Here is a 41,585-nt window from a genome sequence, read left to right on the forward strand (position 1 = left end):
AAAAGCAAAAGGTCCGGAACACTGTTTCCAGTGTTCCGGACCCTTTCTCCAGTTGCGGGGACAGGATTTGAACCTGTGACCTCTGGGTTATGAGCCCAGCGAGCTACCGAACTGCTCCACCCCGCGTCGCAAGATCAACTCTACCTGCCGGTGAACTTGAGGCCAAATCGAGGCGACGTGATGTGCATCTCGCCGCCGACCGGAGCGTCCGCCCTGGTCGCCTCGGCCTCCCGGGCCGGCCAGGGCCGCACAGGGATGAAATCCGGTCCGGCTACGCCACAGGCCGGGTTTGCCCCTCCGTAGGGGCAAACCCGGCCTGTCGCACCGTTCACAGCCTGCGCCCGGCCCTCGCGCAGCGCGTAAGGACCTGCCAGGGTCAGCTGCGCAGCGTTAGCCGCCCGCCGTCGCCGACGGTGTGGGCGACGGTGTGGCGGTGCCCGCCGGCGCGGCCGGGGTTTCCAGCTTTGCTTCGGCCTCAAGTGCCTTTTGCAAGGCAGCGTTCAGCTTCTTTTGCTGCTCACCGTAGGTCGCGAAGTCGCCCTTCGCGAGGGCGTCCTGGCCGGCCTTGATCGCGGCATTGGCCTCGTCCAGCGCGGCCTTCAGGTCTGCCTTCGCGTCGGTAGTGCCGGGCGGCGGAGTGGCACCACCTGGCGTGGTGGGCGTGGCCGGTGTTTGTCCCTTGTTGGCCGAGTCACCTGCTGCGGCACCCGAATTTCCGCCGAAGAGCTGGTTCAGGGCCTCGTCCAGTGTGGGCGCGAACCCGATCTTGTCGCCGAACGCCACCAGGACCCGCTGCAGCGTCGGGTAGGAGGTCTCCCCCGTGGAGCGAAGATAGACGGGTTGGACGTACGCCATGCCGCCACCGACCGGCAGGGTCAGGAGGTTGCCGTTGAGCACCGCCGACGCACCCTGGCGCAACAGGTTAAGGGCCTGCGAAACGGTGGGGTCGGAGTTGAACTTGTTCTGCGCCTGGCCCGGTCCGGGGACCTGGGTCTCCGGCGGGATCTGCAAGAGCCTCAGCTGGCCGTAGCTGTCCGCTTTGACGCCCTTCTGGTTGCCGGCGTCGGAGTCCGCGGCCAGGAAGCCGTAGAGCACGTTGCGGGCGTTGCCGTTGACCACCTGCGGGATGAACGACGAGGTCAGCTGGAACGCCGGCTTGTCCTGGTCGGGCATCTTCAGCGACATGTAGTACGGCGGCTGTTTGACTTCGTCCTTGACGGTGGGGTCGTTGGGAACGGACCAGGCGTCAATGTTGGTGTAGAAGCTGTCCGGGTTGGTCACGTGGTAGCGGCCCAGAAGCTCGCGCTGGACCTTGAACAGGTCCTCCGGGTAGCGCACGTGGCTCATGAGCGCACCGGACATCTCCGAATACGGCTTCACCGACGTCGGGAAGATCTTCTGCCAGGCTTTCAGGACCGGATCCTGGTCGTCCCAGGCGTACAGCGTCACGGAACCGTCATAGGCGTCCACGGTGGCCTTGACCGAGTTGCGGATGTAGTTCACCGAGCTGTTTGGCAGGGCTACTGTCCGGTTCGCGGCGGTCTGTGAGTCGGCCGTGGCGGCCGAGAGCTGCTCCTGCTGGGAGTACGGGAAGTACGGGCTGGTGGTGTATCCGTCCACGATCCATTTCACCCTGCCGTCGACGACGGCGGGGTACGGATTGCCGTCAACAGTCAGGTAGGGCGCCACCTTTTCGACGCGGTCCCGCGGGTTGCGGTCGTAGAGGATCTGGGACTCGGCGTTCACGCCGTCGGAAAGCAGCAGGTCCGAGGACTGGAACTTGATCGCGTAAAGGATCTTGTTGAAGAAGCTGCCCACGTTCGGGCCGCCGTTGCCGGTGAAGGTGTACTGCGTCTCGCCGTCGCCTTCCTTGGCCGCGGGCCGGTCCTGCTCACGGTGCGGTGCACCGTCCGGGGCGCCCACGATCGAGTAGTCGGGTGAGTCCTGGCCGAAGTAGATGCGGGGCTGGTAGGTCGAATCGTTGCCGAGCGCGCCGGTGGACGGGATGCCCGCCTGCAGGAAGTCCGGCTTGCCGTCCACGGTGAACTTGTTGCCCTTGGCGGCGACGACGCCGTAGCCGTGGGTGTAGACCACGTGCCGGTTCAGCCAGGACTGCTGGTTCGTGGCGAGCCCGTCCGGGTTGAGTTCGCGGACGGCGATGACCGTGTCCTGGATCTTGCCGTCGATCTCGTAGCGGTCCACGTTCAGGGCGCTGGGGAACTGGTAGTAGGGCCGGTACTGTTCGAGCTGCGAGAACGCATCCGAGATCAGGTTCGGATCCAGCAGCCGGATGTTGGCGGTGGTCTGCGCATCGGGGGCCAGCGCGCCGGTGGTGGCGTTGGTGGTGGCGTTGTACCGCTTTTCCTGGACCTTATCCAGGCCGTAGGCGGCACGGGTCATCGCGATGTTCCGCTTGATGTATTCGTTTTCCAGCGTCTGCTCCGAGGGCCGGACCTGGAACTGCTGGATGACCCACGGGTAGACGCCGCCGGCCAGGATGGCCGTGATGATGAGCATGGCGGTGCCGATCACCGGCAGCCGCCACTTGCCGATGACCGCGGCGACGATGAACAGCACGGCGACGATGGCCGCGGCCACGGCCAGGATGGCCTTGGTCGGAATGACGGCGTTCACGTCCGTGTACAGCGCACCGGCCCAGCGCCCGCCGTTATTCTGCACCGTGGAGTAGCGGTCCAGCCAGAAGTTGAGGCCCATCAGCACCAGGAAGGCGGCGCCCGTGACAGCCAGGTGGATCTGTGCGGCGCGGCTGGTGAAGATCCCGCGTTCCATGATCCGGATGCTGCCGTAGAGGTAGTGGGTGAGGATGCCGGCAAGGCCAGCGATCACCGTGACGCTGATGAGGAACCCGGTGACGAAGCCGAGGAAGGGAAGAGTCATGAGGTAGAAGCTGATGTCGAGCCCGAACTGCGGATCGTTCTGGCCGAATGCCTCCTGGTTCAGGAACAGGAGGACTTTCTGCCACTGGCTGGCCGCGGCGCTGCCGGCGAACAGGCCAAAGAGGATGGGAAGCCCCACCATCACGACGCGGCGGATCGGTTCGAGCTGCGCCTGGTAGCGGTTGAGGTTGTCCCGGATTTCCGAATCGGGGGCGTATACCGGCCGCGCATGGTAGGCAACCCTGATGGCGAAGAAGACGGCCAGGAACATGACAGCGAAACCTGTCAGGAAGATCACGATCCTGGCCAGGTTCTCGGTCAGGAACACTWCGAAGTAGCCGAGCTGCTGGTACCAGAGGACATCCGTCCAGACATTGGCGAAGAAGATGAATCCGACCACGATCAGGGCCACGATGATCAGCGTCGGCGTCAGGGCGCCGCGTCGTGTCTGGGGTCTTCCGGGCGGGACAGTGCTGGCGGGACGGGACAAACTCGGTACCTCATAGCTGGTCGTCTACTGCTGGTTTTTAGTTATCAGTCGCTGCTGTGGCTCAGTCTGGCGACCAAGTGCCGGTGTTGCAGGTTGATGCATTCTAACGGCCGTCACCGCCGTTCCGTCAGGGCCCTGCAGCAGGGTCCCGGCGGGACGGCGCGGCCGTCAATTAGTGCCACGAGTGGGGACGGCGCTTAGTTCCGCGGCCAGTCTAGTTGTTGGTGCAGACCGGCAGTCCTGATGTGTCGSCSCCTGACGCGGCCAGTTCAACTGCCTTGCGGGCCTCGGTGAGGTTCTCGACCCGGACCACCTGCAGGCCGTCGGGGATGTGGCCCAGGACGTCTTCGCAGTTGGCCGCCGGAGCCAGGAACAGCGTGGCCCCGCCAGACCGCGCCCCCTGCATCTTCTGGGCGATCCCGCCGATGGGTCCTACGGCACCGTCCGGGGTGATGGTTCCGGTTCCGGCGATGTGCTTGCCGCCGGTCAGGTCCCCGGGAGTGACGGTGTCAATGATGCCAAGCGCGAACATCATGCCCGCACTGGGGCCACCGACCTTGTCGAGCGAGATGGTGACATCRAACGGGAAGGTGAACTTGTACTGCAGCAAGACGCCCAGGATGTAGCGGCCCGCACTGTTTTTGGCCGGCGTAATGGTGACTGGCACCCGGGCGCCGGCGCGTTCGACGATAACCTTGGCGGGCTTTCCGTTGCCGGCGGCCAGTTCCGCCTGGACCACGCCGAGCGCAGTGATGGGCTTGTCATTGATGGAGACAAGTTCGTCCCCTGCCTGCAGCAGTCCCTTCGAGGCGGAGTCGTCCGGGAGCCCGGCCACCTGCATTTTCTGCCCGAACGGAATCTTCAGTTCCTTCAGTGCCGAGGCGATGGCGTTCTCCTGGGAGGTGGTCATCGCGGTGGCGCTCTCCTGCTGGGACTGTTCCTTGGTGACGCCGGTGGGGAAGAGCAGTTCCTGGGGGTAGACGGCCTTGGTCCCGTTCAGCCATGCCGAGAACGCCTCGAAGACGCTGACCGGACCATTGGGACCGCCGTCGACATAGACAGTGGTCAGGTCCAGGCTGCCCTTGGCGGGAAACGACTCATGGCCGCTGACGCTGATCACCGGTTTGCCGTTGTCCTGGCCGATGGTGTTGAAGGTGGGGCCGGGAGACTCGATCACGTAGGGCACGGGCAGGCTCACCGCGGTGATGCCCAGTGCGGCGGCAAGCAGCCCCGAGACAAGCATGGCTGAAGACCGGTTGTTGCGCGGGCGCCGCACGCCGGCGCCAGCCAGTCGCGCCCACCTGCCCCGGGCAGGGCCGGCCGCTGGGTCGCTGGCGGGCTGCTCACCGTGGGTGATTGTCATTGAACGACCTCTCCGTGCCGGCACGAGGGGCTGCGGCCCTGCCAGGACAAGCCCGAGAGGACACCGCGACCACGCACCAGGGCCGCAGCCTAACCCGAGGCTGCCGCGTGCAAATATTCCAACTTCCAAGCCTACGCGCTTGGGACCCCGGACCGCTCTTTGCCTACAGCGAACGTGGCGCGGTTTCGGCAGACAGCCACTCTTGCACAGGGGTACCGTGAAGTTGAGAAGCAGCCACACCGACGATCGGCGGGATCATGACCTCCAACCCACTCAATCCGTCCAATGGCGACGAGGAGCCCAAGGATCCTTTGGCCGAAATGCTCAAAAACCTGATGGGCGGGCAGGGCATGGGCAATATCGACCCCGCCGAGCTCGCCAAGGCAGCAGGCCTCCCGGACGATCCAAACCTCCTGGCCCAGATGTTCTCCCAGGTGCAGGCGATGATGAGTGCCCCCTCGGAGGGGCCCGTCAATTGGCAGCTGGCACATGACAACGCCCGGCGCGTCGCCGCCAGCGGAACTGACCCCTCGGTCACGGCGCATCAGTCGCGGGAGGTCGATGAGGCCCTTCGGCTGGCCGAACTGTGGCTCGACCAGGTCACCGGGCTTCCGGCCACGGGACTGATCGGCCGGGCGTGGTCCCGCGCCGAATGGGTCGAGGAAACCCTTGGGACGTGGAAGCGGCTGACCGAGCCCGTGGCCAACAGCATTGCCAATGCGCTCTCGGCCGCCATGACCGAGCAGATGCCCGAGGAAATGAAGTCCATGATGGGCGGCGCCTCCTCGATGATCCAGAACATGGGCGGGGCGATCTTCGGCATGCAGCTCGGCCAGGCGATCGGCGCGCTCTCGGCCGAAGTGGTCAGCTCGACGGACATTGGCGTGCCCCTCGCAGACCTTGAAATGGCGCTCCTGCCGGCCAACGTGGCGAAATTCGGTGAGGGCCTCAGCCTGCCGGAGAACGACATCCGCCTGTTCCTGGCCGTGCGCGAGGCGGCACACGCCCGTCTCTTCGTCCAGGTCCCCTGGCTGCGCGGGCACCTGCTCGGCGCGATCGAGGCCTACGCCCGCGGCATCCACATCGACACGTCCAAGATCGAAGAACTGGCACGCGAGATCGATCCCAGCAACCCCGAGGGCATCCAGGAGGCGCTCTCGCAGGGAGTCTTCATGCCGCAGCGCACTCCCGCCCAGGAGCAGGCCCTCGAAAAGCTGGAGACAGCGCTGGCCCTGGTGGAAGGCTGGGTGGACGAACTCACCTGGGGTGCAACCGAGAAGATGTTGCCGTCCGCCGCCGCACTGCGCGAAACCGTCCGGCGGCGCCGGGCCACCGGGGGCCCCGCGGAGCACGCGTTCTCCTCCCTCGTGGGACTCGAACTGCGGCCGCGCCGGCTCCGCGAGGCCGCCACGCTGTGGGCCTTGCTCAAGGAAGAGCGTGGGGTCGACGGCCGCGACGCCGTTTGGCAGCATCCCGACCTGCTTCCCACGGCAGAGGACCTGGAAGATCCGCAAGGCTTCAGCGAACGCCGTAAACTCGCCGAAGCCAGCGACAGCGAAGTGGACGACGCCCTGCAGAAACTGCTTAGCGGAGGGTTCGACGAGCCGGCCGGCGCCGACGCCACGGACACCGAGGGCACCGCGGATTCAGAAGGCACGGCGGATTCAGAGGGCACTCCGGATTCAGAAGGCACGGCGGATTCAGAGGGCACGGACGAACCGGCGGCCAAGGACGACGACCGTCAGGACGGCGGACCGGACGACGGCGGCACGCCCAAGGCCTAGCCGAACGCTAGTGGGCCCCGGCCGGGATTTCGGTTCCGTCCGGGGCTTCGTCGTATCCGCCGTCGGACGCCAGGCCGCGTGAGGTCGCGAACGAGGCCCCTTCCAGGAAGGCCTTGGCACGCTCAGTCTCCGGGTACGCCGTCAGCAACCGCCAGAAGGCGGCATCGTGGCCGGCCACCAGGAGGTGGGCCAGTTCGTGAAGCAGCACGTAGTCGATCACCCACTGCGGCATGGGCTGCAGCTTCGCCGAGAGCCGGATGGTCCCTTCGGACGGCGTCGCGGAACCCCAGCGCGAATTCTGGTTGGTGACCCAGCGGACCGAGGAGGGCACCGCCCTGCCGCCCAGGTACTTCGCCGACAGATCCGCGGCGTGGGCGGCAAGGTCGGCATCGCTGCGGGGGCGGCGCCGGCCGGAACCCCGCGCCGCCCGGTCCCCCTGGCGCCGGAGTTTCTCCAGCATGCGATGTACCCACTCCCGTTCCTGCGCCCTGCTGAAGGACGCGGGGATGGCGACGACGGCGGTGCCGTCCTCCCAGAACGCGGCGACCGTGCGGCGTCGGCGCGCAGAGCGGCGGACCACTACCGGGGCGCCGTCGGCGGTGGTCAGCGGAATGGCACCCGGAACTGAACCGGGCATCACTGAACCGGGCATCACTGAACCGTGCTTTCGGCCAGGACTGTCAGAACGGCCTCGCCGTACTTCTCCAGTTTGGATGGACCCACGCCGGCGAGTTTGGCCAACTGCTCCAGCGACTCGGGGCGCGCCTCGGCGATCGCGGTCAGGGTGGCATCGGTGAACACCACGAATGCCGGGACGTCCGCCTCAAGGGCCACGTCCTTCCGCCACTGCCTGAGCGCGTCGAACGTCTGTTCCTCGTAACTGGGCGGGCACTGGTTGCAGCGGCCCACCTTGCGCTCCGCGCCGCTGGAGAGCATGCTGCCGCAGACCCGGCACGACGCCGGAACGGCCGCCTTCCGGCGCGGCGCCGGGCCCTTGCCCCGCAGGTGGGAGCTGGCCACCGAGTCGGGGCGCAGGCCGTCCAGGAAGCGCGAGGGCTTGCGGTTGGCGCGTCCGCCGGGTGTCCGGGCAGTGGACCAGGACAGGGACAGGTGTTCGCGGGCGCGGGTGATCCCGACGTACAGGAGCCGGCGTTCCTCGTCCACCGCTTCCGGAGTGTCCGCGAACGAGATCGGCACGAGGCCCTCACTCAGCCCGACCAGGAACACGGCGTCCCATTCCAGGCCCTTGGCGGCGTGCAGCGATGCCAGGGTAACGCCCTGCACAGTCGGTGCGTGCTGGGCCAGGGACCGTTCCTGGAGCTCGTTGACAAAGTCCGGGAGCGAGAACTGCGGGCCCCTGCTGATCACGAGTTCGTCGGCCAGCGCCACGAGGGCGGCCAGCGATTCCCAGCGCTCCCGGAGAGCGCCGCCGCTGTGCGGCGCCGCGTCCGTGTAGCCCAGGGAGGCGACGATGTCCCGGACCAGCTGCCCCAGCGGCTCGGGCGTGGCGGTTTCAGCCACCGCCCGGGTCGCGGCCCGGAGCTGCAGGATGGCGTCCCGGACCTCCTTCCGCGCGAAGAACCGCTCACCGCCGCGCAGCTGGTAGCCGATCCCCGCCGAGGCCAGAGCCTGTTCGTAGGCTTCGGACTGCCCGTTGGTGCGGAAGAGCACGGCGACCTGGCTCGCCGGTGTTCCGGCGTCGAGGAGTTCGCGGATCCGCGCGGCGACAGTGGCGGCCTCCGCCTCGTCATCCGAGCATTCGGTGAACCGTGGCACCGGGCCCGCCGGCCGCTGCGCTACGAGCTGCAAAGGCGTGGCCCAGGCGGCGTCCGCCACCGGGCCGCCGCTGCGCCGGCCGGCGAGGAGGTCGTTGGCGAGCCTGACTACCTGGGGCGTGGACCGGTAGTCCCGGATCAGCTTAACGACGTGGGCCTCGGGATACATCGCTTTGAACCCAAGCAGGTGCTTCGGGGAGGCGCCGGTGAAGGAGTAGATGGTCTGGCTGGCGTCGCCCACGACGCAGAGCTCGTCGCGTCCGCCGAGCCACAGCTCCAGGAGCCGCTGCTGCAGCGGCGAGACGTCCTGGTACTCGTCGACGACGAAATGCCGGTACTGTTCCCGGACGGTCGCTGCCACCTTTGGGTCCTCCTGCAGGATCCCCACGGTGATCAGCAGCACGTCCTCGAAGTCGATGACGTTGCGGTCGGTCTTGACGTCCTCATAGGACTGGAAGACCCGTGCCACGGCCGTCAGGTCGAAGCCGCCCGGATTGCCCCGGCCCTGGGCGTTCTCCAGATAGTTCGCCGGGGTCAGCATGGATACCTTGGCCCACTCGATTTCGGAGGCGAGGTCCCGGATGGAGGCGCGGTCCGTGCTGAGCCGGAGCCGCCGCGCGGCCTCGGCAATCATCTGTGCCTTGTGGTCCAGCAGGTTGGGCAAGGTGCCGCCGACCGCCTGCGGCCAGAAGAACTGCAACTGGCGCAGCGCCGCGGCGTGGAAGGTACGGGCCTGAACGTTGCCGACGCCGAGGTCACGGAGCCGGCTGCGCATCTCGGCGGCAGCCCGGGCCGTGAAGGTGACAGCGAGGAGCCGTTGCGGGCTGTACACCCCTGAGTGCACGCCGTAGGCGATCCGGTGCGTGATGGCGCGGGTCTTGCCGGTCCCGGCACCGGCCAGGACACACATGGGCCCCTGGAGGGTGCCGGCAACCTCGCGCTGCTCGGCGTCGAGGCCGCCGAGGATCCGTTCCTCCAGCGAACGGCCGTCAGGTTCGGGGGCATCGGCAGGCGGGGCATCGCCCGACGTCGTGCCGCCCGACGGTTCCCCGCCGGGGATGGTGCTGAAGTTCAATTTCTCTGTGGTCACTTTTGCTGCTCAGTCGGTAGTCGGTGTCCTGCGGATAGGGGCAGGCGGTGTCAGCCTGTATGGGGCAGTGTCAGGCGCTGTCCGCGGCGTCCTGAATGACRCCGCCGTACCAGTGTTCAATAAGGGACCGGGCGATGGAGAGCCTGCTGGAAATGACGATCTCGCCGCTGAGGACGGCGTCCTGCAGTTCGCTCCGGCTGAACCACCGTGCCCTGGTGACCTCGACGCCGTCGGGCCGGGCTTCGGTGTCCGGCGTGGTGGCCGTGAAGCCGAGCATCAGGGAGGCGGGAAACGGCCAGGACTGCGATCCAAGATACTGGGACGCGGTGACGCGGACCCCGACTTCCTCGCCGATTTCGCGCTGCACGGCCTGTTCGAGCGACTCCCCCGGTTCGACGAAGCCGGCGAGGGTCGAATAGTTCCGGGCGTCGAGTGGGCCGCCTCYGCCCAACAGCAGTCTCCCGTCGGGGCCCACCACGGTGACGATGATGGCCGGATCCGTCCGGGGGAAGTGCTCGGAGTTATCGGCCGGGCACCGCCGGACCCAGCCACCGGCTTCCGGCTGCGTGGGAGTGCCGCAGCGCGGGCAGTGCGTGTGGGTGGAATGCCAGTTGGCGATGGCGCTGGCTTCGATGAACAGCGCAGTGTCCGTGGCGTTCAGGCGTGCCGCGATTTCGCGGAAACCCACCCACTGCGCATCGCTCGGAACGCCGGCCACGTGAGCCTCGAATTCCTCGGCCTGGACTTCGAACTGAAGCGGGAGGACAAAGAGGACAAGCTCGGTGCCGGCGTCGAGGTCCGAACCGGCCAGGGCGGAACCGAGGTAAATCACGTGTTCGGGAGCGTACGGGGTGTTGGCCAGGTGCCCGGAGAGCTCGGCCGCGTTGAGGAGCACGAGGCTGTTGCCGCTGACGAGGGCCTGCCTGCCGGAGAGCACCACGGCCTGCGCCGCGCCTGAACCGACCAGCTCCGCGAGCATTCCGGGTTTCACCCGCGCCGCGGATCCGCGGTCGATCAGGGCCGGGCGCACGGGAAGGACCGTCTCCATGAGGTGGTTTGCCGGCAGGAGATGCAGCGGCGGCGCCGCACCGTCGGATGCCGGGGATTCGGAGGGTGTTTGCTGTGATGCCGATGAAGATGCCGCTGACTCCGCAAGACTCATACACCCACCGTACTGACTCGGGCAGACAATTGACATTTGCCGACCATGCCGCCGGGCGCTCCACAGCATGTGCGGGACAAGCCGCCTGCCCCGGATTCAGCGCCTATTTCCCTCCGATTTGTCCCCGATCTCAAGACTCGCCGGAGTGCATCGCCGACTTGGGCGCCGCTCAATCTACCGTGGAAGGGTGAGAAGGAAACCAATCGAACTGGCAGCTGTAGCAACGGCGGCGGTACCCGGCCTGACCCCGACCGCCGTCAGCTCTGCGCCCGACGATCCGGCGGACTTCGACGCGGCCCTCCTGCTGGACTCTGAGGGCAAGCGTTGGCGCGTCCGCTCCCCCCGGCATGCCGAAGCGAGCGCCCGGCTGGAAACCGAATTCCTGGTGCTGCGTGCGTTCGCTCCCGGCATCCGGGCCGAGCTCCCGTTCCTCATGCCCACAGTGGCGGGAACGGTCCGGCAAGGCCAGCTCAGCACGTTTGTCTATTCGCACCTGGCCGGCGCCACCCGCTCCCTGGACGAGCTCAGCAACGGCTCTCCCGCACTGGCCCGCGAAATCGGGGCGGCCCTGGCCGCGATCCATGACCTCCCACGGTCAATCGTGAGCAACGCCGATCTGCCGAGCTACACGCCCAACGAATTCCGCCAGCGGCGCCTCAATGAACTGGACCAGGCGGCCACGACCGGAAAAATCCCGCCGCTGCTGCTGCGGCGCTGGGAACACGCCATGGAAGACGTCTCGCTCTGGCGCTTCAATCCCTGCGTCGTTCACGGCGACCTCCACGAGGACAACCTGCTGGTCGAGGGTGAGCGCGTGACCGCAGTGACGGGCTGGACCGACCTGCGCATCGGTGACCCGGCGGACGACATGGCCTGGCTGGTCGCCTCCAACGAACAGGACTTTGTGAACGCGGTCCTGGATCACTACACCTCCAGCCGGCGCGACGCGCCCGATGCGCACCTGTTGCGGCGGGCCGCGCTCTCCGCCGAATTCGCCCTGGCGCAGTATCTGGTCAAGGGCATGGCCGCCGGCAATCAGGAAATGATCGACGAGGCGGAATCCATGCTCGCCACACTGGCCGAGGACGTGGCCGAACACGGCGGCCAGCCGATCAGCGTGGAACCGCTGCCGCAGCCGGTCGCGGCACCCGAACCCGGCACAGAACAAGCCATTGCCGACGCCGGTGCTCATGTCGATGCGCCGACGGTCCCGGCCGCGCCGGCCCCAGCGGCCAACGGGACGGCGCCCGCCGTCAGCAAGGTCACGCTGCTGCCTATGGAGCCGGTCACGGGCAGCGCTCCGGCTGATGATGCCACTGCCGGCATCAGTGCCAGGCCCGCTGTGCACGTCACGCCTATCCCCCGCGAAACGGGGGCTGACGAACCGGCGGCTGTCCCCCAGCCCATAGCAGACACAACCGCAGCCGCTGAAGCAGGCGACCAGGCAAGCGCCGAGCCGGGCGCCGGTAAGGCCGCAGGTGCGTCCGCCGACATCACCGCAATCCCCGGCGCCGCCAAGTCCTCCGTGCCCTCCAGCGCTGATGCCGCGCTGGACGGCGCCCCGCAGGCGGCGGCCCCCGACCCGGACTCCGGGAAGGTCAGTGAGGCCGGTGACAGCGACGCCGGGGCCGCGGTTCCAGCCGGTACCGACACATCGACGCAATCGATCGCCGTCGTCCAGCCCGGGTCCGGTGACAACACGTCAACCGCCGCAATCACGGTGGTCGACTCCGCGTCCCGCTAGCGACGGCTGCCGGCCGGTTCAGGTGTACTGCCCCGCCCGGATCGTTCGGCGGGCTTTGTCCGGCCGGCTGACATCCGCTAGGCGCCGCTGTGCGTCGCTGTCCTCCCTAGCGCCGCCGACACGATTTCCTCAAGCTTTTCCGCTGATCCGAGGTCATGGGGGCGGACCACCTGGTTGTCGGCCACGTAATAGAAAGCGGCCCGGACGTCCTCCAACGGGACCCCCTTGAGCCGGGCCCAGGCCAGCCGGTAGACGGCGAGCTGGACTGCCTTGACCTTCAGTTGGGCCGCCGAGGGGCGGCGGCCGGTCTTCCAGTCCACAAGATCCCAGCGGCCGTCGGCGTCGCGGAACACGGCGTCGATCCTGCCCCGGACCACGACGTCGCCGATCCGTGTCTCGACCGGGACCTCGACGTGGGCGGGGGCGCGGTGGGCCCACTCGGACTGACGGAAAGTCTCCACCATGGAATCCAGGCCGTAGGCCTCGTCGATGTGGTCGTCAGCGCCGGCTGCCTCACCCAGGTCCAGCATCCCAGCGGCGCCGAAGTATTCCTCCACCCAGGCGTGGAAGGCCGTGCCCTTGCGCGCCGACATCCCCGGTTCGCGCGGGATCGGCCTGCGCAGGCGGGCCACAACGGAGCCTGGGTCATCTTCCAGGTCCACGAGAGTCGACGCCGAGATGTGCCCGGGCAGATGCACATCCTGGACCACCGAACGCCGGGAGCGGCGTTCCAGCAAAGTGGCCGCCTCCTGCGCCCACCCGGCGGCGGGACCGCGCAGGATGGGACGTTTTCCGGCGTCCGCGCCATCCGGGCCGGATGCCATTGCCTGCAGGACACGGGCCGCTGCGGATTCCATGGCCGCCCGCCGGCCCGGGACAAGCCGCAGCCGTTTTCCCGTCCGGGGGTCATGCGGGCCCTCCAGCGGATCATAGGGCCAGGCGGCGACTTCGAGTTCAGAGGTCAGGGGGCTTTCGGCCGGCAGCGCGTCCTCGCTGACGGACAGCGGATGGATTTCGGCCGCGCCGTCGGCGGTGAGGCCCTCGAGCCCGGCAAGGAAGGGAGACATCTCCGCCAAACCGGCCCGGGACCCCACCCACGCCGCACTCGATAGCCAGAGCACGTGTTTGGCACGGGTGTACGCCACGTAGGCCAGGCGCCGTTCCTCGGCCTCGCCGTGCGCCTGGACGGCAGACTTGAACTCCTTCTCGGCGTCAAGCCAGCCTTTTTGGTCCGGCTGGTCCAGGTCCCACTGGGGCAAATCGGTGCGATCGCCGCGCAACGGCCACGGCAGTGCCGCACTGCCGCTGCTCCACCGCGAGTCGCGGCTGCTGGGGAACGCCCCGGAATTGAGCCCGGGAACGAACACGACATCCCATTCCAGCCCCTTGGAGGCATGCACTGTCAGCAGCTGGACGGCTTCGTGGTTCACCTCCGGCGCTGCGGCATCCAGACCGTTTTCCTCGGCCGCCGCAGCTTCCAGCCATGCGAGGAACGCCAGGACATCTACCCGCTGGGAGGTGTGCAGGAACCCGGCCGCCGCGTCCTGGAAGGCGTCCAGGTTGCGGCGGGCTTGATGGATGCTGATCCCGGGCCGGGCCGCAACTTCGATGTCCAGGAGCATCGCCCGTTCGACCTCCCCGAGCAAAGTGGTGAGGTCGTCCCCCATGTAGCTGCGCAACTGCCGGAGCTCGTCCGAGAGCCGCTGCAGACGGTCCCGGGCCTCCGGGCTCAGTCTGCGTCCGTGCGCCGAGGTCCAGCCGTCGCGGGGCAGCCAGTCCAGGGCCTCGACCAGGCTGGCGGCGTCCGTGATGTCGCCTTCGATCACAGCGTCATCCAGCGCGTCTTCGGCGGCACGCCCGTCATCCTCGGCACCCTGTCCGGCGTCGCCGGCCTCCAGGCCGCCGGGGCGACCCCGACGGCGGGCCAGGAAACTCGACCAGTCCCGCAGGGCCATCAGGTCCGCCGGGCCGATCCGCCACCGCGCGCCGGCCAGCAGGCGCATGAGGGAGTCCGAGCGGCCCGGGTCGGCCAGGACCCGGAGCGTAGCGACAAGATCGATGATTTCCGGCGTGTCCAACAGCCCGCCGAGCCCAACGATTTCATAGGGAATGCCCCGGACTTCGAACTCGCGGCGAATGCATTCCATCTGTGCCCGGCGCCGGCACAGGACAGCCATGGCCGGCGGAACCGGGTCGGCGGAGTGCGCGGCGTCGAAGTCCGTCACGCGAAATTTCAGCACGTCGCCTGCGATCGCCGCGGCCTCGGCTTCGTCCGTGGCGAACCGTCCCATCACCACCCTGCCGTCCACCGCGGCCGGGCTGGGCTGCAGTGGCGGGACCTCGACGGCGTCGGCGCTTTCCCGGGCCCCGGCGGCCCCGAGGTTCGCCGCCGCTTTGCTCAGCGGCGCCGAAATGAGGTTGGCCGTGGCCAGGATGTTGCGTCCGTTGCGCCACGCTGTAGTCAAGTAGGAGGTGGGCGCCACGGCAAAGCGCCGGGCCTGCCCGCTGCCCCGGTCCCGCGAGCTGCCCCGGTCCCCCTCGCCGCCGTGGGCGGTGTCGGTGCCTTCGCTGCTGACGAGGATCGGGAATTCGCGGACGAAATGGAAGAGTTGCCCGGCGGACGCTCCCCGGAATCCGTAGATGGACTGGTTCGGGTCCCCCACCGCGGTAACCGCATGGCCGTCGCCGAAGAGCCGGGAGAACAGCACCAACTGGGCGTGCGAGGTGTCCTGGAACTCATCGAGAAGCACCACCTTGTAACGCTGGCGCTCTGTTTGGGCGGCGACCGGAATCTCACTGGCCACCCGCGCCGCCAGGGCCACCAGGTCACCGAAGTCCAGGGCGCCGCGGGCGCGCTTCGCCTCGGAATAGCGGCCCACCATGTCCGCGACGCTGGCCCGCGTGCGAAGCATCGCGCTGAGCTCGCCCGCAGCCTGGGTGGGGTTCTTCTTGGCTTCTGCGACATACGGGAGCGACTCGAACGCGGCGACCCGCTCCAAGAGCCAGCCACGGACCTGGGCCGGGTCCTGCAAATGCTCGGAGCACTCTCCCGCCAGCTGGATCACGGCCTTGACGAGCGTTGATTTGGCGGACCGGAAGTGTTCGTAGTCCCCGTCAAAGGCTTCTACCACCTCGCTGGCGAGCTGGAACGACTGGGCGCCGCCGAGCAGCACGACGTCGCGTTCGACGCCGAGGCGGAGACCGTAGTCGGACACAATGCCGCTCGCATACGAGTGGTATGTGGAGACCTTGGGTTCGAGCGCATCCGCGCTCAGCAGCCCGGCAGGGAAGAGCGTGTTCCCGGTGTCGGCCGCCGCGATGCGCGCCAGCGCGGCCAGCTTGGCCCGGATCCGCGAGGCGAGTTCACCGGCGGCCTTGCGGGTGAAGGTGACGCCGAGGACTTCCTCCGGCCGGACCCAGCCGTTGGCGACGAGCCACACGACCCGGTCCGCCATGGTGGCGGTCTTCCCCGAGCCCGCCCCGGCGATCACGAGCCGCGGCGTGAGGGGCGAGGAAATGATCAGGGACTGTTCGGCCGTGGGGCTGTTCCCCTCCCCCAGCAGTGCCGACAGCTCTTCCGGGCTGAACCGCGGCTCAGGAAGGGGCTCGGGGAGGGGAGCCGGTGCCGGATGCGGGTCGGTCGGGCCGCTTGCCGGCGCCTCGGGGCTCATTCAGTAACCTGCTTTCCCCGCACGCACAGCGGGCACACTTCAGGGAGCCGGCAGCCGTGGCCGCCGTGGCCTCCCTTGGACGGATCGTGGCGGGCCTGGAAAACGCTGCCGGACATCACGCGGGCGGCGTCGCCGACCATCTCCAGTGCCCAGTTGTCCTGCGGATCCAGCGGTGCCTGGGCCTGGATGCCGGGGCTCTTGGTGGTGGTGCCCAGCTGGGCCAGGACGGCGCCGCCCGGCAGCGGCGGCGGACCATCGTCGGGACCCGCGAAGCCGCCGGCCAGCACGGCGGCCTGGTAGGCACCGAGCTGCGGGTGCCGGTCCAGATCCGCTTTGCCGGGCTGGCGTTTGCCGGTCTTGAGGTCGATGATCACCAGCCGGCCCTCGGCGTCGATCTCCAGCCGGTCGACCTGGCCCCTGAGCACGGCGGGCCGCGCCGGACCGGTGGTTCCGCCCTCGCCCGGATCGGATCCGGCCTGTGTGGAAGCGGCCTCCGCCGGAACGTCCGGCAGCTTCACCTCAAAGTCCTGTTCGACGCCGATCAGGCTCCGGCCCTCGCTGCGCATCACGAGGACATACTGGGCGAGCTTGCGGACCATGGACTCGGCTCGCTGGAAGTCCAGTTTGCCTTCCCAGTTGTCCTTCATCCCCAGCGTGGGCCAGCGCCGGACGAGTTCGGCGACATATTCGCTTCCCGAGGCGTCCGGGAGGTCCTGCGCAATGGCGTGGACCAGCGTTCCGAGGCTGCGGGCAAAATCGGTGGCGGCTTCACCGCCTGCGGCTTGGATAAACCAGTCCAGCGGAGATTTCTGCACGGTTTCGACCTTCGAGGGCGACACGAACACGGTACCGCCCGGCGGAACCACCGCCTCCTCCGAGGACAACTCCGCCAGCCCCCACCAGCTCGCGGGGTGCGCGCCCGGAACCGGCGGCTGGGCCGTGGCCAGGCCCCCCAGGACGGCCGCGGCTTCCGCCGATTCGGCCGCCCTCGGGTCGAGCTGGGCGTACTGCCGCAGCTCCGCTACCAGCGCCCGGAGCGTCAGCGGACGCTCGACCGGGGTAAAGCCCCGGCGGTCCTGCCCGGGCCGCAACGGCGCCACATAGTCCAGGAACGAGGACGGCTGCTCGTCCTCCGAGGACACCGCCGTGCAGATCAGCACCTCCCGGGCGCGGGACACTGCCGTGGAAAAGCTCCGGAGCTCGTCATAGCGTATTTCGCGCAGCCGGCTCTGCGGATCCAGTCGCAGGGCATACTCCACGCCGTGCTCGACGGCGTCGGCGAACAACGTGCTGCCGAGCAGTTCTCCGCGCARCCGGGTGTTGGGCCACACRCCTTCCTGMAGTCCSGGCACRATSACCACSGGCCATTCSCGGCCRGCSGCGCTGGCAGGGGTCATGAGCTCCACCGCGTCTTCCAGCTGCGCCCGGGCGGCCAGGGTATCCATGGGAAGTTCCTGGCTGAGCAGGTATTCAAGGAACTGCTCCGGGCCGGAACCCGGCAGCTGGTCCACAAAGCGTTCCGCGGTATGGAACAGCGCCATCATGGCATCAAGGTCACGGTCGGCCCGGGCACCGGCTGATCCTCCGGCCAGGGCGGCGTCGGTCCAGCGGGAGGCCAGGCCGGTGGAATGCCAGAGCGCCCAGAGCACGGTCTCGGCGTTGCCGCCGGGGGCACCGGCGGCGTCCCGCCCCGCTGCGATCATCCGGGCAATCCGGCGGGCCGAGTGACCCTCGATGCCCAGCGTTGCGAGCGCCCCCGGCTCCAGCAGGGCTTCGACCAGGAGCGCGTCGCTGGTGCGCCCGCCGCCGCCCAGGAGTTCCTCCCGGCGCAGCGACTGCCGCAGCCTCCGCAGTTCAATCGCGGTGGCGCCGCCTATCCGGGACGTCAGCAAGGACACCGCTGACTCGGGTGTGAGCACGGCAGGGTCCAGGGCCACCGCATAGGCATCGAGCAGCGGACGGACCGCGACCTCGTCCCGGACGGCGGATTCGGCGACGGGGATCCGGACCGGAATCCCCTGGCCGGCCAGGTACCGCTGCAACTGGCTGAGCTGGCCGCCGTTGCGCACGATCACGGCGATGTCCCCGAGTTCCCGGGCGTCGTTCAGCTGGGCTTCGAGGATCCGCTGGGCCACATACCGCAGCTCGTGGACCGGGGACGGCAGCAGGTGGGCCTCGACCGTCCCCGCCCGGGCGCCGGCGGCTCTGTCCGGTGTCGGGACTGGTTGCCCGTCCGGTGCCGGCACCGGTCCGGGCTGTTCGAGCCGGCGGGCGGACTGCCCGCCGGACCTGCGGGAGATGCGCCCGGCCACTGCCAGCCATGCCTCCGCCACTGCCGGGTCCTGCCGATGCGCCGTCCACAGGGGTCGTTCCAGGATCGTCCCGTCAGGTGCCAGGAGGCCGGGAAGCTCCGCCACGAGATCGGGGCGTGCCCCGCGGAAGCCCTGAACCACGGTGTCCGGCGAGGCAGTGATGATGGCATCCTTGCCGGCGGCGATGTCGGCGAGCAATTCGAAGACCGCCGGGTTCGCCTCCTGGATGTCATCCACGAGAATCAGCTGCAGGCGGTCGCGTTCGGCGGCGAGGAAATCGGGTGAGTCCTGGAAGATCTGGCGCGCGGCAGTGATGATGCCGGCGGGGTCGAAGGCCTCGGGCATGCGCAGGTCCAGGACATCGCGGTATTCGGAGTACAGGGCGGCCGCCGGAATCCAGTCCGGCCGGTTGCACTGCCGGGCCAAGGCCACAAGGTCCTCGGCGGTCCGCCCGGATTCGATGATCCGGTCAAAGAGCTGGCGCACTTCCTGCCGGAAACCGCGGGTCTGCAGGGCGGCGCCCAGGTCCTCGGGCCAGGGCAGCTCGAGGCCGGGCAGCGCATGGCCCTCCAGCAGTTCCTTGATGATCAGGTCCTGTTCCGGGCCGGAGAGCAGCTTCGGCTGGCGCGGAAGCGGCAGGAGGCCTTCGGCCTTGGCCCGGCGGATCAGATCGAAGGCATATGACGCCCAGGTCCGTGCCGGCGTCGTGCTCAGGCTCCGGTCCAGGCGGGCCGTGAACCGGTCGCGGAGCGTATCCGCGGCGAGCCGCCCGGGGGCCAGGATGAGCATCCGCTCCGGATCCAGGCCATCGCGCAGGGCGCGGCGGACGGCAGCCTCGACAAGGACCGTCGACTTGCCGGTGCCGGGCGCACCGGGCACCAGGACGGGGCCGGAGCCGGGCGGGACCTCGACGGCGGCGAGCTGGTCCGGTGACAGCACCGGCACCGCGCTGTGCTGGGTCCGGGGCGGCAACAGGCGCAGCCCCGCTCCCGTTGCGCGCCCCGCCCCGGGAAGGGGACGGGACCCGGACCGCTGCAGGCTTGGTTCAGGGTGGCTGGGGGTACTCACACAGTCATTTCATCATCGGGTACCGACAATTTATGCGACTCCCGCTCGAGCCGCTCCGCGATGGCATCGATCCGGTCGAAATCGGCGTCGGTGGGCGCCCACCGGCCGGAGGCCAGGTCAACACGCCAGCGCCCCTCGCCGGTCCGGCGGAAGTCCTCGTAACGCCCCAGCAGCGGCGTCCCCTCCTGCAGATAAAGGCCCAACGCCTCGTGCTCCAGGCCGGGCGGGGCGTCTCCGCTGGATTTCAGGACGCGCCACCAGGGCACGCTRCTGCCATAGTGGCTCATGACCGATCCGACCTGACGCGGGCCGCCGGCGCCGAGGAGTTCCGCAACGTCGCCGTAGGCCACCGCCGTGCCGGCCGGGATCAACGCCACGAGCTCCAGCACCGCCTCCACATACTCCGTCCGCATCGGTCCAGCCTAGCCGTTCCGGACTCCGGAACAGCGCCGGGACGGCAGGCGGAGGCGGCACGCCGCCACCCCGGTCAGGAACTGTCAGTGGCAGCAGGTAGCGTTGAAGCATGAGCACTTGGAACACCCTCCCCCGCGCAGCCTTCGACCTCGAAACCACCGGGCGGAACTCCCGCGCGGCGCGGATTGTCACAGCATCCATCACCGTGGTGGACTCCGACGGCGGGATTGTCCAGGAACACGAGTGGCTCGCGGACCCCGGGGTTGAGATTCCCACCGAGGCCAGCGACATCCACGGCGTCACCACCGAGAAGGCCCGCAGCGAAGGCCGCCCCGCCGCGGAAGTGACGCGGGAGGTCGCCGCCGTGCTCCAGGAGCTTTTCGACACGGGTGTGCCGGTCATCGCCTTCAACGCCAGCTACGACTTCACGGTGCTCGCCGCCGAGTCTGCCCGCTACGGCGTCCCTCAGTTGAGCCGCTTCCCCGTACTGGATCCGTACGTCATGAACAAACAGGTGGACCGCTACCGCAAGGGCAAGCGCACGCTCACCGCCTTGTGCGAGGAGTACGGCGTCAATCTGGACAACGCGCATACCTCCGCGGCCGATGCCCTGGCAACCCTTCGGATGCTCGATGCCATGGCCGGAAAATTCCCCAAGCTCAGGATGCCGGCGGGCAACCTGCACCAACTCCAGGTCGAATGGGCCTCTGCCCAGGCCGCGGACTTCCAAAGCTACCTGCGCAAGACGAAGCCGGCCGCCGTGATCGAAGGCGACTGGCCCGTCCTGCCTCCCGAGGACGCCAGCCGGGGCGACTTCTAGGATCTCCGAACGCCGGGATTCCGGACGCTGGGCCCCGGCGCGGGAGCACTTCTTAAAACGAAACGTTCGCCGGCGGAACGGCTTAACTAGTCCCCCGCTGCGCGCAAATCCAGTGATTGCGACGGAGGTCACACGGCCCGGGGCTTCCCCTTGCCGCCCGCTCCGGCGCCGATGATTCCGCGCCACCCCGCCAGCACTATCAGGATTGGCGCCGATCACACACGATCCTGAAGATAGTTCGCAGAACGCACACATCATCTCTGATTTGTTCGGATTGAATGGGTGCCCACGTCGGATGACACAATTATCTTTCGCGGCGTGTCTGCTCCACCCGGCGCCCAAGCCAGCGGCCGGGGGCCCGATGAGCCTCCCGCGACCCACTGAATTTCAGACGAAAGTGATTGCGTGATGAAAAGCAAAGCCTTGAAGTGGCTGACCACCGTTCCCGTGGCCATCGCCGTGGCGGTTTCCCTTGCAGCCTGCGGCGGCGGTTCGGCCCAGTCAACGGCGTCACCGACGGATGCCCTCCAGGGCAGCGACCAGAAGTCCCTGGACAAATACACGACCAAGGACGTCACTCCCCTGGACCAGATTGACAAGTCCAAGCTCGGCCTGATCAGCGACGGGACCCTGACTGTGGGCACCCTTTCGGACGCCCCGCCGAACATCTACATCGACAAGTCGGGCAAGTTCACCGGCTACGACAACGAGCTCCTGCGCGCCATTGCGGACAAGCTGGGCCTCAAGGTGGAGTTCAAGGCGACCGGCTTCGCCTCGCTGCTCGCCCAGGTTCAGAACAAGCAGTTCGACCTCGGGTCCTCCTCGATCTCCACCACTGACGCGCGCCGCAAGACCGTGGGTTTCACCAACGGTTACGACTTCGGCTACATGGCCGTGGTCGCCAAGACGGACTCCAACATCAAGGGGTTCAAGGACCTGACCAAGGACACCCGCATCGCCGTGGTCCAGGGCACGGTACAGGATGACTACGTCACCAACACCCTCCAGATCGAGCCCGTCCGCTTCGAGGACTACAACACCGCGTACGCCAACTTGAAGAACGGCCAGGTCGACGCCTGGGTCGCTCCGTCCCAGCAGGCTACCGGCCAGGTCAAGGAAGGTGACGGCACGGTCATCGCCGAGTCGGTTGTAAACACCCAGAACTTCACCGCGTACGCCGTGAACAAGGAAAACCAGCCGCTCATCGACGCGCTGAACTCCGGCCTCGACGCCGTGATTGCCGACGGCACATGGTCCAAGCTGACCAAGGAATGGTACCCGGACCGCGAGACCCCGGCCACGTGGTCCCCGGGCTCCAAGGCTGTCACCGTTCCGAAGTCCTAGTCCATGGATGCACTCGATCAACTCATAGGTAGCTTCTTCGACTGGGAGGCGATCGCAGCCGTCCTGCCGCAAATGCTGACGGTCGGCCTGCGCAACACTCTGATCCTGGCGATCGCCTCGGGCGTGCTCGGGTGCATCCTGGGCATGATCCTGGCGATCATGGGAACATCCCGCAGCACTGCGCTCCGGGTGCTCTCCCGGATCTACACGGATGTCTTCCGCGGCGTCCCGGCCATTGTGGTCATCCTGCTGATTGGCATCGGCCTCGGGCCCGTGGTCCGGGAACTGACCGGATCCACGAACCCATTCCCGTTGGCCATCTTCGCCCTGACGCTCATGGCGGCGGCGTATATCGGCGAGATCTTCCGCTCAGGCATCCAGAGCGTGGAAAAAGGCCAGCTGGAAGCCTCCCGCGCACTGGGCTTCAGCTATAACTCCTCCATGCGCCTTGTGGTGATTCCGCAGGGCATCCGGCGGGTGCTGCCGGCCCTGGTCAACCAGTTCATCACGCTGATCAAGGACTCCTCCCTGATCTATCTGCTCGGGCTGCTCGCCAGCCAGCGCGAGATCTTCCGGATCGGTAACGATGCCGCGGCCAACACTGGGAACCTGTCGCCGCTGATTGCCGCGGCGTTCGTGTACCTGCTGCTGACCGTTCCGCTCACCCACTTGGTCAACTACGTCGACAACCGCCTGCGCACCGGCCGTCCGGAGAAACGGCAGCCGGACGACGCCGCAGCCCTGATCGGGAAGGGAGCACAGCCATGAGCGAATTCGCCTCCGGCTCGCTGACCGGCAAGAACCTGCACCTGTCCTTCGGCACCAACCATGTCCTCCGCGGCATCGACCTTCATGTCGAGAAGGGCACCACCGCCTCGGTGATTGGCCCCTCCGGCTCAGGAAAGTCCACGCTGCTGCGTGTCATGAACCGCCTGATCGAACCGGACCAGGGCGACATCCTGCTCGATGGCCGCTCGGTCCTGAAGGACAACCCGGACGAGCTGCGCCAGCGGATCGGCATGGTGTTCCAGCAGTTCAACCTGTTCCCGCACAAGACCGTGGTGGACAACGTCTCGCTGGCGCTGCGGAAGCTGCGCAAGCTGCCGGCCGAGCAGGCACGGGCCGAGGCCCTCGAGCAGCTCGACCTGGTGGGGCTCAAACACAAGGCAGACGCGCGCCCTGCCAACCTCTCCGGCGGCCAGCAGCAGCGTGTSGCCATCGCCCGCGCCCTGGCCATGAAGCCGGAGGTGATGTTCTTCGATGAGGCCACCTCCGCCCTCGACCCCGAGCTCGTCAAGGGCGTGCTGGCGCTGATGGCCGACCTCGCCAAGGGCGGCATGACCATGGTTGTGGTGACCCACGAGATGGGCTTCTCCCGCAATGTCTCGGACACCGTGACGTTCATGGACGCCGGCGTCGTCGTCGAGTCCGGTCCCCCGGAACAGATCTTTACCAGCCCGCGGACCGAGCGGCTGCAGGGGTTCCTCGCGGACGTTCTGTAGTTCGCCAGCGCCAAGGCAGCTTAAATGACTGATGGCACCCGCAGCGGCGGGTGCCATCAGTCATTTAAGGGCTGAGGCTATGGCTTGGCGCCGGCCGCCGCCTTAGCCGCTGCCGGCAGGGCGTCGAAGATCCGGTTCATCGCGGTGTCGTCGTGCGCGGCGGAGAGGAACCAGGCCTCGAAGACCGACGGCGGCAGGTAAACGCCGGAGTCCAGCATGGAGTGGAAGAACGGGGCGTAGCGGAACACTTCCTGGCCCTGGGCGTCCTCGTAGTTGTGGACACCCCGGGCGCCCGTGCCGAAGGCCACGGAGAACAGGTTGCCTGCGCGCTGGATGGAGTGGTCCACGCCGGCCGCATCGAGTGCGGAGGACAGCGCCGCGGAGAGTTCCAGCGAGCGGGCATCCACGAACGAATAGACCTCGGGGGTGGCGTGCGTGAGGGTCGCGACCCCGGCGGCCATGGCCACCGGGTTACCGCTCAGAGTCCCGGCCTGGTAGACGGGGCCCAGCGGCGCCAGGTAGTCCATGACCTCCGCGCGTCCGGCGAGAGCCGCCGTCGGCATGCCGCCACCAATCACCTTCCCAAATGTCAGCAGGTCCGGGGTCCACGGCTGGGCGGCACCGGCGGCGCCGCCGGTGAGGCCCCAGTAGCCGGAGTAGCCGGTGCGGAAGCCGGTCAGGACCTCGTCGAGGATCAGCAGGGCACCGTGTTCGCGGGTAATCCGGGAGAGGCCGGCGTTGAAGCCGTCGCCGGGGGTGACCACGCCCATGTTGGCGGGAGCGGCTTCGGTGATGACGGCGGCAATGCTGTCACCGTGCTTGGCGAAGGCGGCTTCGACGGCGCCGAGGTCGTTGTAGGGCAGCACGAGCGTCTCGGCGGCGGTCGCGGCGGTGACCCCGGCCGAGCCGGGCAGCGCGAGGGTCGCCAGGCCGGAGCCCGCGGCGGCGAGGAGGCCGTCGAGGTGGCCGTGGTAGCAGCCGGCGAACTTGATGATCAGGTTGCGGCCGGTGAAGCCGCGGGCGAGCCGGACGGCCGTCATGGTCGCCTCGGTGCCGGTGGAGACCATCCGGACGCGCTCGGCGGCCGGGACGCGCTCCTTGACGATTGCGGCAAGGTTGGCCTCGTCCGGCGTGGAGGCGCCGAAGGAGAGACCGCGGTCRACGGCGGCGTGCACGGCCGCCAGGACCTCCGGGCGGGCGTGCCCCAGCAGCGCCGGGCCCCAGGAGCAGACGAGGTCGACGTAGTCGGCACCGTCGGCGTCGGTCAGGTAGGCACCCTTGGCGGACACCATGAACCGCGGCGTCCCGCCCACGGAGCCGAAGGCGCGCACGGGCGAGTTCAYGCCGCCCGGCATCAGCTGGCGGGCACGGTCAAAGAGTTCCTCGTTGCGAGGCATGCTGGAAGTCATGGTTCCTATTCTTTCAGTTCGCGGCGAGGGCAGTTCGCGGCCAGTTCAGTTGGCGCCTAGCAACGCGGCCACGCGGGGCGCCACTTCGGTGCCGAACAGTTCAATGGAGCGCATCATGGCCGTGTGCGGCAGGGTGCCGTTGCTGTACTTGAGGTCAAAGCGGTCCACCCCCAGGTTCTTTTTGAGCAGGGCAATCTTCGCGGCCACGGTTTCCGGCGACCCGACATAGAGGGCTCCCTCGGGCGTACACATCGCGTCGAACTCGCCCCGGCTGGCGGGGCCCCAGCCGCGTTCGGCCCCGATCCGGTTCCGCTGCTGTAGCCAGTGCGGGAAGAACTCCTCGCGGGCTTCCTCATCCGTGGCGGCAACGTGGCCGGGCGAATGCGTGGCCATCTGCTGCATCGGGTGCCCGTACTTGGCCATGGCCTCACGGTAGAGGTTGGCCAGGGGCGCGAAGGACCGCGGCTGGCCGCCAATGATCGCGAAAATGATCGGGTAGCCGTACTCGGCGCAGCGCAGCACCGACTCGGGCGTGCCGCCGACGCCGATCCAGGTCGGAAGGAGGTGGTGTTCCAGCGGCGGGTAGACGCTCAGGCCGCTGATGGCCGGCCGGGTGCGTCCCTCCCAGTGGACCGGTTTCTGCGCCCGGACCTTGTCGAAGAGCTCGAGCTTTTCCTCGAACAGGACCTCGTAGTCCGCCAGGTCCAGGCCGAACAGCGGGAAAGACTCGATGAAGGACCCGCGGCCCAGCATGACCTCTGCCCGGCCGCCGGAGATGGCGTCCACGGTGGCGAAGCGCTGGAACACCCGTATCGGGTCATCGGAGCTGAGTACTGTCACGGCCGAGCCGAGCCGGATGTTCTTGGTGCGGGCAGCCGCCGCGGCCAGGAATACCTCCGGGGCGGAGACAGCGAAGTCGCGGCGGTGGTGCTCCCCCACCGCGAAGGCGTGCAGGCCGACCTGGTCCGCGAGTTCGGCCTGTTCCAGGAGCTGGCGCAGCACCTGGGCGTGCGGGACGGGATGGCCGTCAGGGAAGACGCCGACGTCGCCGAACGTGTTCAGGCCCAGGAGGATGCGGTTGGGCCCCACCGGCGCGGTGGGTGTGGACTTGAGCGGGGCGTCCGCGGATTCGGGGGCCGTGTTCATCGGGTTTCCTTCAGCCAGCCGGCGAGCTCGCTCGCCCAGTAGGTCAGCACCATGTTGGCGCCGGCGCGTTTGATGCCCAGGACGGACTCGGTGATGGCGGCCCGGCGGTCGATCCAGCCGTTTGCGGCGGCGGCCTCGATCATCGAGTACTCGCCGGAAATCTGGTAGGCAGCCACGGGGACCGGGCTCATGGCGGCGACGTCGGCGAGGATGTCCAGGTAGCTCATGGCAGGCTTCACCATGACCATGTCGGCGCCTTCGGCCAGGTCCAGGTCCACCTCGAGGATGGCCTCCCGGCGGTTGGCGGCGTCCATCTGGTAGGTGCGGCGGTCGCCGGTCAGCTGCGAGTCGACGGCCTCGCGGAACGGGCCGTAGAACGCGGAGGCATATTTCGCGGCGTAGGCCACGATGGCGGTGTTGGCGTGCCCGGCGTCCTCGAGGGCCTGCCGGATCACGGCGACCTGGCCGTCCATCATGCCCGACGGGCCCAGGACGTGGGCGCCGGCGTCGGCCTGGGCAACCGCCATCTGGCCGTAGATTTCCAGGGTGGCATCGTTGTCGACGTAGCCGTTGGCGTCCAGGACACCGCAGTGGCCGTGGTCGGTGAATTCGTCGAGGCACACGTCGCTCATGACCACGAGGTCGTCGCCGACCTCGGCGCGGACGTCCCGGATGGCCTTGTTCAGCACGCCGTCGGGGTCCAGCGACGCCGTCCCGCGCGCGTCCCGGACGGCGGGGACGCCGAACAGCATGATGCCGCCGACGCCCAGCTGGACAGCCTCGGCCGCGGCACGCCTGAGCGAATCGGTGGTGTGCTGCTGCACGCCGGGCATCGAGGCGATCGGGTTGGGCTCACTCAGGCCTTCGCGGATGAAGGCCGGCAGGATGAGCTCCGAGGCTGAGAGCCGGTGTTCGGCCGTCAGCCGGCGCATGGCCGGGGTGGTGCGGAGCCGGCGGGGGCGGTGGGTCGGGAAGCTCATATGGTGTCCTTTGCTGAGGGCTCTACGGCTGACGGAGGCGGTGGGGGCTGCTGGTGGTCAAGGGACCGCACGACGGCGGCAACCAGGCCGGACGCCGTCGGCTCTTCGGCGACGGCGTCGACACTGAGTCCGAGGGAGGCCGCCTCGGCCGCCGTCGAGCGTCCGATGGCGACGAAACGGCAGGTGCCCAGCGGGCCGAGGTCCGCGTGGATGCGGCGGGCGGCGCTCGGGGAGGCGGCGACGACGGCGTGCAGCCGGCCGGCCCCGATTTCGGCTTTCGCCTCGGCCGTGGTGAGCACGGTGGGCGGCGGCGCGTCATGCCCGGCCGGACTGATCCCCTGCGACAAGGTCGCCTGTGGCGGGGCCGGCGGGAATGCGGGCAGGGCCCGGCGCGGATCGGCAGGATAGTCGACGGTGTTGTACGCGGTGACGGCCTGGACGGCCGCACCGCGGGCCTCGAGGCCCTTGCGGAGCCGCGGGTCCGCTATGTCCGCCTGGGGCAGGAGCACGCTGCCCTGGTTCGCGGGCCAGATGTCGAGCAGGCCCGTGCCGGATTGCTGGCCCGTGGGCGCAAGGTCGACGCTGATGCCCCGGGACTCCAGCTCACGGCGGGTCGCCGGGCCGATCGTGGCCACGAGGATGCTGCCGGGCAGCCAGCTGCTGAGGGAGGCGCCGCGTTCCGCGGCTTTCGCCTCAAGTGCCTGGACTGTGGTCACGCTGCTGATCACGAGCCACGTGTAGGCCCCGGCGCCGAGGGCGTCGAAGGCGACGTCGAGGGAGTGCTGGTCGCTGGCCTGCTCAAAGTCAATCAGCGGGAGCAGCAACGGCTCGGCGCCGACACGGCGGAGGGCCGTGACGAGTTCCCCCGCGCGGTCCGGGCTGCGGGCAACCAGCACGCGGGCGCCCTCCGGCACCCTCATGCCGGTTGGGCCGCCCGTGTGGTTGCGGTCGCTGTGCCGTGCCATGAAGTGGTGGATCCGCGGTTCAGGAAGCTGCCAGGTCCGCGATGTCCGCGGCGCCGCGGGCCAGCAGGACTTCCGCCAGCTCGATCCCGAGCAGCGTTGCCCCGACTTCGGTGAGGCCGTCGGTGGCTTTCTTGTCGCGGACGGTTGCCGTGCCGTCGACGGCGCAGACCACCGCCTCGAGGTGCAGCATGCTGCCCTTGCGGTAGGCGTAGGCGCCCACCGGGGCGGCGCATCCGGCCTCCAGCCGGGCCAGCAAAGCCCGTTCGGCCGTGACGGCGAGCCGGGTGTCCGGATCATCGAGGGCCGCGAGGGCCTGCGCCAGCACGCCCTGGGAGCCTTCCGTGGACCCGGCCCGGCGGGGAGCGTCGGCGGTGCGGCATTCGATCGCCAGGGCACCCTGCCCGGCGGCTGGCAGCATGATGTCCGTCTCGAGGTATTCGCTGACCGCGTCGAGCCGGCCGATCCGGTGCAGTCCGGCGGCTGCGAGCACGACGGCGTCGAGGTCGTTTGACTTGCCGTCAACGACGGCGTCGTTCGTGTTGCCCGACAGCCCGGGGACGCGTCCCAGCCGGGTGTCCACGTTCCCGCGGATGTCGCGGATGTCCAGGTCCGGACGCACGGCGCGGAGCTGGGCCGCGCGGCGCGGGGAGCCGGTGCCGACGCTCGCGCCGCTCGGCAGGTCGGCGAGCTTCAGCCCGTCGCGGGCGCACAGCACGTCCCGGACGTCGACGCGTTGGGGTGTGGCCGCGAGGCTCAGGCCGAGGGCCGGACCGGTCGGGAGGTCCTTGAGCGAATGCACGGCGATATCGCAGATGTCCTGCAACAGGGCGTCGCGGAGCGCGGCGACGAAGACGCCGGTACCGCCCATCTGGGACAGCGAGCCTTTGAGGACGTCGCCGTCGGTCCGGATATGGACCAGCTCCACGGGGAACCCGCCGACGGCGGCCAGCTGGTCCGCGGTCTGCTGGGTCTGGGTCAGGGCGAGTTTGCTGGCGCGCGTGCCGATCCGGACGCTCATGCGGTTCCCTGGCCCGCCGCCGCAACAGCCGTGCCCGAAGCCTCAGGGGCGGCCGGGTAGGGATCGTGTCCGGTCCCGACGGTGGTGTCGGCTCCGGCGATGGTGGGCTTTTCGCCGCGGAAGTTAGCGCAGCAGCCGGGACGGCAGACGTCGTACCAGGGGCCGAGCTTGGTCAGGTGCGGCCGCTCGGCAATGTTGTTCGCGACGGTCCGCTCGCAGATGAGGTCCACAAGCCCGGCGACAAACTGGCGGTGCGTTCCGGGCGTGGGGACGCGCGTTGCGGCCAGTTCCAGCCGGGCGCAGGTCTCAAGCGCCTCGGTGTCCAGATCCCAGACCACTTCCATGTGGTCGCTGACAAAGCCCAGCGGCACAATCACGATGCCCTTGACGCCCTGGCCTGCGAGCTCCTCGATGGCGTCGTTGATGTCCGGTTCGAGCCACGGCACGTGCGGGGCACCGGAGCGGGACTGGTAGACGAGGGACCAGGGTGCGGTCAGGCCGGTCGCGTCTTCCACCCGGCGGATGATCTCGGTGCCGGAGGCCAGGTGCTGTGCGGCGTAGGCGGAGTCTTCCTCAAAAGTGCGCGGCTCGCCCTCGGACCGGCCGGCGGCCTCGGCATCGCGGGTCGGGATGGAGTGCGTCGCGAACAGAATGTGCACGGGGGCGTCCGGGGTGCCGGCGGCGGCCAGCTGGGCACGGACGTCGGCGAGGCCGGCGGCGGTGCCCTCGATGAAGGGCTCCACGAACCCGGGGTGGTCGAAGTACTGGCGCACCTTGTCGACCTCGAGCTTGCCGTCGAGCCCGGTTTCGGTCAGCGCCATGCCGATGTCCTCGCGGTACTGGCGGCAGCTGGAGTAACAGGAGTAGGCGCTSGTGGTGASCATGAGCASCTTGCGGTGGCCGGCGTCGTAGRYSTCCTGCAGGGTCTGCGGGATGTASGGGTCCCAGTTGCGGTTGCCCCAGARCACCGGCAGCGCGATGCCGCGGGCTGCAAGTTCGGCCTCGATGCCGGCCTTGAGCTGACGGTTCTGTCCGTTGATGGGGCTGATGCCGCCGTTGGCGCGGTAGTGGTGCGAGACCTCTTCGAGCCGTTCGTCGGGGATGCCGCGGCCGCGGGTGACGTTGCGGAGGAACGGGATGACGTCCTCCTGGCCTTCGGGTCCGCCGAAGGAGGCGAGGAGCACTGCGTCGTACTCCTTGGGGGCCATCCGGCCGGCCTCGGTGACGGTGTTCACGGCGGTTACCGGGGCGGCGGATTCCTGCGGATCGAGCGGGCTCATGCCAGGACCTCGGCAATCTCGGCGGCGGTGACGCGGCGGCCGGTGTAGAAGGGGATTTCCTCGCGGACGTGGTGCCGGGCTTCGGTGGCGCGCAGGTGGCGCATCAGGTCCACGAGGTCCACGAGCTCGGGGGCTTCCAGTCCGAGGATCCATTCCCAGTCGCCGAGGGCGAAGGAAGAGACGGTGTTGGAGATGACCTGGGGGAAGTCGCGGCCCAGCATGCCGTGGTCGCGGAGCATGGCGCCGCGCTCGGCGTCCGGGAGCAGGTACCACTCGTAGGAGCGGACGAAGGGGTAGACGCAGAGCCATTCCGCCGGTTCAACGCCGCGGGAAAACGCCGGGGTGTGGTTCTTGGCGAACTCGGCCTCCCGGTGCACGCCCATGGCGGACCAGACGATCTCGGTGCCGGCGAACAGTTTGCTGCGGCGGATGTCCCGCACTGCCCGCTGCAGCGCTTCCGGCCGGGGACCGTGCAACCAGACCATAATGTCCGCGTCGGCCCGCATCGCCGAGACGTCGTAGCTGCCGCGGTGGACAACTCCGGCGTCGGCGAGGCTTTTCATCAGGGCCTCGAAGTCCTCAGCGGCATCGGCGCCGCGCAGGATGTCCGCTGACCGCTTGAATACGGTCCAAAGGGTGAAGAACTGCTCAGTTGAATCTTCGGGCGCCGATGCCCCGGCGACTGATTCTCCGGGGGCTGACATTCCGGTTTTAGTGACAGATTCGGCAGAAGTGTGGCTCATGCATACCAGTCTGCCTCCTCTCCCCAGCTAAGTCGAAAAAAAGCACTTCTACAGCGCGTAGAAGTGCTTTATTTCACATGCGGGACGCTGCAGGTGTGGGCGCGTCCGCGGGAGGCGGGTCTGCGGGAGGGGGCGCATCCGCGGGAGGCGGGTCCTGTCAGCTCCGGCGCATCCGGAGGACCGCGGCGCCGGCGCCGAGCGAGAGCGCCACCAGGCCAATGCCCCAACCGACCAGCGGGGACAGGCCGGCCGGTTCCAACGTCGAGGTTGCCTCGAGGGAGGAGTTGCCGGAGTGGCCCTTGGCCGGAGCCGGCGCCTGGGTCCAGCCGGCTGTGTTTGAACCCGCTGGGGACGGGTGCGGTGTGGCCGACTTCGAGGCCGACGCCTGCGCGCCGGCACCGTTGCCCGCGGCCGGCACCGCGGTGCCGGACTGTGGATCGGCGGCCGGGTCGGCGGCCGCGCTGCCCGGTGCCGGCCGGCCGGGGGCCTGTCCGGTGGGAGCAGACCCGGCGGATCCGCCTGCGGCGGGAGCTCCCGGAGCCGGGGCGGCGGGCGGCGCGGCGGGGTCCTGCGGCCCACCGGGCGGCGCAACCTTCGCGGGCGGGGTGCTCGACGCCGGTGGAGTACTGGTGCGCGGGGCCGTGGGTTCGGGATTGCTGGGCTCGGGGTCGCCGGGTTCCGGGTCGCTGGGCTCGGGGTCGCTGGGCTCCGGGCTGCTGCCGTGCGACGGCGGCGGCTGCGACGGGGAGGACTCGCCCGAGCCGGCGGACGGCGAGGGGCTCGGCGTCGTCGAGGAACCCAGCAGGCTGTCCAGCACGTCGCCGAGGCCGAGGGTCAGCGAACCCTGCGCGGACGGTGCGGTGGACGCCGCCGCGGACAACCCTGCGGCCGCCTGCGAGGCAGGAGCCCCGGCGGTGCCAGCCAGTACGGCCCCGAGCGCGACCGCCGCCGCGCCGCTTCGAAGGCCCCGATGGCGGCCGGTCTTCGTTGTTGACACCTTGGACCTGAAAATAAACATGGTCATCGAGCCTAGCCGGAATCGACCAGCAGGAAAAACTTGCAAAAACCGCGAATTTCCGGCACGAAACCGCCGTGACCGGAGGGGTTCAGGGTGCCTTTGGAACCGCTGTGATTCCTGTGACTGAAGGTGTGCTTGGGACTCAGGAACCTCGTTCGGAACAGCCAGATTCAGGGTCACCGAATTCAGCGCAGGCACATTGAGGCAGCCACGTTCAGCGCAGCCACGTTGAGGACGACGTTGAGGACAACGTTCAGGACAACAGGGCGCGGACCTGCTGCGGGGTGTCGGCCACGATCGCTGCCAGGCCATTGCCGGACAGCCAGCCGCCCACCACGGCAAGCGTGCCGTCCGCGGCGCAGACGCTCCGGACGGCCGCGACGCGCTGCCTGTGGCCCAGGGACGCAAACGGCAGCGCGCCAGCCCAGCGGACCACGTCCCAATCGGCCACGTCCCCGGCGCCGACTGGCACCGCCAGCAGGGCCGACGCATCAGCCAGGGCTGCGCGGAAAAGTTCATCGTCGGAGCGCGGCGCCGCGGCCAGTCCGCCGCCGCGGGGCTCGGGCAACGCCCCGGGAGTAACAGCCCCTGGAGCTGCACTCCGCCCGTAGGAGAGCCGGAGCACATGCCGTCCCGGGCCTGCATGCTCCGCCAGCCACGCCCATTTGGCGGTGGCGTGCGTCAGCGCCTTGGCCTGCACACCCGGGCTCTGCGGCGCAACAAGCACGCCGGTGCCGCGTGGCGCCGCGTCAAGGGCCGGGAGGTCCACCACGAGCGTGACAAGGCTGACGTCGGGTCCGGCATCGGGGCGGTGGCCGGCAAGTTCCGGCAGGGACTCCTCAAGCAGCCCGACGGCGGCGGGACCCTCGACCGCAACCGCGAGGAGCCCGACGTCGAAAGTGGCCTCGTCCGTGGCCACGCGCCAGCCGTCGGCTGTGCGCCGCACTGACCGGGCCGCGGTGCCGGGCAGCAGGGTGACTCCGCGCTGACGCAGATCGGCCAGCAGGGCGGCGACGAGGGTGTGCATGCCGCCGCGCAGCCCGGCGACGGCGGAACCGGCCTTCTGGAGCCCGCCGGCCTGGCCTGTTCCGGACGGTCCGGCTGTTCCGGGGGGTCTGCCCGTGGCGGCCGCCGCTCCCCTGCGCTGGGCCGCGACGGCGGCGGCGAGGGAACCGTGCTGGCGGATGCCGGCCCGCAGACCGGGGGCCACCATGTCGACGTCGAGCACTGAAGGGTCGGCCGAGTGGACGCCGCCGACCACCGGTGCGACGAGCCGGTCCAGGACCCGCCTGCCCATCCGCCGGCGGACCAGGGCTGACACGCTCGTTGCCCCGGCAGCGGTGCCCAGCGAGGCCGGCAGCACGGCGTCGACGGAGGCGCGGAGCGATCCCAGCAGGCCCAACGACCGGCGGACTTCCGGGTCCCACGGGCTCGCCGGGATGCCCAGCACACCGGTCTTAGGCAGTTCCCTGGGGCCGTCAGGCAACTGGACCCAGGCCCCGCCGGGGTTCGGCGCAACGACCTCGCCGGCCAGCCCCAGCTCCGCGGCGAGATCAGCTACGGCGGCGGTGCGGGTGGCGAAAGACTCCGCGCCGCTGTCCAGGGTCAGTCCGGCCACGACATGGCTGCCGACGCAGCCGCCCCAGGCCTCGCCGGTTTCCAGGACGGTGGTGCGGACCCCGGCCCGGGCGAATTCCCGTGCCGCAAGCAGTCCCGAAATCCCGCCCCCGATCACGACGGCGGTGCCTTCCACGCGAGTCCCGGCGGCGCCTGCGTCCACGCCCCTACTCCGGAGCGATGGAGTGGATGAGTTCGACGACGCGCGTGAGCACCTCAGGGTCCGTCTCCGGCGGCACGCCGTGGCCGAGGTTCAGGACGTGCCCGGGCGCCGCGGAGCCGGCCGCGATCACCTCTCGGACGTGGGCTTCGAGGACTTCCCACGGTGCCGAAAGCAGTGCCGGGTCGATGTTGCCCTGCAGCGGGACGGTGCCGCCGAGGCGGCGGTTGGCTTCGTCCAGCGGCAGCCGGTAGTCGACCCCCACGACGTCAACGCCGACGTCGCGCATCGCGACGAGCAGTTCCGAGGTGCCGGTGCCGAAGTGGATCAGGGGTGCACCCAGGTGCCGGACATGGTCCAGGGCACGGGACGACGCCGGCGCAACGAAGCGCTGGTAGTCGGCAAGTCCCAGCGAACCGGCCCAGGAGTCGAAGAGCTGGCCGGCGGAGGCGCCGGCTTCCAGCTGTGCGCGGAGGAACATCCCCGAGGCATCGGCGGCCCAGTTGGCCAGGGCAGTCCAGGTTTCGGGGTCGGCGTGCATCATCGTGCGCGGGCCGAGGTGGTCGCGGGAAGGCTTTCCTTCCACCATGTACGCGGCGAGGGTAAAGGGCGCACCGGCGAAGCCGATCAGCGGGGTGCTGCCGAGCTCGGCCACCGTGAGYCGGACGGCTTCGCGGATGGGCTCCAAGGCCTCCCAGGTCAGCTGCGGCAGGGCGGCAACGTCCGCGGCGGTGCGGACSGGYTTGTCCAGGACGGGYCCGACGCCGGGSACGATGTCCACKCCGACRCCKGCCAGCTTGAGSGGGATGACRATGTCCGAGAAGAAGATGGCGGCATCGACGTCGTGGCGGCGGACCGGCTGCAGGGTGATCTCGGAAGCGAGCTCGGGGCGCAGGCACGAGTCCAGCATCGCGACGCCCTCACGGACCTTGAGATATTCGGGCAGTGAGCGGCCGGCCTGGCGCATGAACCAGACGGGACGGCGGGAGGGCTTGCCGCCGCGGTAGGCGGTGATCAGCGGCGAATCCGCGGTGCGGCCGTCCATCAGCGGGTGGCCGGCATCGAGGCCGCGGGCGGCGACGTCTGTGGCGGCGCCGTCAATGGCTGCATTGCCGGCTGTGCCGTTGTCGGACGTACTGAATGTGGTCGTGCCGGCACGTGCCGCAGCGCTTGGAGTCATGACTTCGATTGTGCCCAAATTTGTGCCCAAAAGATAACGACAGCCTGTCACGCCGGCTCTGACACCGGCCCCGAGTGCCACGTCGTGGCGGGAATCACAGGCCAGGGTGCCTGAGCCCACGCCCGGACAGTTGTTCTACACGGGCGCGAAAAAGCTATGATGGTGATGCTGTGGTTCTTTTTTCATTGGTGGCTACACACGCCGACATCGACCTCGAAACCGTTGCTCAGTTGAGCACCGGTGCTTCAGGGATCGCCACATCCGCCCTCGCCGGATCGCCGGCCGTGGCGGGTGCCGTTGTCCTTGCCACCTGCAACCGCCTTGAAATCTACGGCGAAGCCCCCCATCCGGACGCCGTCGCCGCCGCCCGGGCGGCCCTCATCACCCACATCAGCGGCGCCAGCGGACTCAACGATCAGCTCGTCTCCCGCGCCTTCAGCACCCGCACCGGCGCCGAGGTCAGCCAGCACCTCTTCTCGGTCAGCTCCGGTCTGGACTCCGCCGTGGTGGGCGAACGGGAAATTGCCGGGCAGGTGCGCCGCGCCTTGATCACGGCCCAGCACGAGGGCACCGCCAGCTCCGGCCTGGTCAGGCTGTTCCAGGCCGCGTCCAAGACCGCGAAGGACGTCGGCGCCCAGACGGCGTTGGGTTCGCGCGGGCTCTCCATCGTTTCCGTGGCCCTGGACCTCGCCACTGACCTGTCGGAAAACCCGGACTGGTCCGCCAAGAAAGCCGTCGTCTTCGGGACCGGCGCCTATGCCGGTGCCACCATGTCCCTGCTGCGTGAACGTGGCTGCACCGATGTCTCTGTTTATTCCTCCTCCGGCCGCGCCGCCAGCTTCGTCGCCACCCGGGGCGGCACGGCACTGAACGAGGACACGCTTCCGGGCGCAGTTGCCGGGGCCGACGTCATGATCGGCTGCAGCGGCTCCGACAGCCGGGTCGAAGCGGACGAACTCGCCCGGATCCGGGCGAACTCGCCCCAGCCGCTGATCGCGATCGATCTCGCTTTGACCCATGACTTCGACCCCGCTGTCGGCGACCTCGACGGCGTCGAACTGCTGACGCTGGAATCGGTCCGGCTGGCCGCACCGCAGGAACAGGCCGAGTCGCTCGAACAGGCCAGCAGCATCGTGGCCGGGGCGGCCAGCGCCTTCGAGCAGGAGCGCGAGGCCAGGAGCGTCGACTCGGCGATCGTCGCCTTGCGCCGCCACACGATGAACGTCCTGGATGCGGAAATGGAAAAGGTCCGGGCCCGGCACGGCTGCACGGCCGCCGCCGAAGAAGTCGAATTTGCCCTGCGCCGCATGGTGAAGCAGCTTCTCCACGTCCCCACCGTCCGGGCCCGCGAACTGGCCTCCAACGGACAACAGGACGCCTACATTGCCGGTCTTGAGGCGCTGTACGGCATCACGGTGGAGCCCACCGCCGGCGCAACGGTTGCAGGTGCCGCCGGTTCCGGGGCTTGCCCTGTGGACCACAATGCGGCTGCCCACAACCCCGGTGCCCATAACCCCGGCGACCCCGGCCCCGCAGCGGGCGACATCCGCGAAACCGCGTAGCTGCCCCGCGCGTCCCCGCACCGCGGCTTATCCCTGGATTATCCGGGGAAAGCGTTGATCCCGGTCATTTCGGCCGACACCTGCCACAGCCGTGTGGCCGCCTCCCGGTCCACGGCGTGGGCGTCCACTCCCCTGATCCTGGCTTCGGGCGATCCCGGCACCGTGGCTTCGGCGATGTCGCAGTCCTCGCAGTAGACGCCCCCCATCCCTTCGAGCGCCGGCGCCGTCGCGGCCCAGACCGAGGTGGCGGCGCCCTGCGCGGGTGTCTTGAAGCGCGGGTCGAGCTTGCCGTGCTCGTCCATCCAGCCCGCGGCGATCATCTCCTCCCGCGGCAGGTGCCGTTGCAGCTCCGTCATGATCCCGCCGGGATGTACTGCGRAGGCGCGCACGCCAAAGTTGCGGCCCAGGGCATCGAGCTGGACGGCGAAGAGCGCGTTCGCCGTCTTGGCCTGGCCGTAGGCACGCCATTTGTCGTAGCCGGCGTCGAAATTGATGTCATCGAAGCGAATGGCCGAGAGCTTGTGGCCGGTCGAGGAGAGCGAGACCACGCGGGCTCCCTGCGCCGCGGCAAGCGCCGGCCACAGCAGGTTGGTCAAGGCAAAATGGCCGAGGTGGTTCGTGGCGAACTGTGATTCCCAGCCGGGTCCCACCCTTTGCTCCGGACTTGCCATGATGGCGGCGTTGTTGATGAGGATGTCCAAGCTGCGGCCTGAGCCCGGCGCCGCGCCAGGTGCCGGGCCGGCCAGGAAGCCGGCGGCGAACTCCTTCACACTGTCCTGGTCCGCCAGGTCCAATTCGGCAACTTCCAGTTCGGCAACGCTGACGCCGCCGCCAGCCGTTGCCGGCGTCAGCCCCGCCGCGGCCAGGACGTCGCGGGCATGCTCGGGCCGCCGGGCCGGCACCACGACGGTGGCGCCGGCGGAGGCCAGCGCCCGCACGGTCTCCAGGCCCAGCCCCGAGTAGCCGCCCGTGACAATAGCGGTCTTCCCGGTCAGGTCGATGCCGGCAATGACGTCGGCCGCCGTCGAATCCCGGCCGAACCCGGAGCCAATCTTGCGCTGGGACGTCACTGTATTTTCCTGGCTCACGGCGTCTTCCTCTCTCACGACATTTTCCTCGCTCATGACCAGGCCTTTCGTTTTAGGGCGCCGCTCGGCGGAGCATGTTGTGCGGTATCGCGGCCTTGCTGGCCATATGGGCCGCCGCGGCTCAATACACCGGTTTCCCGGGCTCCACGTCCCGTACCCAGGCGAGAATGCCGCCTTCGAGGTGGCTGACGCGCTCGTACCCGACGGCGCGGGCTGCGGACAGGACGGCGGCGGATCGTGTTCCGGCCTTGCAGTGGAAGACAATTTCGGCATCCTGGGGCAGTTCCTGCCACGCCTCGCCGGCAAGGATGCGGCCTTGCGGGATCAGCTCCGACCCCTCAATGCGGACGATTTCGTATTCTCCCTGCTCCCGCACGTCCACGAGGTGGAAGTCTTTGAGGCCGGCCTTGCGGGAGGCCAGCATGGTGGCGAGCTGGGTCGCCGTCACGGTGTGCTCGGTACCGGCATCCGCCGTTGGAGTGATCCCGCAGAAGGCCTCGTAATCGGTGAGTTCGGTGATTCGTGCTGCCGTCGGGTCCTTGGTCACCTTGATCTCGCGCCAGGTGCCGCCCAGAGCGTCATAGAGCGCCAGCCGGCCCAGCAGGGACCGGCCGACGCCGGTGATCAGTTTGACCGCCTCGGTCACCATCAGCGCTCCGACGGCGGCGCACAGCATGCCGAACACGCCGCCTTCGCCGCAGGACGGCACGGATCCGGGCGGGGGTGCCTCCGGGTAGAGGTCCCGGTAGGTGGGCCCGAACTGTTCCCAAAAGACGCTGACCTGGCCGTCGAAACGGAAAATCGATCCCCAAATGTAGGGCTTGCCGAGGATGGCGGCGGCGTCGTTGACGAGGTAGCGCGTGGCAAAGTTGTCGGCGCCGTCGAGGATCAGGTCGTAGCCGGCAAAGAGCTCCAGTGCGTTGGACGCGTCGAGCCGGACGTTGTGCAGCCGGACGTCCACGAGCGGGTTCAGGGCCTTAATGGCGTCGCGGGCGGACTCGATTTTCGGCCGGCCCACATCCGCGACACCATGGATGATCTGGCGTTGGAGGTTGCTGAGGTCGACGTCGTCGTCATCGACGATGCCAAGGGTGCCGACCCCCGCGGCGGCGAGATAGAGCAGGGCCGGGGAGCCGAGGCCACCGGCACCGATCACCAGGACTTTTGCGTTCTTGAGGCGTCGCTGGCCGATCGCGCCGATCTCCGGAATGATCAGGTGCCGCGAGTAGCGTTCCACCTCGTCCGGCCTGAGGTCCGCAGCCGGGTCGACCAGCGGTCCGGGCTGCGGATCCAGCTTCGTCTGGGGGGTTGCGGGGGCACCGGCGGCGGTGAACTTGGAAGCCATACTTCAATCTATGCCCGAAGATACCACCAGGTCATATTACCCGCGCGTAAGGTGTAATTGAGTGCAAGGTAGTTCAGTACAAAATGCAAATGATTGCCATTGCGCGCAATGGGGTGGATAAGGGAAAGAAGGCCGACAGTGGTTCATCAGGCACCGTTGGAGCGGGACGAGTCCGGCAAGCCGACGGCACGGCAGCCCCGGAGCGGTCAACGCTCGGCCCGCCTCCCCCGCGACGAACGCCGGGCTCAGCTGCTGGCGGCCGCGCAGGAAGTTTTCGTGGCGAACGGCTACCACGGTGCCGCCATGGACGAGATCGCCGAGACCGCCCACGTCAGCAAGCCGGTGTTGTACCAGCACTTCCCCTCCAAGCGGGACCTCTACCTGGCTCTGCTGGACAGCCACCTCAGCAAGCTGACCGACCTCCTGCTTGGCGCCCTGAACTCCACCACCGACAATGACGAGCGCGTCCAGGCCGTCATGCGCGCCTACTTCCGCTTCATCGCGCACGACGACCAGGCCCACCGGCTCGTCTTCGAGTCGGACCTGATTAACGATCCCGACGTCAGCGCGCGGCTGGAAACGTTCAACAAGACCTTCGCCGACGCCGTCGCTCACGTCATCGCCGAGGACACCAAACTGCCTGAGCTGGAGGCCCAGCTGCTGGGCCGCGGACTCGCCGGCATGGCCCACGTGAGCGCACGGTATTGGCTGGAAACGGACGGGAACCTGGATCTCGATGTAGCCAGTGACCTCATCTACCGTTTAGCTTGGCGCGGAATCTCCCGCTTCCCCAAAGAGACCTAGACTACAACTAGAGATTGACCTTAGACATTTTTTGGACGTTGATTGGCTGGGAGGCCTTGCTGTGGAAGTAAAGATTGGTATTCAAAACATTGGCCGCGAAATTGTCCTCGAATCGGCGCAGGATGCCGAAGCCGTCGCCAAGGTAGTTGGCGACGCGATCGCCAAGGGCAGCGAACTGCGGCTGACGGACGACAAAGGCCGCCTGGTGATCGTCCCCGCCAATGTTCTGGGCTACGTGGAAATCGGCGCAGAAGAGGCCCGCCGCGTCGGCTTCGGTGCCCTCTAGCCCCGTTCTTCCCACGACCGTCCTTCATCGCAGTTTCTACATCGTGAGGTGTCCTGAATGCTTTCCCTGATTGTGGTCGCCATGGTGACCGTGGCTGCGGGTTTCGTGGTGTGGGCCAACGACAAGCGGCACCAGAAGTACGGCGTCGCCGTCCCCGCGGGGGTTGCTGCATCCGTCGGTATGCTCAGCTGGATCATCTTCATAGCGGCCGGATTCGGCTACCAGCCGGGCCTGACCTGGATCCCGTGGATCCTGCCGATGGTCCTGGGCACTGCGGCCTCGATCGCGGCCGTGGTGTACCTCGGCAGGGCCCGGACGCGGCAGGACACCGAGAGGCTCACGGGCATCCTGAAGCTCTAGTTCGTTAGCCCCGCGCAGCTGTTTTCGGCGCGCAACTGTGACCACGCACCCAACGGGGTGCGTGGTCACAGTTCGTTTGGGGTTCGGCCGAGTGCGCCGTACCGGAGTCATTCCGAGGCGGAACCGTGCCCATCACTTTTGTCGCACCCCTCAAATAGACTCGAGCCATGGAAGCCGTCAGGGATTTCATCAGGGATTTCACCGCCTGCGGGGACGAGGCGCAGGGCACGGAGCGGGGTGCAGCCCCGGTCGGGCAATCCGGTATGGACACCGCCCTGGCCGCGCTGCGGGCGGTGGGTTCGACGGCCGCGGAGGATGCGGGGTCGTGGGGCTTCCGGGCCGCGTCGGACTTCGCCGGCGGCGTGGAGGAAGTCTCCCGCGCGGTGGAGTATCTGCAGCTCGTCGCGGCCGCCGCCGTGGACCGGACCAGGAAGCAGTCCGCCGCCACGGCCACGGGGGTCGCGGCGGGGGCCGTCACCGGGTGGACCACCGGCTGGCGTGAGAGCGGCGGCGGGTGGCAGACCGGCACACCCGGAACCGCGGAACCCGCCGGCGCCTCCTTGGCCTCGGCTCCCGCGGGCACGTCCGCTGCTGCGGAGCCCTCCGGCACGTCCTTGTCCTTGGCTCCCTCCGGCACGTCCGTTGCGGCGGCTCCCGCCGGAAGCCCCGGAACGGGTGAGCCGGCGGTGCCCGAATCGGTGCTGGATGACGGGTACCGGAACACGGTGGAGTTCCTGCGGGCGCGGCTGCGGATCAGCGCCGCGGAGGCCAGGCGCCGGCTGACGCTGGCCGACACGCTGCTGCCCCGGCAGGGACTCGCCGGCCGGCCCATCCCGCCCGTGCACCCGGAGCTCGGAGCCGCCGTCGCGTCCGGCGAGGTCGCCTCCCGCGCCGCGACCCTCGTCACGCTCGCCCTGGACCGGGTCCGGCACAGCTGCCTCCCGGAGGCCGTCGCGACGATGGAACATGCCCTGACCTGCACCGCGGCCGGGAACGACGCCGACTTCCTGGCCCGGATCAGCCGCAGCTGGGCCGAGGCACTGGACCAGGACGGCGCCGAACCCTCCGAGGAACTGCTCCRCCAGCTCCAGGGCGCCTTCCTCCGCAAACCCCGGCACGGCCTGCAGCACCTGGAAATCTTCGCCACCACGGACCAGTTCGAACACCTGATCACCGTGATGAACACCG

Annotated in this window: 30 protein-coding genes, 1 tRNA gene and 1 pseudogene; 11 read left to right on the forward strand and 21 right to left on the reverse strand. The window is 68.8% G+C overall.

Annotated features, from left to right (window positions below; translation table 11 throughout):
• Positions 1–52: 52 nt before the first annotated feature.
• The 3 genes from AC1DHX_RS12190 to AC1DHX_RS12200 all read right to left on the reverse strand — a co-directional run bounded on the left by AC1DHX_RS12190 (position 53) and on the right by AC1DHX_RS12200 (position 4,750).
• Positions 53–126: transfer RNA gene (locus AC1DHX_RS12190), tRNA-Met, on the reverse strand.
• Positions 127–390: 264 nt separating this feature from the next.
• A complete protein-coding gene (locus AC1DHX_RS12195; protein ID WP_476900070.1) occupies positions 391–3,387 on the reverse strand; it encodes a UPF0182 family membrane protein in 2,997 nt (998 codons plus the stop codon).
• Positions 3,388–3,601: 214 nt separating this feature from the next.
• Entirely contained in the window at positions 3,602–4,750 is a 1,149-nt protein-coding gene (locus AC1DHX_RS12200; protein WP_476900071.1) for a YlbL family protein, read from the reverse strand.
• A 257-nt stretch (positions 4,751–5,007) separates the two neighbouring features.
• Between AC1DHX_RS12200 and AC1DHX_RS12205 the strand changes: the two genes are divergently transcribed.
• Entirely contained in the window at positions 5,008–6,534 is a 1,527-nt protein-coding gene (locus AC1DHX_RS12205; protein ID WP_476858898.1) for a zinc-dependent metalloprotease, read from the forward strand.
• Positions 6,535–6,541: 7 nt separating this feature from the next.
• On the opposite strand, the gene AC1DHX_RS12210 is transcribed toward AC1DHX_RS12205, so the two are convergent.
• The 3 genes from AC1DHX_RS12210 to nudC form a co-directional block, all read right to left on the reverse strand.
• Positions 6,542–7,186 carry a M48 metallopeptidase family protein gene (locus tag AC1DHX_RS12210; RefSeq protein ID WP_476858899.1) on the reverse strand — a complete coding sequence of 215 codons (645 nt, stop codon included), beginning with the start codon at positions 7,184–7,186 and terminating at the stop codon, positions 6,542–6,544.
• Complete coding sequence (locus AC1DHX_RS12215; RefSeq protein ID WP_476859004.1) at positions 7,186–9,288, reverse strand: ATP-dependent DNA helicase UvrD2; 2,103 nt, start codon at positions 9,286–9,288, stop codon at positions 7,186–7,188. The genes AC1DHX_RS12210 and AC1DHX_RS12215 overlap by 1 nt, the downstream gene beginning before the upstream one ends.
• Before the next feature lie 181 nt (positions 9,289–9,469).
• On the reverse strand, positions 9,470–10,561 hold the full coding sequence (gene nudC / locus AC1DHX_RS12220; RefSeq protein WP_476900072.1) for an NAD(+) diphosphatase: 1,092 nt from the start codon (positions 10,559–10,561) through the stop codon (positions 9,470–9,472).
• A 187-nt stretch (positions 10,562–10,748) separates the two neighbouring features.
• Here nudC and AC1DHX_RS12225 point away from each other — a divergent pair.
• Positions 10,749–11,990 (forward strand): annotated as a pseudogene (locus tag AC1DHX_RS12225) (macrolide 2'-phosphotransferase); the annotation flags it as partial.
• A 392-nt stretch (positions 11,991–12,382) separates the two neighbouring features.
• Here the strand turns inward: AC1DHX_RS12225 and AC1DHX_RS12230 are convergent.
• From AC1DHX_RS12230 to AC1DHX_RS12240, 3 genes are read right to left on the reverse strand one after another with little or no spacing between them, the layout of a single operon-like run.
• Positions 12,383–15,976 (reverse strand): ATP-dependent helicase, encoded by a 3,594-nt coding sequence (locus AC1DHX_RS12230; RefSeq protein ID WP_476858901.1) that lies wholly within the window; start codon positions 15,974–15,976, stop codon positions 12,383–12,385.
• Entirely contained in the window at positions 15,973–19,326 is a 3,354-nt protein-coding gene (locus AC1DHX_RS12235; RefSeq protein ID WP_476859005.1) for an ATP-dependent helicase, read from the reverse strand. Before AC1DHX_RS12235 ends, AC1DHX_RS12230 begins: the two co-directional genes overlap by 4 nt.
• 26 nt (positions 19,327–19,352) lie before the next feature.
• Positions 19,353–19,769, reverse strand: coding sequence for an MGMT family protein (locus AC1DHX_RS12240; RefSeq protein WP_028277185.1), 417 nt, complete (start codon positions 19,767–19,769; stop codon positions 19,353–19,355).
• A gap of 110 nt (positions 19,770–19,879) precedes the next feature.
• Here AC1DHX_RS12240 and AC1DHX_RS12245 point away from each other — a divergent pair, with 110 nt between their 5' ends.
• The 4 genes from AC1DHX_RS12245 (at position 19,880) to AC1DHX_RS12260 (ending at position 23,436) form a co-directional block, all read left to right on the forward strand.
• Complete coding sequence (locus AC1DHX_RS12245) at positions 19,880–20,590, forward strand: 3'-5' exonuclease (protein WP_028277186.1); 711 nt, start codon at positions 19,880–19,882, stop codon at positions 20,588–20,590.
• A gap of 408 nt (positions 20,591–20,998) precedes the next feature.
• Positions 20,999–21,934 (forward strand): ABC transporter substrate-binding protein, encoded by a 936-nt coding sequence (locus tag AC1DHX_RS12250; RefSeq protein ID WP_476859006.1) that lies wholly within the window; start codon positions 20,999–21,001, stop codon positions 21,932–21,934.
• Between the two features lie 3 nt (positions 21,935–21,937).
• Positions 21,938–22,702: an amino acid ABC transporter permease gene (locus tag AC1DHX_RS12255; protein WP_223913926.1), complete on the forward strand. Its 765-nt coding sequence runs from the start codon at positions 21,938–21,940 to the stop codon at positions 22,700–22,702.
• Positions 22,699–23,436 (forward strand): amino acid ABC transporter ATP-binding protein, encoded by a 738-nt coding sequence (locus AC1DHX_RS12260; RefSeq protein WP_028277189.1) that lies wholly within the window; start codon positions 22,699–22,701, stop codon positions 23,434–23,436. The genes AC1DHX_RS12255 and AC1DHX_RS12260 overlap by 4 nt, the downstream gene beginning before the upstream one ends.
• 77 nt (positions 23,437–23,513) lie before the next feature.
• Here the strand turns inward: AC1DHX_RS12260 and hemL are convergent, their stop codons facing one another.
• The 10 genes from hemL to hemE form a co-directional block, all read right to left on the reverse strand.
• Complete coding sequence (gene hemL, locus AC1DHX_RS12265; RefSeq protein WP_476900073.1) at positions 23,514–24,845, reverse strand: glutamate-1-semialdehyde 2,1-aminomutase; 1,332 nt, start codon at positions 24,843–24,845, stop codon at positions 23,514–23,516.
• 45 nt (positions 24,846–24,890) lie between these two features.
• Complete coding sequence (locus AC1DHX_RS12270) at positions 24,891–25,991, reverse strand: LLM class flavin-dependent oxidoreductase (protein WP_476858903.1); 1,101 nt, start codon at positions 25,989–25,991, stop codon at positions 24,891–24,893.
• Complete coding sequence (gene hemB / locus AC1DHX_RS12275) at positions 25,988–26,971, reverse strand: porphobilinogen synthase (protein ID WP_223913922.1); 984 nt, start codon at positions 26,969–26,971, stop codon at positions 25,988–25,990. The genes AC1DHX_RS12270 and hemB overlap by 4 nt, the downstream gene beginning before the upstream one ends.
• Positions 26,968–27,936 carry a uroporphyrinogen-III synthase gene (locus AC1DHX_RS12280; RefSeq protein ID WP_476858904.1) on the reverse strand — a complete coding sequence of 323 codons (969 nt, stop codon included), beginning with the start codon at positions 27,934–27,936 and terminating at the stop codon, positions 26,968–26,970. Before AC1DHX_RS12280 ends, hemB begins: the two co-directional genes overlap by 4 nt.
• Positions 27,937–27,955: 19 nt before the next feature.
• Positions 27,956–28,954 (reverse strand): hydroxymethylbilane synthase, encoded by a 999-nt coding sequence (hemC, locus tag AC1DHX_RS12285; RefSeq protein ID WP_476858905.1) that lies wholly within the window; start codon positions 28,952–28,954, stop codon positions 27,956–27,958.
• Positions 28,951–30,234: a ferrochelatase gene (locus AC1DHX_RS12290; protein WP_476900074.1), complete on the reverse strand. Its 1,284-nt coding sequence runs from the start codon at positions 30,232–30,234 to the stop codon at positions 28,951–28,953. Before AC1DHX_RS12290 ends, hemC begins: the two co-directional genes overlap by 4 nt.
• Positions 30,231–30,977, reverse strand: coding sequence for a hydrogen peroxide-dependent heme synthase (hemQ, locus tag AC1DHX_RS12295; protein WP_028277195.1), 747 nt, complete (start codon positions 30,975–30,977; stop codon positions 30,231–30,233). Before hemQ ends, AC1DHX_RS12290 begins: the two co-directional genes overlap by 4 nt.
• A 157-nt stretch (positions 30,978–31,134) precedes the next feature.
• Positions 31,135–32,001, reverse strand: a complete 867-nt coding sequence (locus tag AC1DHX_RS12300) for a hypothetical protein (protein WP_476858907.1) — start codon at positions 31,999–32,001, stop codon at positions 31,135–31,137.
• A gap of 247 nt (positions 32,002–32,248) precedes the next feature.
• The gene (locus tag AC1DHX_RS12305) at positions 32,249–33,775 is read right to left on the reverse strand and encodes a protoporphyrinogen/coproporphyrinogen oxidase (RefSeq protein ID WP_476858908.1); all 1,527 of its coding nucleotides are present in this window, start codon (positions 33,773–33,775) and stop codon (positions 32,249–32,251) included.
• A gap of 4 nt (positions 33,776–33,779) precedes the next feature.
• Positions 33,780–34,952 carry a uroporphyrinogen decarboxylase gene (gene hemE, locus AC1DHX_RS12310; RefSeq protein ID WP_476858909.1) on the reverse strand — a complete coding sequence of 391 codons (1,173 nt, stop codon included), beginning with the start codon at positions 34,950–34,952 and terminating at the stop codon, positions 33,780–33,782.
• Positions 34,953–35,122: 170 nt separating this feature from the next.
• Here hemE and AC1DHX_RS12315 point away from each other — a divergent pair, with 170 nt between their 5' ends.
• Positions 35,123–36,514: a glutamyl-tRNA reductase gene (locus AC1DHX_RS12315; RefSeq protein WP_476858910.1), complete on the forward strand. Its 1,392-nt coding sequence runs from the start codon at positions 35,123–35,125 to the stop codon at positions 36,512–36,514.
• A gap of 38 nt (positions 36,515–36,552) precedes the next feature.
• Here AC1DHX_RS12315 and AC1DHX_RS12320 read toward each other — a convergent pair whose 3' ends face one another.
• Positions 36,553–37,638, reverse strand: a complete 1,086-nt coding sequence (locus AC1DHX_RS12320; RefSeq protein WP_476900075.1) for an SDR family NAD(P)-dependent oxidoreductase — start codon at positions 37,636–37,638, stop codon at positions 36,553–36,555.
• Positions 37,639–37,723: 85 nt separating this feature from the next.
• Positions 37,724–38,947, reverse strand: a complete 1,224-nt coding sequence (gene moeB / locus AC1DHX_RS12325; protein ID WP_476858912.1) for a molybdopterin-synthase adenylyltransferase MoeB — start codon at positions 38,945–38,947, stop codon at positions 37,724–37,726.
• Between the two features lie 108 nt (positions 38,948–39,055).
• Here moeB and AC1DHX_RS12330 point away from each other — a divergent pair, with 108 nt between their 5' ends.
• The 4 genes from AC1DHX_RS12330 to AC1DHX_RS12345 form a co-directional block, all read left to right on the forward strand.
• Positions 39,056–39,751 (forward strand): TetR/AcrR family transcriptional regulator, encoded by a 696-nt coding sequence (locus AC1DHX_RS12330; protein ID WP_476858913.1) that lies wholly within the window; start codon positions 39,056–39,058, stop codon positions 39,749–39,751.
• Positions 39,752–39,812: 61 nt separating this feature from the next.
• Positions 39,813–40,037 (forward strand): DUF3107 domain-containing protein, encoded by a 225-nt coding sequence (locus AC1DHX_RS12335; protein ID WP_028278253.1) that lies wholly within the window; start codon positions 39,813–39,815, stop codon positions 40,035–40,037.
• A gap of 57 nt (positions 40,038–40,094) precedes the next feature.
• Positions 40,095–40,397 carry a hypothetical protein gene (locus tag AC1DHX_RS12340; protein ID WP_476848746.1) on the forward strand — a complete coding sequence of 101 codons (303 nt, stop codon included), beginning with the start codon at positions 40,095–40,097 and terminating at the stop codon, positions 40,395–40,397.
• Positions 40,398–40,564: 167 nt separating this feature from the next.
• Positions 40,565–41,585: DUF222 domain-containing protein (locus tag AC1DHX_RS12345; RefSeq protein WP_476900076.1), on the forward strand; the 1,021-nt coding region annotated here is incomplete at its 3' end.

It is taken from the genome of Arthrobacter sp. 05N33_2 (genome assembly GCF_056397425.1).

Coding starts and splice junctions, on each gene's coding strand:
- AC1DHX_RS12300 (WP_476858907.1), bottom strand. CDS start 32,001: ATGACCATGTTTATTTTCAGGTCCAAGGTGTCAACAACGAAGACCGGC.
- AC1DHX_RS12250 (WP_476859006.1), top strand. CDS start 20,999: ATGAAAAGCAAAGCCTTGAAGTGGCTGACCACCGTTCCCGTGGCCATC.
- AC1DHX_RS12330 (WP_476858913.1), top strand. CDS start 39,056: ATGGGGTGGATAAGGGAAAGAAGGCCGACAGTGGTTCATCAGGCACCG.
- hemQ (WP_028277195.1), bottom strand. CDS start 30,977: ATGAGCCACACTTCTGCCGAATCTGTCACTAAAACCGGAATGTCAGCC.
- AC1DHX_RS12255 (WP_223913926.1), top strand. CDS start 21,938: ATGGATGCACTCGATCAACTCATAGGTAGCTTCTTCGACTGGGAGGCG.
- AC1DHX_RS12270 (WP_476858903.1), bottom strand. CDS start 25,991: ATGAACACGGCCCCCGAATCCGCGGACGCCCCGCTCAAGTCCACACCC.
- AC1DHX_RS12280 (WP_476858904.1), bottom strand. CDS start 27,936: ATGGCACGGCACAGCGACCGCAACCACACGGGCGGCCCAACCGGCATG.
- AC1DHX_RS12205 (WP_476858898.1), top strand. CDS start 5,008: ATGACCTCCAACCCACTCAATCCGTCCAATGGCGACGAGGAGCCCAAG.
- AC1DHX_RS12245 (WP_028277186.1), top strand. CDS start 19,880: ATGAGCACTTGGAACACCCTCCCCCGCGCAGCCTTCGACCTCGAAACC.
- moeB (WP_476858912.1), bottom strand. CDS start 38,947: ATGGCTTCCAAGTTCACCGCCGCCGGTGCCCCCGCAACCCCCCAGACG.
- hemC (WP_476858905.1), bottom strand. CDS start 28,954: ATGAGCGTCCGGATCGGCACGCGCGCCAGCAAACTCGCCCTGACCCAG.
- hemB (WP_223913922.1), bottom strand. CDS start 26,971: ATGAGCTTCCCGACCCACCGCCCCCGCCGGCTCCGCACCACCCCGGCC.
- AC1DHX_RS12210 (WP_476858899.1), bottom strand. CDS start 7,186: ATGCCCGGTTCAGTGATGCCCGGTTCAGTTCCGGGTGCCATTCCGCTG.
- AC1DHX_RS12230 (WP_476858901.1), bottom strand. CDS start 15,976: ATGAGCCCCGAGGCGCCGGCAAGCGGCCCGACCGACCCGCATCCGGCA.
- AC1DHX_RS12340 (WP_476848746.1), top strand. CDS start 40,095: ATGCTTTCCCTGATTGTGGTCGCCATGGTGACCGTGGCTGCGGGTTTC.